Source organism: Nocardia sp. NPDC059154 (assembly GCF_042755705.1).
Lineage (GTDB): Bacteria > Actinomycetota > Actinomycetes > Mycobacteriales > Mycobacteriaceae > Nocardia.
Window position 1 is genome coordinate 41,521 of the sequence record NZ_JBHZCS010000024.1, and the last position, 41,909, is coordinate 83,429.

Genomic DNA, 41,909 nt, shown 5'->3' on the forward strand with positions numbered 1-41,909 from the left:
GTGGTGTTCTCCCCGGGGGTCTTCCCCGCCCCCCCCACCCTGGTGGCAAACCGGGACAAGTGGTAACACCCCCGGAAAACAGCGGCACCGCGTGCCGATAGACGGCGTGCGCCGCTCGCGAACCGTGACTCAGGCGGGAATGCCCATACCCGAGGCCAGCAGCGGCCACGAGTCGTGCAGGGCGGTCTCCCAGTACGGCCAGTAGTGGGTGCCCACCGGGTCGAACTGGTAGGTCGCCGGGATGTTGATCGAGTCCAGCTTGTCCTTGAGGTTGTGGGTGCAGGCGTTGACGCCGCCCTCGATGATCATGCCCAGCGCCAGGTTGATGTCACCCTGCGGGCCGGGCGCGGACTTGGTGTAGTACTCGACGTCCTTCATCAGCGGAATGCCGCTGCCGCTCGAGATGTAGAGCTGGGTGCCGCGCAGCTTCTCGGCATTGATGACCGGGTCGTTGGCGGTCCACAGCGGGCTGTTGTCGGGACCGTACATGTTCTCGGTCTTGCCGCCCGCCCAGGTCTCCACGGCGAACTTGAGGAACTGCTTGCCCATCGGGTCGGCGATCTGCGCGCACCCACTGTAGGCGGCCACCGACTTCCACAGACCCGGCTGGGCCTCGGCCAGCTGCAGCACCGAGGTGCCGGAGGTGGACAGGCCGGCCAGGGCATTGAGGCCGGTGGACCCGAGCGCGGCATCGAGCAGCGGCGGCAGTTCCTGGGTGAAGAACGTCGTCCACTTGTTGCGCCCGAGCTGCGGGTCGTCCTTGATCCAGTCGGTGTAGTAGCTGCCGCGGCCACCGATCGGCTGGATCACATTGACCTGCTTGTCGGCCAGGAAGCCGAGGGCATTGGTCTGGGCGTTCCAGCTGGCGGTGCCCAGGCCGCCGTCGAGGCCGTTGAGCATGTACAGGTTCGGCGCGGCCTGCGACTCGTCGGCCGGACGCTGCACGTCCACGGGGATGTCCTGGCCCATGGCCGCGGAGTAGACCTTCAGATGCCAGGTCCGTCCATCCTTCTGGATGGAGCTGATGGCCGAAGGCTTGTCCGGGTCGGCCGTGCCGGTGCCGGTGGCCAGGGCCACGGACAACGCGGCGGTGAGCGCGACGGCGGCGGTCCGCAGAGCGGTCCTATTACGTAGTGCAGAGAGCTTCATCGAACAGCTGATTCCAGTCCTCGGGCCACGCTCGGCCTCATCGTCGATCCGTGCCGGGGCCCCGGCCGATCCGGTTCCCCCGACACGCTATGTCTTGTGTCAAGGCAAAACTGTTACCTGACAAAACGTTTGCAGGGTAGCCCCAAATCGCCGGGTACGCCGTCGCGACAGTATTCGCCCAGCGTGCGACCATCGAGAGGTGACCGGTAAACCCGACGAGGAACAGCGTTTGCGCGATCTCGCGCGGCTGCGGCGCGTGCGGGACCGCATCGACCGCGAGTACGCGCAGCCGCTGGATGTCGAGGCCCTCGCCCGCGACGCGCACATCTCCGCCGGGCATCTGAGCCGGCAGTTCCGGGCCGCCTACGGCGAATCGGTGTACGCCTACCTGATGACGCGGCGCATCGAACGGGCCATGGCGTTGCTGCGGCGCGGGGACCTGAGCGTCACCGAGATCTGCTTCGCGGTCGGCTGCTCCTCGCTGGGCACCTTCAGCACCCGCTTCACCGAGCTGGTCGGGGTGCCGCCCAGCGTGTACAAACAGCAGATGGCCGATGCCCCCGAGGGCATGCCCTCCTGCGTCGAGAAGCAGGTGACCCGACCGATCAGGAATCGAGAAGCCCAGGCAAGCGCTCCGCAACTAGCCTGATCGCCATGGATATCACCATTTCAGCGAGCTTCCTCCCGCACAATGACGCCGATGCCGCGCTGGCCTTCTACCGCGACGCGCTCGGCTTCGAACTCCGCAAGGACGTCGGCTACAACGGGCTGCGCTGGCTCACGGTCGGCCCGGCCGATCAGCCCGGGACCTCCATCGTGCTGCACCCGCCGGCCGTGGATCCGGGCATCACCGAGGACGAGCGCAAGCTCATCGTGGAGATGATGGCCAAGGGCACCTACGGCGGCATCCTGCTGGCCTCCGCGGACGTCGACGCTGCCTTCGAGAAGCTGCAGGCCAGCGACGCGGTCGAGATCGTCCAGGAGCCGACCGATCAGCCCTACGGCGTGCGTGACTTCGCCGTGCGCGACCCCGCGGGCAATCTGGTTCGTATCCAGCAGGTTTCCTGACCGCTCTTCCGCCCCACCGGTACGCCCGCACAGATGGAGACACGCATGGCCCCGAGCAAGTCCCCGCAGCCCGCCCTGCCCGCCGCCGACGCCCACGACCTGATCCGGGTGGTCGGCGCGCGGGTGAACAACCTCAAGGACGTCTCCGTCGATCTGCCCAAGCGCCGGCTCACGGTGTTCACGGGCGTATCCGGTTCGGGCAAGAGCTCGCTGGTCTTCGACACTATCGCCGCCGAATCCCAGCGGCTGATCAACGAGACCTACAGCGCCTTCGTGCAGGGGTTCATGCCGACGCTGGCCCGTCCCGAGGTGGACGTGCTCGAGGGCCTGACCACCGCCATCAGCGTGGATCAGCAACGCATGGGCGGGGATCCGCGCTCCACCGTCGGCACCGCCACCGACGCCAATGCCGTGCTGCGCATCCTGTTCAGCCGCCTCGGGCAGCCGCATATCGGCTCGCCACAGGCCTTCTCGTTCAATGTCGCCTCCATCAGCGGTGCGGGCGCGGTGACCGTGGAGAAGGGTGGCAAGCAGGTCAAGGAGCGGCGCAGCTTCTCGGTGACCGGCGGCATGTGCCCGCGCTGTGAAGGGCGCGGCGCGGTCAACGACATCGATCTGACCCAGCTCTACGACGACAGCAAGTCGCTCAACGAAGGCCCGTTCACCATTCCCGGCTACAGCATGGACGGCTGGTACGGGCGGATCTTCATCGGCAGCGGCTACTTCGACCCGGACAAGCCGATCAAGAAGTACAACAAGCGCGAGCTCGCCGACCTGCTCTACCGGGAACCGACCAAGATCAAGGTCGAGGGCATCAACCTGACCTACGAGGGCCTGATCCCCAAGATCCGAAAGTCCATGCTGTCCAAGGACGTCGACTCGCTGCAGCCGCACGTGCGCGCGTTCGTCGAGCGTGCGGTCACCTTCCAGATCTGCCCCGACTGCGACGGCACCCGGCTCAGCGAGCCGGCCCGGTCCTCGAAGATCCGCGAGATCAGCATCGCCGACGCCTGCGCCATGCAGATCAGCGACCTGGCCGACTGGGTGCGCGAGCTGACCGAGCCGTCGGTCGCGCCGCTGCTGGAATCGCTGCAGCAGGTGCTGGACTCGTTCGTCGAGATCGGGCTGGGCTATCTGAGCCTGGACCGTGCCTCGGGCACGCTGTCGGGCGGTGAGGCGCAGCGCGTCAAGATGATTCGGCATCTGGGTTCGGCGCTCACCGATGTCACCTATGTCTTCGACGAGCCGACCGTCGGCCTGCACCCGCACGACATCCAGCAAATGAACGATCTGCTGCTGCGGTTGCGGGACAAGGGCAATACCGTGCTGGTGGTCGAGCACAAGCCCGAGACCATCACCATCGCCGACCACATCGTGGACATCGGCCCCGGCGCGGGTTCCGGCGGCGGCGAGATCTGCTTCGAGGGCACCGTCGACGGGCTGCGCAGCAGCGGCACCATCACCGGACGCCACTTCGACGACCGGGCCGCGCTCAAGGATGTGGTCCGGAAGTCCAAGGCGGCGTTGGAAATCCGCGGCGCGACGGCCAACAACCTGCAGAAGGTGGATGTCGACATCCCGCTGGGCGTGCTGGTGGTCATCACCGGTGTCGCAGGCTCGGGCAAGAGCTCGCTGGTGCACGGGTCGATTCCGGCCGGTGAGGGCGTGGTGTCCATCGACCAGGGCGCGATCAAGGGTTCACGGCGCAGCAATCCGGCCACCTACACCGGCCTGCTCGAGCCCATCCGCAAGGCGTTCGCCAAGGCCAATGGCGTGAAACCCGCGCTGTTCAGCGCGAATTCGGAGGGTGCGTGCCCGACCTGCAACGGCGCGGGCGTGATCTACACCGACCTGGCCATGATGGCCGGCGTGGCCACCGTGTGTGAGGAGTGCGAGGGCAAGCGTTTTCAGGCGGCGGTGCTCGAATACCAGCTCGGCGGGCGCGATATCAGCGAGGTGCTGGCCATGCCGATCAGCGAGGCCCTCGGGTTCTTCGCGGATGGGGAGGCGAAAATCCCTGCCGCGCACAAGATCCTGCAGCACCTCGACGATGTCGGCCTCGGTTACCTGAGCCTGGGGCAGCCGCTGACCACGCTGTCCGGCGGCGAGCGGCAGCGGCTGAAGCTGGCCACCCACATGGGGGACAAGGGCGGCGTGTACGTGCTCGACGAGCCCACCACCGGTCTGCACCTGGCCGATGTCGAGCATCTGCTCGGATTGCTGGACCGACTGGTGGATTCCGGCAAATCGGTCATCGTCATCGAGCATCACCAGGCCGTCATGGCGCACGCCGACTGGATCGTCGATCTGGGACCGGGTGCGGGTCACGACGGCGGCCGGATCGTGTTCGAGGGCACCCCCGCCGATCTGGTGGCCGCGCGCTCGACGCTGACCGGTCAGCACCTCGCCGCGTACGTGGGTGCCTGAGAACTACCCGAACCCCGCCGGGAATATCGGCGGCCGTCGGCGGTTGACTCGGCTGTCGACGAAAGGGAGCGATTGCGGTGAACGGGTTTTCGGCCGAGGGGCTGAAGAAGGTGAGCGAGGTACTCGACGGGTACGTCGAGCGGGACGAGGTGGCCGGCGTGGTGGCCGCGATCTGCCGGCACGGCGAACTGGTGCAGGTGGACACGGTGGGCTGGCGGGATCGAGCGGCCGGGCAGCCGATGCGGCGCGACACCCTCTTCCGCATCGCCTCCATGACCAAGCCGATCACCGCGGTGGCGGCGCTGACCCTGGTGGACGAGGGCCGCATCGCGCTGTCCGATCCGGTGGACGCCTGGCTGCCGGAACTGGCCGGCCGCACCGTCATGCGCGACCCGGACGGCTCGCCTGATGACGTGGTGCCCGCCGAGCGCCCGATCACGGTGGAGGATCTGCTCACCTACCGGCTGGGCCTGGGCTGGGGCCGCTCCAGCCTCGCACCGCAGTTGTTCGCGCTCACCGCCGATCCCATCGCGAGCGCCATCGGCGTCGCGAACGCCGAACGGCTGGCGCCGGACGAGTGGTTGCGCCGGGTCGGCGAGCTGCCGCTCATTGCGCAGCCCGGCACGGTGTGGCGCTATCACACCGCCTCCGACATCCTCGGCATCCTGATCAGCCGGGTGACCGGGCAGCCGCTGGAAACCGTGCTGCGCGAACGGGTCCTGACGCCGCTGGGCATGGCGGACACCGGATTCACGGTGCCCGAATCGGAGCGCGACCGCCTGAGCGTGCTGTACGGCCCCGACCGTACCGAACTCGACCGGCCCGCCACCACCGCGTGGGGCGAGGAGCCGCTGTTCCCCTCCGGCGGCGCGGGCCTGGTGTCCACCGTGGACGATTACGCGCGCTTCGCCCGTATGCTGCTCAATGGCGGTGAGCTGGACGGGGTCCGGATCCTGTCGGCGGAAGCGGTTGCCGCGCTGAGCCGGGACCACCTCACTCCCGAACAGCACTCGGCCGCCCCCTTCAATCCGCCACTGGGCCAGGCCATCTGGGCCGATCAGGGGTTCGGCTACGGCGTGAAGATGCAGACGGAACCCGGCAGCGGCATCCCGAGCGTCGGCACCCTGTCCTGGCCGGGCGGTCTGGGCACCGCCTGGTACGCCGACCCCGAAAAGGATCTGGTGACACTGCTTTTCGTGCAGTCCGCCAACATCATCATCGCCGCCGAGTGGCGCAGCCCGCTCGGCGACGACTTCCTGACCGCGGTCTACGGAGCCCTGACGGACTAGTACACCGTCCCCATCGCCGAGCGCACTTCGTCCAGGGTGCGTTCGGCGATCTCGTTGGCGCGCCGATTGCCCTCGCGCACAATGCCGCTCGCGAAATCCGGGTCGGCGGCCAGCTCCGCGCGCCGGGCCCGATGCCCTGCGAAGAAGTCGTTCACCGCGTCGGTGGCCAGCTTCTTCAGCGCCGCGCCGCCGCCGTCGCCGAGCTTGTCCGCCAGCGTCTGCTCGTCGGTGCCCAGGCACAGTGCGGCCGTGGTGAGCAGCGCCGAGACGCCGGGCCGGGCATCGGGATCGAAGGTGATGCGCCGGTCGGAATCGGTTGCGGTGCGGCGGATGAGCCCCGCGGTCTCATCCGCGGTCATGGACAGCGAGATGGCATTGCCGTAGCTCTTGGACATCTTGCGGCCGTCCAGGCCCGGGATCTCCGGGGTCGAGGTGAGCAGCGCCTGCGGTTCCGGGAACACCCGGCCGTAGCGCTCGTTGAAGCGCCGCGCGATGACCCGGGTGACCTCCAGGTGCGGCAGCTGGTCCTTGCCCACCGGCACCAGATTGCCCTTGCAGAACAGGATGTCGGCGGCCTGATGCACCGGATAGGTGAGCAGCAGCCCGCTCAGCGCCCGCTCCGAGGCGGCCAGCTCCGCCTTCACCGTCGGATTGCGGTGCAGCTCCGACTCGGTGACCAGACTCAGGAACGGCAGCATGAGCTGATTGAGGGCCGGCACCGAGGAATGGGTGAACACGGTCGCCCGGCTCATGTCGATCCCGGCGGCGGCGTAGTCCAGCACCGCGCTGTAGACGTTCTCGCGGACCTGGCCGAGGCTGTCGCGGTCGGTGATGACCTGATAGTCGGCCACGATCACCCACAGGTCCACGCCCAGTTCCTGCAACCGCACCCGCTCCCGGACGGTGCCGAAGTAGTGGCCCAGATGCAGTCTGCCCGTGGGCCGTTCACCGGTGAGGACGCGGAAGCGGCCGGGATGCGCGGCCACCTCGGCGGCCAGCTCGTCGCTGCGCTCGCGGGACGCGGCGAAGGAATCCGAAGGGGTAGTCACGTACAACTCCTGAAAGTTCATGGAGGGCTGCACGAGCTGGGTGTTCCGGTCGGGAAGCACGGGCCGCGTACAGCCCGTGGTCATGGTTCATCGGGCTGCTAGTGCAGCCGGCGCCATGCCTGCCGAGTGGGAATCACCTGTCCACCTTAACAAGCCGCGGCCGCGATCGCCGGTCAGGGGTGCGCTGACACCACCCGCGGCATGGGCGCGACCGAGCCCGGGCACGGCGCCGGGCACAGATGTCCGGCCAGCGCGGTGTGCGGACTGCGGTGGCGCAGCGACCCGGCCAGGGCGACCGCCTCCATCGCGATCACGATCAGGCCGTAGCCGTAGGTCGTGGCGGCCAGGCCGAACCGCTGCACGCACAGCCCCGCGATGACCGCGGGCACACTGAGCGACAGGTAGGAGACCACATAGATCGCGGTCACCACCTCCGCCCGGGTCTCGGCCGGTGACAGACCGGTCAGCATGCGCAGCGCACCCGAGAACGACGGCCCGAAGCCGACCCCGGCCACCACACTGGCCGCGAAGAACAGCCACACCGATTCCGTCGCCGCGCCCAGCAGCGCCAGCGAGACCCCGGACATGAGCAGGATCGGCCCGCGCAGCAGCGCCTGATCGATGGTCCAGTCGCGTGCCAGCAGTGCGGTCACCGCCGAGGTGCCCTGCAACGCGACCACCACCAGGCCACCGGCCAGCGGTGTGCCGACGTGGAAGTGCACCTTCATGAGCGCGCCGCCCAGCGCCAGATAGAGGCCGCCCAGCGCCCACGTGGCCGCGATGGACGGCACCAGGGTGAGGAAGGCCACCCGGACCTCTTGCGGCACAGACACTTTGGGCTTCAGGGACGCCAGGCCCCGCCCGTCGGGCGCGACCGTCTCCGGAATCAGCAGCACGCCGATCACGATGACGGTGAACGCCACCGCGAGCAGCCAGTACACCAGCCGGGTCGGCGCGGGCGCGTAGGCCACCAGCAGCCCGGAACTGATCGCGCCCACCGCGAGCCCGCCGCCGGCCGCCACATTCGTCATGAGCGCGCCCAGCCGCGATTCCGCGGGCTGCAGATCGATGAGTGTGGCGGTGATCGCACCGGTGGCCAGTCCGGTCGCGATGCCCTGCACGATGCGGGCGGTGAAAAGCCAAGTCACCGACTGCGCTTCGGCGAAGGCCAGCGTCCCGGCCAGCTCCACCAGCACCGCGGCGATCAGCACCGGCCGCCGCCCGATGTGGTCGGACAGCGAGCCCGCGAACAGCAGAGTCACCAGCAGCGCAATGGCATTCGCGGCATAGACACCCGTCGACACCAGCGACGAGTAGTGCCACATCTGCTGATACACCGGATACATCGGGGACGGGGCCGCCGACGCGAACAGGAGCAGCCCCAGCGCGATCGACAGCAGCCAGAATGCCGCCGAGTTCGAGATCCGGTAGCGCGCGGGGGTTTCGACGCGCACGGCGTCGTCGGGAAGGTTCTGCATCGTTCCTCGGGCGAATCGTCGTTTGAGTGCCGTTCGAGTGTGACCCATCGGGGACGGGAGTTCGACCCGTCATGCTGACCGGCCGCGCTGTCAGTCCGCTGGCACTCCGATACCAGGGCCCTGCCAGCGGATTCGGCGATGCTGGCGGTGTTCGCCTCTCCCGGAACGAAAGTCGTCGAGTCAATGAACAGCGAAGAACACCGGCGCGCGGGCCGGCGGGAATGGAGCGCGCTCGCCGTGCTCGTCCTGCCGCTGCTGCTGGTCTCCATGGACGTCTCGGTACTGTATTTCGCGGTGCCCTTCATCGTGCGCGACCTGGATCCCAGTGCCACTCAGCAGCTGTGGATCTTCGACATCTACGGCTTCGTGCTGGCCGGGCTCCTGCTCACCATGGGCGCACTCGGCGACCGCATCGGCCGGCGGCGGCTGCTGCTGATCGGCGCGGCCGGCTTCAGCGTGGCCTCTTTCGCGGCAGCCTACGCGCCGAATGCCGAGGCGCTCATCGCCGCCCGCGCCGTGCTCGGCATCGCGGGCGCCACCCTCATGCCGTCCACGCTGGCGCTGATCCGCAACATCTTCGTCCACGACGCCGACCGCACCAGGGCGATGGCGGTGTGGGCGGGTGTGATGAGCAGCGGCGTGGCCATCGGCCCGGTGCTCAGTGGCGCACTGCTGCAGTACTTCTGGTGGGGCTCGGTGTTCCTGATCAATATCCCGGCCATGGCGCTGCTGCTGGTGCTGGCCCCGGCGCTGCTGCCGGAATTCCGTGGGGCGCGGGCGGAACGGTTCGACTGGATCAGCGCGGTGCTGTCGCTGGCGGCGGTCATGCCGATCATCTACGGGCTCAAGGAATGGGCCGCCAATGGATTCACGGTGTGGCGGTTGGTGATCCTGCTGGCCGGGCTTGGGGTGGGCGCGGTGTTCGTGATCCGGCAGCGGCGGGTGCCGGACTCGGTGCTCGACGCCGCGCTGTTCACCCGGCGCACCTACACGGTGTCGGTGTCGGCGCAGCTGCTGGGCATGTTCGCCCTCGTCGGCAATGCGGTGTTCGTGACCCAGTACCTGCAGTCGGTGCTCGGCATGAGCCCGTTCGTGTCGGCGCTGTGGAGCCTGGCCCCGGCCGTGGTGGTGGGCGGCGCGGCCCCGCTGGCGGCGACGCTGGCCCCGAAGCTGGGGCCGGGCCCGGTGGTGGCGGCCGGATTCCTCATCGCCGCTTCGGGTTTCGTGGTGACGGCGCTGGTCGGGGTGCACTCGCTGGTGCTGGTGCTGCTGGCGGCCGCCCTGCTGGGCGCGGGACTGGTGGTGGTGATGACCCTGGTCACCGATCTGGCCATCGGCGCGGTGGCGCCGGAACGGGCGGGCGCGGCCGCCGCGGTGCTCGAGACCGGCGGCGAATTCGGCGGTGCGCTCGGCATCGCCGTGCTCGGCAGCATCGGTGCGGCGGTATACGGCAGTAGGGTCGATCGCGCCCTGCCCGCGGATCTGCCCCCTGCCGCCGCGCACACCATTCACGAAACCCTCGGCGGCGCAGTCGGTGTCAGTGCCGGCCTGCCCGGCGGGGACGCCGTCCTCTCGGCGGCCCGCGCCGCCTTCACCTCGGGTATGAACGCCATGGCGATCCTCGGCGCGATCGTCATGGTGGTGGCCGCCCTCGGCTGCGGGCTGCTGCTCCGCACCGACCGGCCCGCCGCCGAACCCAGCCCCGCCGACGAGGCCCTGGTCTGATCGGCCTTCAATTCGGCTGGATGCCAGGCGATTCCGGCCCCGCGCAGAGCGGGGCGGGGCTCGGTGACCTCCACCAGCAGCAGGTCCAGGCTCAGCGCAGCCACTCCCGGCCGGGACCGGCTCCAGCGCGGTCATCACCGAGGCCGGTGACCTGCCCAATGTCGAGGGCCTGGTCTACGTCGCCGCCTTCGCGCCGGATGCCGGGGAGAGCCCCGGGCAGTTGCCGCCCGCCGCGGCCGACGCCCTCGCCCCCGACGGATATCTCTGGATCACGCAGGAGAAGGTCCACGACAGCTTCTGTCATGACCTCACCGAGCCACGCCTCGCTGGCCTCGCAGCCGGTCGCCATCGCCGACCTGATCGATGCCGCGGTGACCGATCTCGGCTACCGGTAGCACGCTGCGGATTCGCGGCGCATTCTGGATTGGGGGTGCGCCGCGGAGTTCTTGACTTTCCCCTCCCGTCGCCCCAAGGTGGAAACGTTAGCAAAGCTAATTGATGGGGAGAAAACCCGACGTCCGAACGAATTCGTGGCGTCGTGATCGCCGGAGACCAGGGAGGCCATTGATGGTCGAGGACGCCGTTCGGGCGGAGCTTACCCAGCGATTCGCGGATCGGCTCGCGCATGCCGAGATCGCGAAGCGGTTCGAAGAACTGATGGCCGACGATCAGGTGCGGGCGCTGGTCCCGCTACCCGAGGTCGCGGCCGCGGCTCAGCAGTCCGGGCAGGGGCTGGCCGGTGTGGCGGCGGTGCTCTTCGGCGGATACGCCGACCGGCCCGCCATCGCCGAGCGGGCCACCGAGATCGTGGTCGGCGCCGACGGGCGGCGCACCCGGCGGCTGCTGCCCGCGTACCGCACCACGAGCTATGGCGAGCTGTGGGTGCGTTCCGGGGATATCGCGGCCGCCTGGCACGCGGACCCGCGACACCCCCTGCGTGCGGGGGACTTCCTGTGCATCCTGGGCTTCGCCAGCGGCGACTTCACCGCCGTGGAGCTGGCCGGCATCCGGCTGGGCCTGGTGAGCGTGCCGCTGCAATCGGGTTCGCCTGCCGCACAATGGCATTCGATCATCACCGAGACCGGCGCCCGGACGCTGGCGGTGAGCCTGGAGCTGCTCGCGCCCGCGCTCGACTGCGTGCTCGGCGGCACGCCGGTGGAATCGATCGTGGTCTTCGACTTCGAACCCGGCGACGACCACCACGCCGAGACCTACGCTGCCGCACAGCGCCGCATCGCGGAGTCGGGGGCCGCGATCAGCCTGGAATCGCTTGCAGCCGTGGCGGGCCGGGGCCGGGACCTGCCCGCGGTGCCGCTGCACGTGCCCGCCGACGAGGACGAGCTCGCCCTGCTCATCTACACCTCCGGCAGCACCGGGACCCCCAAGGGCGCGATCTACCCGCAGCGCCTGGCGACCGGTATGTGGTTGGGGCCCACGGTCATTCCGGCCCCGGTCATCAATTTCTGCTATATGCCCTTGAGTCACGTCGCCGGCCGGATGGTGCTGAGCGGCACCTTCGCCCGCGGCGGAACCGCGTATTTCGCGGCGGCCAGCGACATGTCGACCCTGTTCGAGGATTTCGGCCTGGCCCGCCCCACCGAGGCGTTCTTCGTCCCGCGCGTGTGCGACATGGTGTTCCAGCGCTATCAGAGCGACGTGCAGCGCCGCATCGCCGCGGGCGCGGCCCCCGCCGAGGCCGACGAGGCCGCGAAAGCCGCACTGCGGCAGGACTTCCTGGGCGGCCGCCTGCTCCGGGTCATGGTCGGCAGCGCGCCCATCTCCGCGGACATGAAGGAGTTCATGAACTCGGTGCTGGGCCAGCCGCTCGTCGACGGCTACGGCTCCACCGAGGCCGGCGGCGGCCTGCTCATGGACAATGAGATCCGCCGGCCGCCGGTCATCGACTACAAGCTGGCCGATGTGCCCGAGCTCGGCTACTTCGCCACCGACAAGCCGTACCCGCGCGGCGAGTTCCTGGTGAAGTCGACGCAGCAGATCCCGGGCTATTTCAAGCGTCCCGAGGTGACCGCCGAGATCTTCGACGAGGACGGCTACTACCGCACCGGCGATATCGTCGCCGAGGTCCGGCCCGACCACCTGGTGTACGTCGACCGCCGCAACAATGTGCTCAAGCTGTCGCAGGGCGAGTTCGTGGCCGTGGCCAAGCTGGAGGCCGTCTTCGCCACCAGCCCGCTGATCGCCCAGATCTTCGTGCACGGGTCCAGCGAGCGCTCGCACCTGCTGGCCGTCATCGTGCCCTCGGCGGCCGCCCTCGCGCTCGAACCCGCCGAGATGACCGCGGCCATCACCGAATCCATGCAGCAGATCGCCAAGGACGCCGAGCTGGAGTCCTACGAGATCCCGCGCGAGTTCCTGATCGAGACCGAGCCCTTCACCCAGGACAACGGCCTGCTGTCCGGCATCGGAAAACTGTTGCGGCCCAAGCTCAGGCAGCGCTACGGCGAGCGGCTCGAGGAGCTGTACCGTGCGCAGGCGCGGCAGCAGGAGGACGAGCTGCTCGCGCTGCGCCGCGAGGCCGCCGACCGGCCGGTGCTCGAGACGGTGTGCCGGGCCGCCCGCGCCGTCCTCGGCGGCGGCGAGCCCCAGGCGGATGCGCACTTCACCGATCTGGGCGGGGATTCGCTGTCGGCGCTGTCGTTCTCGACGCTGCTGCGCGAGATCTTCGATGTCGAGGTGCCGGTGGGCGTCATCGTCAGCCCCGCCAGCGACCTGGCCGGGCTGGCCGCCCGCATCGAGGCCGAACGGTCCGGCGCCGGCGGTCGTCCCACCGCGTCGACCGTGCACGGCGGCAGCGAGATTCGCGCCACCGACCTCACCCTCGACAAGTTCGTGGACGCGGCGACCCTGGCGGCCGCGCCCGGTCTGCCGCTCGCGCCGCAGCCGCCGCGTACGGTGCTGCTCACCGGCGCCAACGGTTACCTCGGCCGGTTCCTGTGCCTGGAATGGCTGCAGCGCCTGGACGACACCGACGGCACCCTCGTCTGCATCATTCGCGGCCGCGACGCCGAATCGGCGCGCCGGCGGCTGGACGAGGTGTTCGACAACGGCGATCCCGAGCTGTTGCGGCTCTACCGGGAGCTGGCCGGGCGTCGCCTGCGCGTGCTGGCCGGCGACATCGGCGCACCGAATCTCGGTCTGGACCAAGCGGTTTGGCAGGAGCTCGCCGAGACCGTCGACTTCATCGTGCACCCGGCCGCGCTGGTCAATCACGTGCTGCCCTACGACCAGCTGTTCGGTCCCAATGTGGTCGGCACCGCCGAGGTGATCCGCCTGGCGCTCACCGCGACCCGCAAACCGGTCACCTACCTGTCCACGGTCGGTGTCGCCGATCAGATCGACCCCGCCGTGTTCACCGAGGACGGCGACATCCGTGAGATCAGCGCCGTGCGCACGGTGGGCGACGGGTACGCCAACGGCTACGGCAACAGCAAGTGGGCCGGTGAGGTGCTGCTGCGTGAGGCACACGACCTGTGCGGGCTGCCGGTGGCGGTCTTCCGCTCCGACATGATCCTGGCGCACAGCGTGTTCGCCGGGCAGTTCAACCTGCCCGACATGTTCACCCGCCTGCTGCTCAGCGTGCTCGCCACCGGTCTGGCCCCGAAGTCGTTCTACGCCTTGGATTCCGACGGCGGGCGGCGACGGGCCCACTACGACGGCCTGCCCGCGGACTTCACCGCCGCCGCCATCACGGCTCTCGGCGCCCGCGTCACCTCCGGTTTCGAGACCTATGACGTCCTCAACCCCCACGACGACGGCATCTCCCTCGACGAATTCGTGGACTGGCTCATCGAATCCGGTCATCCCATCGACCGCATCGACTCCTACCCGGACTGGGCCGGCCGTTTCGAGACCGCCCTGCGCGCGCTGCCGGAGCAGCAGCGCACCCACTCGGTGCTGCCGCTCCTGCACGCCTACCGCCGCCCCGGCCTGCCCGTCGCGGGCGCGGCGCTCCCGGCCAAGCGCTTCCAGACGGCCGTGCAGCAGGCGAAACTCGGCCCGAACGGCGATATCCCGCACCTGACAAGGGAACTCATCGACAAGTACGTGACGGACCTGAGGCTGCGCGGTCTGCTGTAGCCCTCAGTCTTCGCCCGCCGCCGCGGGGATCTCGAGACCGTGCTGCAGCGCGGCGACGGTGCCGTCGAGGATCTCGTAGAGGCGGGCGAGGGACGGATCGGGGCTCGCCACCCAGTCGTCGAGCCCCACCCCGAACGCCGCGAAGCAGGTCGCGGCGGCGAGTTTCGCCCGCAGATCGTCCTCGGCCAGTCCGCCGCGGCGGGCGAAACTCCGGGCCAGCGCGTCCCGGCGGCCGAACGTGCCGGTGAAATTCTCCTGGCGCAGTTGCGGATTGGTGATCAGCACCAGCCGCGCCCGCCGGGCGGTGTCGGCCTGGCGGCGCCGCAGCTCGGCCTCGGCATCGTCGAGCAGGAACTCGCGCAGCGCGGCCCGCAGCGCGACGAAGACCGCCTCGGGCGGCGGGCGGCGGTCCAGGGCGGCCAGCAGGTAGGACATGACGTCCTCCTCGTGGCTGAAGACCACGGCCGCCTTGGCGGGGAAGTGGCGGTGGAAGGTGCGCCGCGAGACCTGGGCGGCGTCGGCGATCTCCTGCACGGTGGTCTGCTCGAAGCCGCGGCGCTCGAACAGCAGCAGCGCCGCGTCGATCAATTCGCGCCGCACCCTGGCCTTCTCGCGTTCCCGCAACCCGGTCGGTGCCGTCATTCCGCCCTCTCGTGTCGCCGACGTCCACCCTGGTGTCTCAAAGTGACACTTCTCAGGATAGTCTGGCCGAAGTGTCTCACTGTGACACCAAACCGAGACGATACGAGAGGACTCCTCCGATGACGCGACGCACCGTGATCACCCTGGTCTCGGCGGCCGTGCTGGCCACCGGGCCACTCGCCGCCACCGCCCAGGCCGACCCGCCTGTCCGGGCCGAGGGCACGGCCCCGGGCGCCGTCGTCGGCAATGACGCGCTGGCGCAGGACCTCTGGATCGACGGCACCGGCTCGGCCCGCAAGCTCACCTACTGGACCCGCAATTCCTCCGATCAGCCCGCGCTGTCCACCGGCGTGGTCTTCACCCCGGCGGGCACCCCGCCGCCCGGCGGCTGGCCGGTGCTGTCCTGGGAGCACGGCACCGTCGGCATCGGCGACGACTGCGCGCCCTCGGTGGCCGGTCGCTCCGACCGCGACATGGGGTTCCTCGCCACCTGGATGAAGCAGGGCTACGCCATCGTCGCCACCGATTACATCGGCCTGGGCACCCCCGGCGTGCACGCCTACCTCGACGGCCGCGCCGAGGCGCACGCCGCCATCGACATGGTGCGCGCCGCCCGCGCCGTGGACGACTCGCTGGCCCCGAAGTGGGTGGCGATCGGGCAGTCGCAGGGCGGCGGCGCCGCGGTTTTCACCGCCTCGCTCGCGACACGCTATGCGCCCGAACTGGATTACCGCGGCGCGGTGGCAACCGGCCCGGCCTCCAATATCGTCGACGCCGCGACCCTGATCGGGCCGAACACCCCGCCCATCGGGTCCCCACACATCACCGCCTACACCACCTACGTGTTCAACGGCCTGAAGGCGGCCCGCCCGGACTTCGACCTCGACAGCTACCTGACCCCGCTGGGCAAGCAGCTGGTGACCGACGCCCAGACCCTGTGCTTCGCCCCGATGGCCGAGCGCGCCACCGGTGTGTCGCTGAACCAGCTGGTGTCGCGGCCGCTGGCGGACGGCGATTTCGTGCCGACCGCACGGTCGGTCATGGATGTCCCGCTGACCGGCTACGACCGGCCGCTGTTCATCGGGCAGGGCACCAATGACACCGATGTCCCCGCACCGCTCACGGCCAAGCTGGTCGCCGACATGGCCGCAGCCGGAACGCATCCCGAGGTGCACGTCTACGCGGGGAAGGACCACAGCGGCGCCATGCTCGCCTCACTGGCCGACAGCGTGCCGTTCGTGGCGCGACTGTTCTCCTGACGCGAAAGGCCGAGTGGCACAGAGCTACTCGGCCTTGGCGTCGACCGATGGATCAGCCGATGGTGACGGTGGTGTCGATCAGACCGAAGACCTCGCCCTGCAGGCCCGACACGATGCCCATGCGCCCGAAGGGGCTGTCCGACGGGCCCATCAGTACGGTCGCGCCGAGCTCCTTGGCCTTGTCCAGCGCGGCGTCCGCGCCCGCGACCTGGAACCAGGTCAGCCAGTAGTTGGGGCCGTCGCCCGGCTGGCCGGTGCTGTCGGCCGCGCCACCCATCGGGCGGCCGTCCGCGCCGGCGAAGGTGGAGTACGGCATCTGCTCGCTGCCGATCTCGTCGAAGGACCAGCCGAAGACCTGCTTGTAGAACTCCTGCGACGGTGTGTAGGCGGAGGTGTGCAGGTCGTTCCAGCAGTACGCGCCGGGCTCGTTGAAGATCCCGGCGCCGGTGTGCGCCTTGGCTTCCCATACGCCGAACACCGCGCCCCCCGGGTCCGCGCCGACGAACATGCGCCCGACGTCCATCACGTCGAAGGGCGGCATGAACACCGCGCCGCCGGCCGCCGTGACCGCGCCCGCGACCGCATCGGCATTCTCGGCGGCGAAGTAGGTGGTCCACACCGAGGGCATGGCGGCCTCACCCATCTTGGGCCCGATGCCCGCGGCGGGCTTGCCGTTGAGCATCGCCATCAGATACCCGCCCGCCTCGGGCGGACTGTCGAGCACGTCCCAGCCGAGCAGCTGGGCGTAGAAGTCCCGCGCAGCGGCGGGATCGTCGACGGAACAGTCGACCCAACACGGAGTTCCTTGCGGCCAAACCTTGTCTGTTGTGGGCATACGGATCCTCCCGAGCATCGGTCGGTTGCGGCCTGTCGGAGGGCAGGCACATGGTCAGCTAACCATGCTTCCCGGCATTCCGGTCACGGAATACCGACTGGTCACGAACTTGTGTTGAACATTCCGGGAGCACCCGGGTATCGACCTGGCCAGTGGCAATTCCAGGTTCACGGCCGGTATGGGTAGGCGCCGCCGTCGATGACGATGCGCTGGCCGGTGAGATAGCCGGCGGCGGGGGAGACGAGGAAGGCGACGACGTCGGCGACCTCTTCGGGGCGGCAGACGTGGCCGAAGGGGGAGGTGGCGTCGAGGTCGGCGGCGTGGTGGTGGATGCCGCCGGACATGGCCGCGGTGAGGCGGTCGCCCATGTCGGAGGCGACCAGGCCGGGGGCCACGATATTGACGTGGATTCCGTTGGGGGATTCCTCTTTTGCGAGGGTATGGGCGAGGGCTTCGAGGGCGGCCTTGGCCATGTTGTAGGGGGCGCCGGCCGCGCCGAGCGCGTGGGCGGCGACGCTGCTGATCATGATGATGTCGCCGCGTTCGCAGGTGCGCATGCCGGGGAGGACGAGCTTGGTGAGGTGGTGCGGGCCGATGGCCTGAATGCGCAGCAGTCGCTCGACCTCCGCCGGATCGGTGTCGGAGACCAGGCGGCCACGGCTGGCGACGCCGCCATTGTGGACGAGGATGCTGATCGGGCCGAGTTCGCTCGTCACGCGGTCGACCATGGCGGTCACGGCCACCGGATCGTCGACCGGGGCGTGCACGGCGAGGGCGGTGGCTCCCAGGGAATGCAGTTCGGCCACAGTGTCTTTCGCCGATTGCTCATGGCGCACCCAGTTGACCGCGACCATGGCGCCGCGGGCGGCCAGCGCATGGCTGATGGCGCGCCCGATACCGCGCCCGCCGCCGGTCACGAGTGCGACGCGTCCCGCCAATTCGCCTGCTGCTGTACTCACCTGATCAACATATGACACCCGCCACGATTGCGGTCGAGAGTGTCGGCCATTACAGTCCGACCGTTGGGTACGCAGAGGTTCCTCAACCACGGGGTCGGGATGAAATTCACCAAGATCAGGGGACGAACGCTGGGCGCGTTCGCCCTGTTCGCCACCGCAGTCACCGTCGGGGTGCTGGTCCGGCCGCTGGCCACCGCCACCCCGGACGCCGGATCACTGGGCGCGGGCTGGACCGCGACCGAGGACGGGCCGGCGAAATATCCTGGCGTGCACATCGATTGGGATGTCCCGATCACCATGAGCGACGGCACCGTCCTGAAGGCCAATGTGTATCGGCCCATGGACGCCGACGGCCACATCGTCGACACCCCGCTGCCGACGGTCGTCAACCTCACCCCGTACACGAAACTCGTGTCCATGATCGCGGATTCGGCGCTGTCGATTCCCGGCCTGTCGGATGTGCTGTCGAACTTCCTGCAGGGCTTCGACCTGTCCGGCGTCGGTCTGGGCGGTCTCTCCGATCTGGTGAAGGTGGTGCCCGGCGGCGCGGCCCGCGTCTTCACCGCCGACCGGAAGCTGGTCCAGTCCGGCTACACCCAGGTCGTGGCCGACGTGCGCGGCACCGGCTTCTCCGAGGGCGTCTGGCAGGTCTTCCAGGAGCGTGAGCAGCTCGACGGCGTCGAGGTGATCAACTGGGCGGCCCAGCAGCCGTGGTCGGACGGCAAGGTCGGGATGTCGGGCATCTCGTACTCGGCGATCAACCAGGTGCAGGCCGCCGAACACCAGCCGGACGCGCTGAAGGCCATCTTCCCGGTCGAGCCCGGCAGTGACCTGGTGCGCGATGTGCTCGCCACCGGCGGCGCACTCGGATTCGGTTTCATCCCACCGTGGTTGCTGGGCGTGGACAGCCTCAAACTCCTCCCGGATCTGACCTCGATCTTCTCCGGCGCCTTCGACTGGAAGTGGCTGGCCGACCGCCTGCAGAGCCCGTTCACCTTTTTCGACTACATCATTCAGGCGCTCACGGTGCAGTCCATCCCGGAGATCCCGGACAACCTGAAGAGCATCCTGGAACCCGACAGCAGCCTGCGCACCGCCTGGCTCGGGCATCCCGACCGGGTGCGGGTGCCGACCATGGTCTACGGCGGCTGGCACGACATCTTCACCTACTCCGAACCCCGCATCTACGACGCGATTCCCTTGCCGCCCGGGCAGAAACAGCTGATCATGGGCGACACCTACCACGCCGATCCCGGCAGCGGCTTCGGCACACCCGGGGCCCCGCCGCGCCTGGACGTGCTCGAGCGCGCCTGGTTCGACAGGTGGCTCAAGGGCATCGACAACGGCATCGACGGCTACGGCCCGGTGACGCTGTTCCAGCAGGGCGGCGCTTGGACCACGACGGACCAATTCCCGCGCAGCGACGTCGATTACCGCCGCCTGTACCTGTCCGGCGCGCCCAGCGGCACCGCTCCGATGAGCGTGCACGACGGCAGCCTGGTCGCCGATCCCGCCGGGCCGGCGCGGCTCACCGTCGCGCCCGGCATCAACAGCCTGTGCTCGCGCGATTCGGCGCAGATCACCGCGGGCGTCACGGCCGTCCTCGACGCCTGCGCCAAGGACGCGCGGCCGATGGAACTCAACGGCCTCACCTTCACCAGCCAACCGGTGGCCGACGCGACCCTCGTCTCCGGGCCGGTGAACGTGCATCTCAACACGGTGCTCGACGTCACCGACGGCTACTGGACCGCGACGCTCAACGATGTCGCGCCCGACGGCAGGTCCACGGTGCTGACCTCCGGCCAGCTGACCGCGTCGCTGCGAAAGGCGGACGAGGACAAGGCGACCCGCTCGGCCAACGGCGATTACACCGACCCGTACCCGGTTCTCACCCTGGCCGATCGCGAGCCGCTCGTCCCCGGTCAGCCCACCACCGTCGATCTGGGCCTGACCGCCACCGACGCGGTCCTGCAGCCGGGCCACCGCCTGCGCATCGACGTCTTCGCGTTCAACTTCCCGCGCGGCCTGCCGCTGCGCCCGCTGTTGAACGAGAGCGAGCTGCTGCCCCAGCACATCGACCTCGACCCGAACGCGCCCAGCTGGGTGAACGTCCCTCTCGGCGGAAATATCGGCTGGTAGGGAGAAAAGAGGCCCTGTCGTCAGCGTGGACGGCAGGGCTTTCTGCTGTCCGGGCTCAGGATTCGAGCGCGCCGACCACGTCGGCCTCGGCCATGACATCGTCGAAGGTGTCGCGGGCCAGCAGGTCGGCGTAGAAACCATTGCGCTCCACCAGTTCCCGGTGCGTACCGCGTTCCACCACGCGACCCCGATCGAGCACCACGATCTGATCGGCGTCGCGGATCGTGGACAGCCGGTGCGCGATCGTGATGGTGGTGCGATTCGCGGACAGCGCGTCGATCGCCGCCTGCACCTCGCGCTCGGTCCTGGTGTCCAGCGCGCTGGTCGCCTCGTCGAGCACCATGATGGGCGGATTCCGCAGGATGGCCCGCGCCACCGCCAGCCGCTGCTTCTCCCCGCCGGAGAAGCGGTAGCCGCGCTCGCCGACCAGGGTGTCGTACCCGTCGGGCAGGCTCATGATGTGGTCGTGGATCTGCGCGGCCCGGGCCGCGGCATGCAATTCCGCTGCTGTCGCATCGGGTTTCGCGAAGCGCAGGTTGTCGGCGACCGAGGAGTGGAACAGGTAGGTCTCCTGTGACACCACGCCCACCGCCGCGGACAGGTCGGCGAAGGACAGCTCCCGCACGTCCACGCCGTCGACGGCGACCCGGCCGGACGTCACGTCGTACAGCCGCGCCACCAGATACCCGAGAGTCGTCTTCCCCGAGCCGGTTTCGCCGACGATCGCCAGACTCGACCCGGCGGGCACCTCGATATCGACGTCGCTCAGCACGTTCCGATCCGCGTCGTAGGCGAACCCGACGCGCTCGAACCGCACCGCGCCCGTCACCTGCTCCGGCAGGGGCGTGGGCTGCTCAGGCTCCTCGATGTCCGGTCGCAGATCCAGGTATTCGAAGATCCGCCCGAACAGCGCCAGCGAGCTCTGAATATCGACGCCGGTCGACAGCAGCATGACGGTCGGCCGCAGCAGGCCGCTCTGCAGCGTGGTGAACGCGACCAGCGTGCCGATCGACACCAGCGGACGCCCCTGGGCCACGGTCATGCCCGCCGCCCAGTAGATGATGACCGCCGGCATGGCCGCCATCACGATCGAGATGGTCGACTGCCGCCACCGCCCGGCCATGCTGGAGCGGATCTCCAGATCCACCAGCCCCCGCGATTCCCGGGTGAAATCCTCGACCAGCGCGAGTGAGCGACCCATGGTGCGCGACAACAGGATTCCGCTCACCGACAGCGATTCCTCCACGATCGCCGACATGCCCGCCAGCTTGCGCTGCTTCTCCGCGGTGATGCGCCGGCGCTCGGAGCCGACCCGGCGGCTGATCCACACGAACAGCGGCAGCATGACCAGCGAGACCAGCGTGAGTCGCCAGTCCAGCGCGAACATGGCGATGACCGCCGCGACGACGGAGGTGAAGTTGGAGACCAGCGAGGTGATGGTCGAGGTGACCGTGGACTGCATGCCGCCGATGTCATTGGCGATTCGCGACTGCACCTCGCCGGTGCGCGTGGTGGTGAAGAAGGACAGCGGCATGGACTGCAGCCGTGCGTAGACGGCCGACCGCAGATCGTGCATGACGTCCTGGCCGACCGCGGTCGAGATATAGGTCTGGAAGACGCCGAACACACTGTTCAGCGCGGCGACCGCGATCATGCCCACGGCAAGCAGGGTCAACAGTCCGGTGCGACCGTGCGGCAGGGCGTCGTCGATGATGCCACGCAGCAGGAACGGGGAAGCCAGACCGGCCAGCGAGGCCAAACCCACCAGGGCCGCGACCAGGGCCAAGCGCCCGCGATACGGATGAAAGAGCCGGACGATCCGGCGAAGTTCAGGTTGTGAAGCCATCAGCGCCTCCTTTCGCAGGGAGTCACGCGCTATAACTGAGTTTGGCTCATAATTGTTCCGAGGACAATGAGCTATGCTCTGGATCATGTCGAGCAGCCCAGCGGACGAGCCGCGCGCGACGGGCGAGAGGCGTGTCGTTCCCGACGATGACCTCGCCGAACTCTTCCTGCGCACCACCAAACGGCTGCGCCGCACGCAGTCGGCGCGGCTGTCCCCGCTCGGCCTCACCCCGGCCCAGGCCCGCGCGCTGCGCATCATCGGCCGCGCCGATGAGCACGGCGACGAACCGCTGCGCATGTCCGCCCTCGCAGAGCACCTCGGCATCGTGCCGCGCTCGGCCACGACCGTCGTCGACGCGCTGGTCGCCGCCGGACTGGTTGCCCGCGAACCGGATCCGGCCAACCGCCGCGCCACCCTGGTGACCCCGACCGCGGCGGGCCGCCGGGTACTGGCTCGGATGTCCGACGCTCGCCGTGACGCCGCCGAAGAGATCTTCGCCGCCCTCTCGCCCGGCCAGCGTCACACTCTGCGCGAGCTCCTCGCCACCTTGGCGGCCGACGCCTGCACACCGCCGAATGCCGCGCTGACCCCGCGAACCGGCCCGGAGTAGCAGGCCGAAGGTCCGGTCGGTCGCGCGGATGGGTGGCCGGGCTGTCGTGAGCCTCGAGTACGGTCGGGAGCGTTGTGTCGATCCGATCTTCACCTCGACCCGGTAAGGAACCGATATGCCACGTGAGCTGGCCGACCTGCCTTTCGCGCGTTTCCTGGAACCACAGGAGACGCTGCTCGATGAGGGCGCCTACGACTGTGCCCATTTCGACGGCCTCTCACTCGACGACCCGCAGCTGCGCGGCGTGACCTTCACCGAGTGCGCCATCTCGGCCACCACGGTGACCGGCGGTTTCTTCCGGTATTCGCGGTTCAACGATGTCTGGCTGGGCAGTACCCGCTGGATTCGGACCGATCTGTCCGAAACCAATTGGATGGATGCGGAATTCGTGCTCGCGGCCATGTCGGGGGTGGAGGCGTTCGGGTCGGCGCTGCGGCGGGTGAGTTTCCACAACTGCAAGTTCGATTCGGTGAATCTGCGTGGTGCGGTGCTCACCGATGTCTCGTTCGTGGATTGCGTGCTGCGGGACGTGGATATCAGCGAGGCGAAGCTGACCTCTGTGACCTTCCCCGGCTCGGAGATCTCGGGGCTGTCGCTGCGCAATGCCAAGTTGAAGAAGGTCGACCTGCGTGAGGCCCGGTCGATCGGCATCTCCAGTGGGGTCGAGTCGCTGTCGGGTGCACTGGTCACCAATACGCAGCTGCTCGAGCTGGCCCCGGTCTTCGCCCACTCCTTCGGAATCCTGGTCAAGGACCTGTAGACGAAAGCGGCCAAGGACCTCCAGTTAGTAGCGCTAGTGAACTAACTCGAGTTACGCTCCTCACATGACGGAGTGGCGGCCTACGGCGTGCATCCTGTGCGAGTGCAACTGCGGCATCCAGGTGCTGCTCGGGCCGGACGGCCGGTCCTTCGAGAAGATCCGCGGCGACAAGCTGCATCCGGCGTCGGAGGGCTACACCTGCAACAAGGCCCTGCAGCTGGACCGCTATCAGAACGGGCACACCGGCCGGCTGACCTCGCCGCTGCGGCGGCGCGCGGACGGCAGCTTCGAGGAAATCGATTGGGAGACCGCGATTTCCGAGGTGTCGGCCAAGCTGCTGGAGGTCGGGCACCACTTCGGCGGTGGGTCGATCTTCTATTACGGCGGCGGCGGGCAGGGCAATCACCTCGGCGGCGCGTACGCCCCGGCGACCATGGCCGCGTTCGGCATGAAGTACCGGTCCAGCGCGCTGGCGCAGGAGAAGACCGGTGACTTCTGGGTGGGCGCACGGATGACCGGCTACCCGATGCGCGCGGATGTCGAGCATGCCGAGGTGGCGTTCTTCATCGGCAAGAATCCGTATCAGTCGCACGGGTTTCCGCGGGCGCGCACGGTGCTGAAGGAGATCGCCAAGGATCCGGCGCGGTCGATGATCGTGCTCGACCCGGTGCGCACCGAGACCGCCGAGCTGGCGGATTTCCACCTGCAGCTGCGGCCGGGGACCGACGTGTACCTGCTGACGGCCATGGCCGCGATCCTGGTGCGCGACAACCTGATCGACGAGGAATGGCTGGCCGAGCACGCCAGCGGCCTGGACGCGGTGCTGCCGGTGCTGCGGGCTGTCCCGATCGAAAAGTACTGCGCCATCGCCGATGTCGATCTGGACCTGGTGACCGCCGCGACGCACCGGCTGGCCCGCGCGAACTCGGTCGCCGCGCTCGAGGACCTCGGCGTGCAGATGAACCGGTACTCGACGGTGGTCAGCTATGTCGAGAAGCTGGTCTGGCTGCTCACCGGCAATGTCGGAAAGCCGGGCACCCAATACGCTTTCACCGGCCTGAGCAATCTCGGCCACGACCGGGGGCATCCGGCGGGCGAGGGCCCCAAGAGCCCGGTGGCCGGCGCACAGATCGTGAGCGGTCTGGTGCCGTGCAATGTGATCAGCGAGGAGATCCTCACCGACCACCCGGCGCGTTACCGCGCCATGTTCATCGAGAGCGCGAATCCGGCGCACTCCCTGGCGGATTCGGCCCGCATGCGCGAGGCACTGGCGGCGCTGGAACTGGTGGTGGTCATCGACGTCGCCATGACCGAGACCGCGCGCCTGGCCGACTATGTGCTGCCCGCGCCCACCCAGTTCGAGAAGTACGAGGCCACGTTCTTCAACTTCGACTTCCCGCGCAATATCTTCCACCTGCGGCACCCGGTGCTGCCCGCACCGGAAGGCGTGCTGCCAGAGCCCGAGATCCACGCTCGCCTGGTCGAGGCCGCAGGTGTGGTGAGCGAGGCGGACTACGCGCCGCTGCGGGCCGCGCTCGCGCAGGGGCGGGAGGCGTTCGCCATGGCCTTCCTGGGGATCCTCGGCGATCCGGCGCGGTCGAAACTCGCTCCGGTACTGCTGTATCGGACGTTGGGGGAGACGCTGCCCGACGGTGCGGCCTCGGCGGCACTGCTGTGGGCGGCGGCGTACAACATGGTGCGCAAGTTCCCGGCCAGCGTCGAACGTGCCGGGTACGGAACGGGTCTGGAGGCGGGGGAGCGGCTGTTCGAGGCGATCCTGACGGGCAAGCACGGCATCGTGATCTCCGAGGACGATTACACGGAGACCTGGAACCGGGTGCGCGACAAGGTGATCCGGCTGGAGATTCCGGAGCTGCTGGAGGTGATCGCCACCCTGCCCGTGCCGACCGAGGACGACAGCGCGGACTGGCCGTTCATCCTCTCGGCGGGTGAGCGCCGGGCCTTCACGGCCAACACCATCTTCCGCGACCCGGCCTGGCGCAAGCGTGATGCGGCGGGCACCCTGCGCATCAGCACCGGCGATGCCGAGCGGCTCGGACTGACCGCGGGCGACCTGGTCCAGGTGACGACCCGGCGCGGCACCGCGCAGGTCCCGGTCGAGCCCACCGACCGTATGCGCCCGGGCCACCTGTCGCTGCCCAACGGTTTCGGGCTCTCGGTCGCCGCCCCGGACGGCACCTCGGTCACCACCGGCACCGCCCCGAACGAGCTGACCTCCTTCGACGACCGTGACGAATGGGTCGGCACCCCCTGGCACAAGTACGTCCCCGCCCGCCTGGATACCGTGACCGCATGAAACGAACGAGTTTCGCGAACTGGCCGTGCACCGTCGCCCGCACCGTCGACCTGCTGGGCGACTGGTGGACGCCGCTCATCCTCCGCGAAGCTTTCTACGGCGCCAAGCGTTTCGACGATTTCGAATCCACCCTCGGCCTCAGCCGCAATATCCTCACCCAGCGTTTGAACCGATTGGTGGACGCGGGACTGCTGACCAAGGTTCCGTATCAGGAGCGGCCGGTTCGCCACGAATACCGGCTGACCGATCAGGGGCGCGATTTCTTTCCCGTCATCGCGGCCATGATGGCCTGGGGGGATCGGTACCTGGCTCCGGAATCCGGGGAACCGGTGGTTCTGCATCACACGGCGTGTGACCACGACACGCACGCCGAGGTGGTGTGCTCGCACTGCCGGGAGCCGTTGCGGCACGAGGATATTTCCGCTCGGCTGGGGCCGGGGTTTCCGGCTCGGCTTCGGAATGCGGCGTTGGCGACCGGTCGTTTCGGTGTTGTCGATTGAAAAGCCTTGTATCAGAATGAAATTCGATACTAATAGGTAGTGGGGGCGCGGTAGAATTAGTGCAGGGGAATCACGGGGGAGACACTCGACAGCTGTGGCATCGCTGATGTCGATGCTGCGGTGCGGTCTCTTTCGGGTTCGCTGCTGCACGGGGATATGAATTCTCCGATGACGATGACGATGACATGGAGTTGATGCAGCGGTTGCAAGGATTCGCCCTATCGCGGGCGGTGTGGGTGGATCGCGCCCAGCAGGATTGATCCTTCGGGCACTGCTCGGGTCAATCAGAGACATCACGTTGGGAGTTGGTCGCCAGCTCCATCGTTTCCAGTTGCTCGAGGTGGGGTCCCCGGGTTGCATGACACCCGGCTGCTCGTGTGCTGTGGGTGGGGTCCGCGCTGTTGGTTTGGCGGGGGTGGAGTCTGAACCGGTTGTCGGCGCGGGTGGGGTGGGCTTTAGGCTGCAGGGACTATGGCCCTGAACGCGACTCTCTACAACGTGAATGTGCACTTGGCTGATGTGGATCGGGGGGTCTACGAGGAGTTGGAGTTGCGGGTTGCGCGGCATCCTTCCGAGACCGGTGAGTACATGTTGACTCGGATCCTGGCCTACTGCTTGGAGTATGAAGAGGGAATCGCATTCAGTGATGGTGGGGTCTCTTCCACCGATGAGCCGCCGGTCCTCATCCGCGATCTCACCGGTCGCCTCACCACCTGGATCGACGTGGGCGCTCCGGACGCCGACCGCATCCACCGCGCCAGCAAACTGGCCGACCGTGTAGCCATCTACACCCACCGGGACCCCGCAAAAGTCCTCGCCCAACTCGCCGGCAAACGCATCCACCAGGCCGACCAGATCCCCCTCTATGCCTTCGACCGATCCTTCATCGACGCCGCCACCGCCCTCCTCGACCGCCGCAACACCCTCACGCTCTCGGTCACGGACCGCCACCTCTACCTGGACCTGAACGGCACCTCCCTCTCGACCCCCATCGAAGAACACTCCCTCGCCTAACCCCTGCCGACAGGCCGAGCGACCCGAATTCCACCCCGGGTTTCATGTGACCCGAGCACGCCACCTCAGGCAAACTGGCAACCACAATGCGTCGAACCCGTCCCCGCCCAGCGATCGCAGCCCTGGCCGTCATAGCCCTGGCTGCGGCAGGCTGCGCTCAGAAGCACTCCGAGCCTCCGGTGGAACAGCCTACGTACACCGGTCCGGCCGATCAGCTCATCACCGTTACCGCCGATTCCCCCACCGCCACCACAGCCACCCTCATCGCCTGGGATCGCGATGGCACACAATGGGTTCGAGCGATCGGCCCCTTGCACGCCGACGTGGGCGCGCAAGGCGTCGGCCCCACCAGCGAATCGGCAACCCGCTCCCCGGCCGGAATCTGGACGCTGACAGAGGCTTTCGGCATCTCTGCCAACAACGGCACCAGACTCCCGTACCGCCGAGTGACACCATCGGATTGGTGGGTCTCCGACACCAAGTCGCCCTTCTACAACACCCACTACACCTGCGCTCCCGGCACCTGCCCGTTCGATGAATCCGCGGGTGAGGACCTGGGTACGGCCGGTCCCGCCTACGATCACGCCGTCGTCATCGACTACAACCGCTCCCCGGTCGTCCCCGGCGCGGGTTCGGCGTACTTCCTCCATGTCGGAGACGGCACCCCGACCGCGGGCTGCGTAGCGCTTCCAGGCGCGGATCTGGACCGCGTGATGCGCTGGCTGGACCCCGCCCAGGGCCCGGTCATCGACATAGAGGTCCGGGATCGCGCGGCGAACCCCTGAATCCCCGAAACCTCTGTGCAGGTTCTCACAATGTCGCAAATGCGACCGAAGTGGCTTTGACGTGCGCAAATGCGGAATCATGGCGGTGCCATTCGGTATTTCCCCCGCCTGACCGGTAGCAATCGGAGTGATGCGCATCAGCTATCGGCTCGCATACCTGGGATGGCCGGATGTTTCGTTCAACTAAGGTTCGGGTATTCGACCTAGTCGAACGCGATCACCGCAGCTCGGTGATTGTCCGCTGGACGTGTTCGTGGCGTCCTTCGGACGAAAGGATATGGATGATGGGCGCGAGCCTGATGATCGTGGGGGACGACTACCGGGTCCGCAGCACCCTGCGGGTGGCGATGGAAGGGGAGGGCTACGAGGTCGCCGAGGCAGGCGCGACCGAGGTGGCCCTGGAACGGCTGCGCAATCACGGCGCGCCGGATGTGATGATCGTGGACCTGCTGGTGGGCGGGATGGATGCCTTCACCTGTATTCGTGAGGTGCGGCGCGCGCACGAGGTGCCGATCATGGTGGTCAGCGCGAGCGCGGACACCCATGATGTGGTCGCGGCGCTGGAGGCGGGCGCCGATGACTTCGTGACCAAGCCGTTCGAGCTCAAGGAGATCAGCGCGCGCATGCGGGCGCTGCGGCGGCGGCCGCACCTGGGCGGGCTGCCGGAGGATCCGGCGGCCGAGCCGCCGGTGGAGATCGTCCTGGACGCCGATGATGCTGCGCCGCTGGTGCTTTCGCCCGATGGTGGCGTGGTGAGCCGAGGCGAGGAGCAGATTCCGTTGACCATCACCGAGTTTCGCCTGCTGTGTGAACTCGCGGCGAATCCCGGCCGGGTGCTCAGCCGCACCCTGCTGCTCGAACGAGCTTGGGACGAAGGCTTCTTCGGTGACGAACGGCTGGTCGACGTCCATGTCCGCCGGCTGCGCACGAAGATCGAGACGGACCCGTCGGAGCCGCGCATCGTGGTGACCGTGCGTGGCCTCGGATATCGCCTCGATATGCCGCGATAGGCGTATTCGCGGGTGTGCGAGGCCCGCGGAGTCATGGGATCGTCATGAGATCGCAATGAGTTCGCATGGAAGACCTCAAAACTTCACCGTCAGGCTGAAGTGGTCATGCAGATCCAAATCAGCAAATTTGACGCGATATCCCAGCAAACCATCCAGATCCGGGAGCCCGTGCTCGCCGACGGCGCACGAATGTGGCGCATTGCGGAGGACTCCCGGGTCCTCGACACCAACTCCAGCTATGCCTATCTGCTGTGGTGCCGCGATTTCGCGGATACCTCGATCGTCGCTGAAATAGACGGCGAGATAGCCGGATTCGTCATCGGCTACACCAGGCCCGCGTGGCCGCACATCCTGTTCGTCTGGCAGGTGGCGGTCGATCAGCCCCATCGTGGGCACGGCCTGGGCGTCGACATGCTCGACGCGCTGCTGGAAAGTGCCGCGGCGCGCGGCGTCACGCAGCTCGAGACCACCATTGCCCCCGACAATCCGGCCTCGGTCGCCATGTTCGCCTCGCTGGCCCGCCGTCGTGGCGCGGCCCTGACCCGCACCACATTGTTCACGGCGGATCAGTTTCCCGGCGGGCATCAGCCCGAGGACCTCTACCGCATCGCACCGGTCACCACTCAGGAGGAATGGCGATGACTAGCCCCGATATGACGGTTTTCGCGGATCTCGAGTCGAATGTGCGCGGCTACTGCCGTTCCTGGCCGACGGTTTTCGACACCGCGTCCGGCGCCTGGCTCCGCGACGAGTCCGGCCGGGAGTACCTGGATTTCTTCGCCGGCGCGGGCGCGCTCAACTACGGCCACAACAACCCCGTGCTGAAGCAGTCGCTGCTCGAGTACATCGCGGGCGACGGCCTCACCCACGGGCTCGACATGTCCACCGTCGCCAAGCGTGATCTGCTGCAGTCGCTGCGCGACCGGATCCTGCAGCCGCGCGGCCTGGACTACAAGGTGCAGTTCCCGGGACCCACCGGCGCGAACGCGGTGGAGGCCGCGCTCAAGCTGGCCCGCAAGGTGACCGGCCGCACCGAGATCCTCAACTTCACCAACGCTTTTCACGGTATGACGCTGGGCGCCCTCTCGGTCACCGGCAATGCCGCCAAGCGCGCGGGTGCGGGTGTGCCGCTGCAGCACGCCACCTCGATGCCCTTCGACGGGTATCTGTCCGGCGCGGACGACGATTCGTTCGAATGGATGGAGCGCGTCCTCGACGACGCCTCCTCCGGCCTGGACAGCCCGGCCGCCGTGATCGTCGAAACCGTCCAGGGCGAGGGCGGAGTCAATCTCGCGAGCGTGCAGTGGCTGCGCAAACTGGCCGGATTGTGTTCCGCCCGTGAGATTCTGCTGATCGTCGACGACGTGCAGATGGGCTGCGGCCGCACCGGACCGTTCTTCTCCTTCGAAATGGCCGGCATCACACCCGATATCGTCACGCTGTCCAAGTCGATCGGCGGCTACGGCCTGCCGATGGCGCTGGTGCTGTTCAAGCCGGAACTGGACCTGTGGAAGCCGGGCGAGCACAACGGCACCTTCCGCGGCAACAACCCGGCCTTCGTCACCGCCCGTGCGGCGCTGGAGCATTACTGGGCCGACGACGCCCTGGAGGCCGCCACGCAGGCCAAGGGTGAGCGCATCGACCGTGCCCTCACGGGCATGTCCGCGGCCTTCGACGGTGTCGGCGCGCGCGGGCGTGGTCTGGTGCACGGCCTGGTCTTCGACGACGCCTCGCAGGCGGAGAAGGTGTGTGCCGCCGCCTTCCAGCGCGGGCTGCTGGTGGAGACCTCCGGTCCCGAGGACGAGGTGGTGAAACTGCTTCCGCCGCTGACCATTACCGACTACGAGCTCGATCACGGTCTGGAGCTGCTGGCCGCCTCACTGGATGCCGTCAGCGGCGGGCGGGGGCGCTGACATGATCGTGCGCACCACCGCCGAGATCACCGGCACCGAGCGGGATGTCGCGGGCCCGGGCTGGCGCAGCAAGCGCATCGTGCTCGGCGGCGACCGGGTCGGGTTCTCGTTCCACGAGACCACCATCGACGCCGAGACCGTCCACGAATTCCATTACCAGCACCACATCGAGGCCGTCTGGCTGGTCGAGGGCGAGGGCACCCTGGTCGATCTCGACCACGGCACCACCTACGAGCTGGGCCCCGGCTCGATGTACCTGCTGAACGGCCATGAACGGCACCGCCTCTTCGCCCGCACCCGGATGCGCATGCTCTGCGTCTTCAATCCGCCGGTGACCGGGCAGGAGGTGCACGACGAGCACGGTGTGTACCCGCTCGTCGCCGTCGACTAGGAGCTTCGAATGACTGTGTCCGGCAACGGAAGAATCGACCGCTATCGAACCCGCACGGTGGTGGGCACCCCGCCGATCGAGCGTGACGACCCGACGGTGTGGGGTGAGATCGGCAGCCATGCCCTCGCCGATTTCGACGACAACGGCTACGCCGTGGTCGACAGCCTGCTCGATCCGTACGAGGTCGGTGAGGTGGCGGCCGAAATCCAGCGGCTGACCGGCGATCCCGACCTCGTGCTGGACGAGCGCGTGATCATCGAGCGCGAGTCGCACCGGGTGCGCTCCCTGTTCGAGGTGCACCGGCTCAGCGCCATGATCGCGGATCTGGTGCGCGAGTGGCGGATTGCCGGTCTGGCGCGCGAGATTCTCGGCTCCGAGGTCTATCTGCATCAGACCCGGGTGAACTACATGCCCGGGTTCACCGGCACCGGATTTTACTGGCACTCCGACTTCGAGACCTGGCACGCCGAGGACGGCATGCCGACGCCGCGGGCGGTGAGCCTGTCGATCGCGCTGTCCGACAACTACCCGTTCAACGGCAGCCTCATGGTCATGCCCGGCTCGCATCGCACCTTCGTCCCCTGTCAGGGCGAGACGCCGGCCGATCATCACCGGGTTTCCCTGCGCGGTCAGGAGATCGGCGTCCCGTCGCAGGCGGCCATCACGGATCTGGCCGGGAAGCACGGCATTACGCAGTTCACCGGGCGGGCGGGTTCGGCGTTGCTGTTCGACTCGAATCTCATGCACGGGTCGGCGGGCAATATCACGCCGTTCCCGCGCTCGAATCTGTTCCTGGTGTTCAACAGTGTCGAGAACACGCTGCTCGATCCCTATGCCGCGCCGCATCCGCGGCCGGAGTACCTCGCGAGCCGGGACTTCACGCCCCTGGTGTGATCGGGGGAGTTGTCGAGGGGTCGTCTCGTATGCCGATGTCGTTCCATGTGGGTGCGATCACATATTTGTCGGATGTGCAGTCTGAGCTGGCGATATGAGTGAGCTGATCACGGTCTATGGAACGACAATGGTTCATCGTGATTGTGGAACGTTGCATCCTACCTCTATGGTTTGACGTAGGTCGAACATCGGGCACGCGCCGGTCGACCGGCGCGTGCCCGATCGATTCGGCTGCGTCCGAGGGATTTCCGCGCTCGTCGAATCCCGTGACCACTGAGGAACCTTTGCTGCTGGACAAGATTCGCTGGACCGTAGTCGTTCCCCTGCTCGCGGTGGTGATGCTCGCCGCGGTGTGGGGCCGGGAATTGTCGCTGCTGGCCGACATCCCGGTATTCGCTCTCCTGCTGGCGGCGGTACTGGCCGCGGTGCATCACGCCGAGGTCGTCGCGCATCGCGTCGGCGAGCCGTTCGGCGCGCTGGTGCTGGCCATCGCGGTGACCGTCATCGAGGTCGGACTCATTCTGACGCTGATGGTTTCGGCCGGGGACAAGGCCGCGCCGCTGGCCCGTGACACCGTGTTCGCAGCGGTCATGATCACCTGCAATGGCATCTTCGGAATGGCGTTGCTGGTGGGGGCGTTGCGGCGGCGGGTCGCGGTCTTCAATGCGGAGGGCACGGGTGCGGCGCTGGCCACGGTCGCGACCCTGGCCACGCTGAGCCTGGTGCTGCCGACGTTCACGACCAGCGAACCCGGACCGCACTTCTCGCCCGCCCAGCTGGCCTTCGCGGCCGTCGCCTCACTGGTGCTCTACGGCTGCTTCATCGCCATGCAGACCGTGCGGCACAAAGAGGATTTCCTCCCGGTGGAGCCCGGGACCGATGACGAGGACGAGCACGCGGAGCGGCCGAGTGCGCGCCGCGCGTGGATCAGCGGCGGGCTGCTGATCGCCGCTCTGGTCGGGGTGGTCGGTCTGGCGAAGGCGGTGTCCCCGGCCATCGAATCCGGTGTCGACGCAGCGGGTCTGCCGCGTTCGGCGGTCGGCGTGGTGATCGCGATGCTGGTCCTGCTGCCCGAGGCGCTGGCCGCCGTGCGTGCCGCGCGGGGCGGGCGGGTCCAAGTCGGGCTGAACCTGGCGCTGGGCTCGGCCATGGCCAGTATCGGCCTCACGATTCCGGCCATCGCGGTCGCCTCGATCTGGCTGGACACCCCGCTGCTGCTCGGCCTGGGCGCGACCGAAATGGTGCTGCTGGCAATAACAGTGGTCGTCGGCATGCTCACCGTGGTGCCCGGCCGCGCCACCCTGCTGCAGGGCACGGTGCACCTCTCGCTCTTCGCGGCGTTCGGCTTTCTCGCGGTCGCGCCATAGGAACGCCTACTCCGCAGTCCCCTCGCCGACCTTGCGCCGGAACCGCCGGCTCCGGCGCTCCTCGTCCTTCGCCGCGTGCTCACCCTCGGGCGCCCGCTGCCGCACGGCCCGCCGCTCCCGCTCCACGGCCTCCTCCAGCAACTGCAACATGGGCACCTCGGCAAGCGCGTCCTTCGTTGCAGCATGATCGACATCGCTGCGCGTGATCAGCCCGGCCGCGATCAACCCCTCCACCGGATTCACCCCGTAGGCCCGCGCCAGCTCGATCACCGTGTCCGCCACCGGCGGATCCGACTCCTCCAAATGCCGCTTGATCCTGGGCCCATTGCTGTCCAGCTTCTCCGCAATGGCCCGGGTACTGGCCCCCCGGGTCACCGCCCGCTTCCAAGCATCGAACGCTTGCCTCATCGCATCACCCTCGGCTCGATCGGCCCGCACGCCAAACCCCGAGCCTATCGAATCCGGTCGATTACGTTCAATCACGCAACACTGGCGTTTCGCCCAGGACCGTCACCGCCGGCTGTCCGATAGTCCCGTAGGGGGAGCGGCGGGTGGCACCGTGGGGTGACGCGGGTCGGTGTTCGGGGCTTCTACGTTCGGCGGTGTGAAGACAACAATTCGCGTTGGAGCGGCGGTGGGGCTCGCAGTGGTGGTGTCGTCTGTGCTCGTCGGCTGCCGGTCGGATTCGAGCTCGGGCATCGAGTGGGCCGCGTGTCAGGGGGTGGGGGTCGATTCGCGGCAGGAGTGCGCGACGGTGTCCGTGCCGCTCGACTACGAGCATCCGGAGGGGGAGCGGGTTTCCCTTGCGGTGTCCCGGATTCGGAGTGCGCATCCGGAACATCGGCGTGGGGTGTTGCTGCTCGTGCCGGGCGGGCCGGGTGGCAGCGGTCTGAATCTGCCGTCCACCGCAGGACAGACGCTGCCGGAGTCGGTGCGGGACGAGTATGACCTGATCGGGTTCGATCCACGCGGGATCGGAGCGAGCACCGCGGCGAATTGCCATATCGCGCAGCAGGATCTGGCGCCGGAGCGGCTGCGGCCGTGGCCGGACGCGGACGGGGGGATCGCGGAGAATGTGGCGATGGAGCGGCGGGTGGCCGAGGCGTGCGTGCGGGATGGGGGTGCGCTGGTGCGGTCGATCGGGACCCGGACCGCGGCGCGGGACATCGACCGGATCCGGGAAGCGCTGGGGGAACAGCGGATCGCGGCGTGGGGAACGTCGTATGGGACGTACGTGCTGTCGGTGTACGCCACGCTGTTCGGGGAGCACACGGATCGGATCCTGCTGGACAGCAACGATGATCCGGATCCCGAGCGGGTCGAGCGGACCTGGCTGGGGAATTCCGCCGTGGGGGCGGAGGATCGGTTTCCGGACTTCGCGCGGTGGGCGGCGGCCGAGGGGAATCCGGATCGGGTGGCGGAGACGCCCGAGGCGGTGCGGGACGCGTTCCTCACGCTGGCGGCACGATTGGATCGCGCACCGTTGCCGTGGCCGGGTGCCGAGACCTCGGCATTGAGCGGCAACGGATTACGGCAGATCCTGCTCGACGGGCTGTACAAGGATCAGCGGTTTCCCTATGTCGCCCAGGTGATCAATGCCGCGCTGCGGTCGGACGCGCTGCCTGCCGCGCGGCTCTCCCCGCCGGAGCCGGCGGCCCAGGCGTCGACCGCGGTCATGGTGGCGACCCTGTGCAATGACGTGGCCTGGCCGACGTCGGCGGACGACTACGCGACCGCCGTCGCCGCGGACCGAGCCCGATACCCGCTCACCGCGGGCATGCCGCGCGGCTTCTCCCCGTGCGCCTTCTGGCCGTATCCGGTCGCGCCGCGCACGGTCGTGACCGCGTCCGGACCGTCGAATGTGCTGCTGCTGCAGAATCTCCGGGATCCGGCGACCCCGTACAGCGGCGCGTTGCACTTGCGGCAGGCGTTCGGTGACCGCGCCCGGATGGTGGCGGTCGACGGCGGCGGGCACGGCGTGTATCCCTCGCCGGTCGCCTGCGCGAACGATGCCGTCGAGCGTTTCCTGCGCGACGGCACGCGTCCGGATCAGGACCTCACCTGCCGATGAGGTCGCGTCGAATCAGCTTGCGGCAGAGACGGTTCGGTGCCCGCGACGGCCGTAGAGCTCGCGGGCGGCGGCCGGTGTGACCGTTTCGAGCCGGGCCGGGGGCTCCGCTTTCAGGTGCTGTTCGAGGATCTGCCCCGCCATCGGCGCGATGATCGGGGCGGCCATGATCAGACCCGCCTTGTCGAAGAGCGAGAACAGCCAGACCAGGACGCGCGCTGCGGGTCTCACCAGCAGGTCGACAATGCCCGGGCGGTCGAACTGGCCGAGCTTGCGCATCCACTCGGGCAGCGTCGCGATCGAGGCGAACGACAGCAGGCGTGCACCGATTGCGTACGTCCAGCCCGCGCCGTGGCGCGGCGAGGTGAACAGCAGCTGCCGCATGCCGTCCTGGGCGCGTTCCGAAGTGCACAGGCGCGCACGGACATTCGCGTAGTACTCCTGCACACCCGCGCGCGTGACCGGCACCTCCTCGGGCTTGCAGGTCTGCAGCTCGGCCGCGATCCGGCACTCCTGCCAGTAGCGGGCCTCCTCCTCGGGAGTCAGTCCGGGCCCGAACATTTCATAGGCCTTGAGTACCGAGTGCCAGCCGGTGATGTGGATCCACAACTGGGTTTCGGGGGAATTGGCGCTGTAGCGCTGCCCGCTGATCGGCTCGATGCCCGTGTTCTCGGCATGCACCGTCATCAGGTGCTCGGAGGCCTGGATGGCCGTGCGGGAATCGCCGATGGCCACGATCAGGAAGTACGCGAAGGTGGCGTCGAGGCGGTGGCGCGGCTCCGAGTAGATCTTGCCGGTGTCGGCCACGGCCGCTGTCAGGAACGGATCGAAGTGCTCGAGGGTCACCGCGCGCTGGAAGCCGATCACCGCGGTGGGTGCGGTCCACACCTTCCAGCTCGGCGAATCCGGGCCGAAGAAGCCGTAGTCATCGCGGCGGAGAGTGGTCGGATCGAAGGTCACTGGGGCTCCTCTGCAGGCTCGATCCATGGAATACAACGCCACCGTAGCAATTTTGGGCGCTGAATACAACGGGCGCGTAGCTTTAGCCCGGACAGGGGCGTGACCTCGCTATCCGGGATGACAGAATGGGCCGGTGAAGGTGGAGCGGCAGTGAGCGAACCCCGTGTGACGGCAGACCGGCCGCGGCGGCGCTATGCGCCCCGCCTGCCCCCGGACGAACGCCGGGCCCAGCTGCTCGACGCCGCCTTCGCCGTACTGGAGCAGGCCGAGCTGCACGAGCTGAGCATGGAGGCTGTCGCCGCCGAGGCCGGTGTCGGCAAGCCGGTGCTGTACACGGTCTTCAAGACCCGCGCGGAGCTGGTCGCCGCGCTGCTCGAACGCGAACGCGAGCGCGCCCTCGAACAGGTCGCCGACACCCTGCCCACCGACCTGCTCGGCGCGGACCCGGTCGTCGCCGCCTCCGCCACAGTCGAGGCGTTCGTCGATGTGGCCCTGCGCAATCCGACCCGCTGGCGACTGCTGCTCGCCGGCCCGGGCAATGCCCCCGACGAATATCGCGAGGCCATCCGCAGCTCCCGCGCCGGCATCTTCGACCGGGCCGAGGCGCTGGTCCGCATGGGTCTGATCGCCGATCCACGCTGGGCCGGAATCGATTCCGGCCTGCTCACGAATTCACTGCTGACCATTGCCGAAATGCTCGGCCGCCTGGCCGTCAGCGAACCGGACGCCTATCCCCGCGAGCGCATCGAGGGCTTCGTCCAGGCCATCGTCCACCTGCTGATCGGCACCCGCTGACAGCACCTGCCGCTGCCCATGGCGGAAGACGACGCCGGCTGCCCGTCCAGTGGGCCTAGCACCCGCACCAGGTTGGGGCCGTGCCCGAGATGGTGATGGGTGACTCGAGGGTCATGTCCTCGCGGCGGCAGATCATCCGCGGCCACCGCAGGACGCGGCCGGAATGGGCGAGGACCCGCGCCTGTCATTGATCGATCGCCGGATCGGACTGCGCTGGTCCGAGACGGGTCTCCGTCATCAGACCTCCCGTGTGTCGCCGCCGGGGAGTGACGATAGCGAAGTCCGGACCCGAACCGGCGGCGCAACATTGACGCGATCCATACGGCGACTCGCCGGTGTGCGCGTGCGGAACTCGGGCGGGCGGGCCTACTATGCCCGCATGACGGTCGGCACTGACCTGCCCAAACCCGATGCCCTCTTCGATCTCGACGTCTGGCTACATCGTTGGCCGGCCAGTGTGTACGCCACCGAATTGCATTACGGCGTACTGGTTTTCACCGGCTGCGACCAGTTCGATGAGCGTGACGTGGAGATCGCTCGGCGGACATATCCGGGGCGGCGCATCCTCATCGACGACACCGGCAAGCTCCAGGTGCATCCGGCGGGGGAGGGCCCGCCGATCTCGATCTTCGATCCCGCTCACCCGTTGCGGTCGGCGCTGTAGTCGACCGCTCCGGACAGCGTTCAGGTCGTGGCGCCGACCGGATTGCTGAGGGCTGCCACGTGGCCCTCTCATGTCCGGAACGTGACCCTTGCCACAGTCGGTACAGGCGCGTACCGTGCTGTTGGTACGCAGATGTACCAGGCTGGGAGATGGCGCATGACCACAGTGACACTGCCCGACGGACCAACCACGCCGGCCTTCGTGCAGGGCATCGAGATCCTGGCCGGGCGCACCCGGGCCTGGCGTCGCCTGCATCAGCGCTACGGATCGGCGTTCATGGTCGCGATGCCCCGCTTCGGGCCCACACTCGTGCTGTCGGAACCGGCCGAGGTCAAGGCGCTGTTCACCACGCACACCGATCTGGTGGACAACATCGACGCCAACCTCGGCCAATTCCTCGGCCCCGGTTCGCTTTTCGCGCTGCGCGGGGAGGAACACCGCAAGGAACGCAAGCTGCTCACCCCGCCGTTCCACGGGCGACGGCTGGCGGTCTACGAATCGCTCATCGAGGAGGAGGCGGTCCGCGAGATGGCCGGCTGGCCGTCGGGGCGCGAGTTCGCGACCATGGACTCGATGATGCGGATCACCCTGAACGTGATCCTGCGCGCGGTCTTCGGCGCGGAAGGCGCGGAATTCGACCAGCTGCGGGCGCTGCTCCCGAAACTGGTGCTGGTCGGGTCGGCGCTGGCGGCACTTCCGGTGCCGCGCAGGCTGTTCGGGCGCTTCGGGCCGTGGGCGCGGTTCGCCGCCTACCGCGCGCAGTACGACGAGATCGTCGGACGGCTCATCCGGCGCGCGGCCGCAGATCCGGAGCTGAGCGAGCGTGACGACGTGCTGGCCATGCTGCTGCAGGCTCGCTACGACGACGGTTCGGCCATGACGCACAGCGAGATCGCCGACGAACTGCTCACCCTGCTCACCGCCGGGCACGAGACCACCGCCACCTCGCTGGCCTGGACCGTCGAACGGCTGCGGCGGCATCCGGACATCCTGCGCCGCCTGGTCGAGGAGAACGACGCGGGCGGGTCTGTGCTGCGCGAGGCGACACTGCTGGAGACCCAGCGGGTACGGCCGGTCATCGACGCTACCGCGCGCAAGGTGCGGACCGACTCGCTGCAACTGGGCCGGTGGACGCTGGCGCGCGGGCAGCATGTGCTGGTGAGTATCCGGCTCATGCACGACAATCCGGAATTGTTCACCAACCCAAGGGATTTCGATCCCGATCGGTTCGTCGGCGCCCGGCCGGGGACCTTCAGCTGGATTCCGTTCGGCGGTGGCGCGCGCCGGTGCATCGGGGCGGCCTTCGCGACCATGGAGATGAATGTGGTGCTGCGGGTGCTGTTGCGGGACTTCACACTCGAGACCACCGACGCGCCCGATGAGCGCGCGCACTTCCGCGGGGTCGCACTGGTTCCGGCGAAGAAGGGGCGGGCCGTCGTGTATCGGCGGGCACCACGGCCGCCGGCGGTCGAAGCCGCCGAAACCAGTGTGGAGCGTGGCGCCGAGGTGACCGCATGAGCGAGCGGGTGGCCGAGGTCGGGCGGGGGATCACCCTCACCTACGAGCGGGAGGGATCGGGCGTGCCGCTGCTGCTGATCGCCGGGCTCGGGCAGCAGAAGCACGAATGGCACGACGGGCTGATCGCGCAGCTGGTGGTGCGCGGATACGACGTGGTGCGGTTCGACAATCGCGATGTGGGGACCTCCACGCACGCCGGGTTCCGGCCGCCGGGAGGGCTGGCGATGGCCCGCAAGCGCTGGGACCCACAGCAATACGATCTCGGGGACATGGCCGCCGACACCGTCGGGTTGCTCGACACCCTCGGCTGGCGGTCCGCGCACGTGGTCGGCATGTCGATGGGCGGGATGATCGCGCAGACCGTCGCGGCCCGCTATCCGGCTCGGGTGTCCTCGCTGACGTCGATCTTCTCGACCACCGGTGCGGCACGCGTGGGGCGCCCCGCGCTGTCCACCTGGGCACGCATGTTCCGCAAGCCCGCCGGGACCCGCGAGGAGCACCTGGACCGTGCGGTCGGCATGTACCGGCACATCGGCTCGGCGGGATATCCGTTCGACGAGGCCAGGATTCGCGCGACCGCGGGGACCACCTGGGACCGCGATCCGCGCCCGGCGGCGGGAGTGGGACGCCAGCTCGCCGGAATCATGAAGTCCGGCGACCGGACCGCCGAGGTGCGGACGATCACCGCGCCGACCCTCGTCCTGCACGGCGACCGCGACCGCATGGTGAACCCGACGGGCGGCAAGGTCACCGCCGCGGCGATCCGCGGCGCGCGCCTGCACACCGTCCCCGGCATGGGTCACGATCTGCCCGCCGCACTCTGGCCCACCTTCGCCGACCTCATCGACTCGCACGTCCGCACCGCCGAATCCAGGAGTTCCGATGTCCCGAACCTCTAGGCCCCTGTCCGGCCACCCGGTCATGATCACCGGCGCGGCCTCCGGAATCGGGCGGGGACTGGCCCAATTGCTGTCTCGCCGTGGGTCGCCGGTGGCCATCGCGGATATCGATGCCGAGGGTCTGAAGCAGACGGCGGCCTCCCTCAGCGGGCCGGTGCTGACCCGCGTGCTGGATGTGCGCGACGCGGCCGATCAGCTGGCCTTCGCCGACGAGGTGCGCGAGTGGCTGCCCGCGCCCCTGGCGGCGGTGTTCAACAATGCCGGGGTGGCGGTGTCCTCCTCGGTGCTCGACAGTGTGCCCGCGGACGACGAATGGTTGCGGCAGATCAACTTCGACGGGGTGGTGAACGGCACGCGGGCGTTCCTGCCGATCCTGGTCGAGCAGGGCAGCGGCGCCATCGTCAACACCTCCAGTGTGTACGGGCTGGTGGGGATGCCGTATCAGAGTGCTTACTGCGCAGCGAAATTCGCGGTGCGCGGGTTCACCGACGCACTGCGGCAGGAACTTCGGGGCACGGGCGTCTCGGCGGTGACCGTGCATCCCGGCGGCATCCGGACCAATATCGCCCGCAACGGCCGGGTGCGCAAGGATCCCGAGGGCAGGGGCCGCACCCACGAGCAGATGGCCGCCGAATTCGAGGCCATGACCATGACCACGCCGGAGCAGGCGGCCGAAATCATCTGCCGCGGAGTCGAACGCGGCAAGGCGCGCGTTCTCGTCGGGCCCGACGCCTACCTGTTCGACACGCTGGCGCGGGTGACCCCGACGCACTACTTCGACGTGCTGTCGGTCGTGATGGGCCTGGTACGCGCCCGGGCCGCGAAGGGAGCGAAGCAATGACCGAACACGTGGACGTGCTGATCGTCGGGGCCGGGCTGTCGGGCATCGGGGCGGCACATCATCTGCAGGACGCGTTCCCGGGACGCAGCTACGCCATTTTCGAGGCGCGCGAGGCCATGGGCGGGACCTGGGATCTGTTCCGGTATCCCGGGGTGCGGTCGGACTCGGATATGCACACCCTCGGGTACCGGTTCCGGCCGTGGGTGGCGGCGGAGGCCATCGCGGACGGGCCCGCCATTCTCGGCTACATTCGCCAGACGGCCGCCGACGCGGGGATCGATCGGCGAATTCGCTACGGGCACCGGGTGACCGGGGCCTCGTGGTCGTCGGAGGAGGCGCGCTGGACCGTCGGGTTCGAGCACGACGGAATGACCTCGACCATCACCTGCGACTTCCTCTACCTGTGCAGCGGCTACTACCGCTACGACGAGGGCTACACCCCCGAGTTCGCCGGCATCGGCGACTTCCGCGGGCAGATCGTGCACCCGCAGCACTGGCCCGCCGAACTCGATTACGCCGGAAAGCGTGTCGTGGTGATCGGCAGCGGGGCTACCGCGGTCACGCTGGTGCCGGCCATGGCCGACAACGCGGGGCACGTGACCATGCTGCAGCGGTCGCCGACCTACATCATGTCCGCGCC

At 68.5% G+C, this 41,909-nt stretch carries 36 protein-coding genes and 1 pseudogene; 28 read left to right on the forward strand and 9 right to left on the reverse strand.

The genetic code is table 11. The annotated features are described in order from the left end of the window. Window positions 1-129 precede the first annotated feature (129 nt). Window positions 130-1,149 (reverse strand): alpha/beta hydrolase, encoded by a 1,020-nt coding sequence (locus ACFXN1_RS21465; protein WP_379440256.1) that lies wholly within the window; start codon window positions 1,147-1,149, stop codon window positions 130-132. Between the two features lie 199 nt (window positions 1,150-1,348). On the opposite strand from ACFXN1_RS21465, the gene ACFXN1_RS21470 reads away from it, so the two are divergent. The 4 genes from ACFXN1_RS21470 to ACFXN1_RS21485 all read left to right on the forward strand — a co-directional run bounded on the left by ACFXN1_RS21470 (window position 1,349) and on the right by ACFXN1_RS21485 (window position 5,933). Next, a complete protein-coding gene (locus ACFXN1_RS21470) occupies window positions 1,349-1,798 on the forward strand; it encodes a helix-turn-helix transcriptional regulator (protein WP_357000421.1) in 450 nt (149 codons plus the stop codon). A gap of 5 nt (window positions 1,799-1,803) precedes the next feature. Then, window positions 1,804-2,217 (forward strand): VOC family protein, encoded by a 414-nt coding sequence (locus ACFXN1_RS21475; protein WP_379440254.1) that lies wholly within the window; start codon window positions 1,804-1,806, stop codon window positions 2,215-2,217. 45 nt (window positions 2,218-2,262) lie between these two features. After that, complete coding sequence (locus ACFXN1_RS21480; RefSeq protein ID WP_379440253.1) at window positions 2,263-4,644, forward strand: ATP-binding cassette domain-containing protein; 2,382 nt, start codon at window positions 2,263-2,265, stop codon at window positions 4,642-4,644. 77 nt (window positions 4,645-4,721) lie between these two features. Next, on the forward strand, window positions 4,722-5,933 hold the full coding sequence (locus tag ACFXN1_RS21485) for a serine hydrolase domain-containing protein (protein WP_379440251.1): 1,212 nt from the start codon (window positions 4,722-4,724) through the stop codon (window positions 5,931-5,933). Here the strand turns inward: ACFXN1_RS21485 and trpS are convergent. Both trpS and ACFXN1_RS21495 read right to left on the reverse strand, forming a co-directional pair. Next, window positions 5,930-7,003: a tryptophan--tRNA ligase gene (gene trpS, locus ACFXN1_RS21490; protein WP_379440249.1), complete on the reverse strand. Its 1,074-nt coding sequence runs from the start codon at window positions 7,001-7,003 to the stop codon at window positions 5,930-5,932. The genes ACFXN1_RS21485 and trpS overlap by 4 nt on opposite strands. A 152-nt stretch (window positions 7,004-7,155) precedes the next feature. After that, window positions 7,156-8,460, reverse strand: a complete 1,305-nt coding sequence (locus ACFXN1_RS21495) for an MFS transporter (RefSeq protein WP_379399212.1) — start codon at window positions 8,458-8,460, stop codon at window positions 7,156-7,158. A gap of 183 nt (window positions 8,461-8,643) precedes the next feature. Here ACFXN1_RS21495 and ACFXN1_RS21500 point away from each other — a divergent pair, with 183 nt between their 5' ends. The 3 genes and pseudogenes from ACFXN1_RS21500 (at window position 8,644) to car (ending at window position 14,283) form a co-directional block, all read left to right on the forward strand. Then, on the forward strand, window positions 8,644-10,185 hold the full coding sequence (locus ACFXN1_RS21500) for an MFS transporter (protein WP_379440248.1): 1,542 nt from the start codon (window positions 8,644-8,646) through the stop codon (window positions 10,183-10,185). Window positions 10,186-10,312: 127 nt separating this feature from the next. Next, window positions 10,313-10,501: pseudogene (locus ACFXN1_RS21505) on the forward strand (alpha/beta hydrolase); the annotation flags it as partial. 251 nt (window positions 10,502-10,752) lie between these two features. Continuing rightward, window positions 10,753-14,283 (forward strand): carboxylic acid reductase, encoded by a 3,531-nt coding sequence (gene car, locus ACFXN1_RS21510; protein ID WP_379440246.1) that lies wholly within the window; start codon window positions 10,753-10,755, stop codon window positions 14,281-14,283. 3 nt (window positions 14,284-14,286) lie between these two features. Here car and ACFXN1_RS21515 read toward each other — a convergent pair whose 3' ends face one another. Further along, window positions 14,287-14,925: a TetR family transcriptional regulator gene (locus tag ACFXN1_RS21515; RefSeq protein ID WP_379440244.1), complete on the reverse strand. Its 639-nt coding sequence runs from the start codon at window positions 14,923-14,925 to the stop codon at window positions 14,287-14,289. Between the two features lie 119 nt (window positions 14,926-15,044). Between ACFXN1_RS21515 and ACFXN1_RS21520 the strand changes: the two genes are divergently transcribed. After that, complete coding sequence (locus ACFXN1_RS21520) at window positions 15,045-16,184, forward strand: lipase family protein (RefSeq protein ID WP_379440243.1); 1,140 nt, start codon at window positions 15,045-15,047, stop codon at window positions 16,182-16,184. A 52-nt stretch (window positions 16,185-16,236) separates the two neighbouring features. Here ACFXN1_RS21520 and ACFXN1_RS21525 read toward each other — a convergent pair whose 3' ends face one another. Together ACFXN1_RS21525 and ACFXN1_RS21530 are read right to left on the reverse strand one after the other, a co-directional pair. After that, on the reverse strand, window positions 16,237-17,019 hold the full coding sequence (locus ACFXN1_RS21525) for a VOC family protein (RefSeq protein WP_379440241.1): 783 nt from the start codon (window positions 17,017-17,019) through the stop codon (window positions 16,237-16,239). Between the two features lie 167 nt (window positions 17,020-17,186). After that, window positions 17,187-17,978, reverse strand: coding sequence for an SDR family NAD(P)-dependent oxidoreductase (locus tag ACFXN1_RS21530; RefSeq protein WP_379440240.1), 792 nt, complete (start codon window positions 17,976-17,978; stop codon window positions 17,187-17,189). Window positions 17,979-18,077: 99 nt separating this feature from the next. Here ACFXN1_RS21530 and ACFXN1_RS21535 point away from each other — a divergent pair, with 99 nt between their 5' ends. Next, window positions 18,078-20,117, forward strand: a complete 2,040-nt coding sequence (locus tag ACFXN1_RS21535) for a CocE/NonD family hydrolase (protein WP_379440258.1) — start codon at window positions 18,078-18,080, stop codon at window positions 20,115-20,117. Between the two features lie 55 nt (window positions 20,118-20,172). On the opposite strand, the gene ACFXN1_RS21540 is transcribed toward ACFXN1_RS21535, so the two are convergent. Next, window positions 20,173-21,963, reverse strand: coding sequence for an ABC transporter ATP-binding protein (locus ACFXN1_RS21540; RefSeq protein WP_379440238.1), 1,791 nt, complete (start codon window positions 21,961-21,963; stop codon window positions 20,173-20,175). Window positions 21,964-22,048: 85 nt separating this feature from the next. On the opposite strand from ACFXN1_RS21540, the gene ACFXN1_RS21545 reads away from it, so the two are divergent. From ACFXN1_RS21545 to ACFXN1_RS21600, 12 genes are all read left to right on the forward strand, one after another. Continuing rightward, window positions 22,049-22,573 (forward strand): MarR family winged helix-turn-helix transcriptional regulator, encoded by a 525-nt coding sequence (locus ACFXN1_RS21545; RefSeq protein WP_379440236.1) that lies wholly within the window; start codon window positions 22,049-22,051, stop codon window positions 22,571-22,573. A 115-nt stretch (window positions 22,574-22,688) separates the two neighbouring features. Further along, the gene (locus ACFXN1_RS21550; protein WP_379389003.1) at window positions 22,689-23,333 is read left to right on the forward strand and encodes a pentapeptide repeat-containing protein; all 645 of its coding nucleotides are present in this window, start codon (window positions 22,689-22,691) and stop codon (window positions 23,331-23,333) included. 64 nt (window positions 23,334-23,397) lie between these two features. Continuing rightward, a complete protein-coding gene (locus tag ACFXN1_RS21555; RefSeq protein ID WP_379440234.1) occupies window positions 23,398-25,650 on the forward strand; it encodes a molybdopterin-dependent oxidoreductase in 2,253 nt (750 codons plus the stop codon). Then, on the forward strand, window positions 25,647-26,150 hold the full coding sequence (locus ACFXN1_RS21560; RefSeq protein ID WP_379440232.1) for a winged helix-turn-helix transcriptional regulator: 504 nt from the start codon (window positions 25,647-25,649) through the stop codon (window positions 26,148-26,150). The genes ACFXN1_RS21555 and ACFXN1_RS21560 overlap by 4 nt, the downstream gene beginning before the upstream one ends. 471 nt (window positions 26,151-26,621) lie before the next feature. Then, entirely contained in the window at window positions 26,622-27,164 is a 543-nt protein-coding gene (locus ACFXN1_RS21565; protein WP_379399200.1) for a YaeQ family protein, read from the forward strand. Window positions 27,165-27,343: 179 nt separating this feature from the next. After that, window positions 27,344-27,949, forward strand: a complete 606-nt coding sequence (locus tag ACFXN1_RS21570) for a L,D-transpeptidase (protein ID WP_379440231.1) — start codon at window positions 27,344-27,346, stop codon at window positions 27,947-27,949. Window positions 27,950-28,233: 284 nt separating this feature from the next. Further along, entirely contained in the window at window positions 28,234-28,959 is a 726-nt protein-coding gene (locus ACFXN1_RS21575) for a response regulator transcription factor (RefSeq protein WP_379440229.1), read from the forward strand. 105 nt (window positions 28,960-29,064) lie between these two features. Further along, window positions 29,065-29,601, forward strand: coding sequence for a diaminobutyrate acetyltransferase (gene ectA, locus ACFXN1_RS21580; RefSeq protein WP_379440228.1), 537 nt, complete (start codon window positions 29,065-29,067; stop codon window positions 29,599-29,601). Next, entirely contained in the window at window positions 29,598-30,872 is a 1,275-nt protein-coding gene (ectB, locus tag ACFXN1_RS21585; RefSeq protein WP_379440226.1) for a diaminobutyrate--2-oxoglutarate transaminase, read from the forward strand. Before ectA ends, ectB begins: the two co-directional genes overlap by 4 nt. A gap of 1 nt (window position 30,873) precedes the next feature. Beyond that, entirely contained in the window at window positions 30,874-31,263 is a 390-nt protein-coding gene (locus ACFXN1_RS21590; protein ID WP_379440224.1) for an ectoine synthase, read from the forward strand. A gap of 9 nt (window positions 31,264-31,272) precedes the next feature. Beyond that, the gene (gene thpD / locus ACFXN1_RS21595; protein WP_379440222.1) at window positions 31,273-32,157 is read left to right on the forward strand and encodes an ectoine hydroxylase; all 885 of its coding nucleotides are present in this window, start codon (window positions 31,273-31,275) and stop codon (window positions 32,155-32,157) included. A gap of 287 nt (window positions 32,158-32,444) precedes the next feature. Further along, the gene (locus ACFXN1_RS21600) at window positions 32,445-33,524 is read left to right on the forward strand and encodes a calcium:proton antiporter (RefSeq protein WP_379389058.1); all 1,080 of its coding nucleotides are present in this window, start codon (window positions 32,445-32,447) and stop codon (window positions 33,522-33,524) included. A gap of 6 nt (window positions 33,525-33,530) precedes the next feature. On the opposite strand, the gene ACFXN1_RS21605 is transcribed toward ACFXN1_RS21600, so the two are convergent. Then, window positions 33,531-33,932: a hypothetical protein gene (locus ACFXN1_RS21605; RefSeq protein WP_379440221.1), complete on the reverse strand. Its 402-nt coding sequence runs from the start codon at window positions 33,930-33,932 to the stop codon at window positions 33,531-33,533. A 196-nt stretch (window positions 33,933-34,128) separates the two neighbouring features. Here ACFXN1_RS21605 and ACFXN1_RS21610 point away from each other — a divergent pair, with 196 nt between their 5' ends. Further along, a complete protein-coding gene (locus tag ACFXN1_RS21610; protein WP_379440219.1) occupies window positions 34,129-35,595 on the forward strand; it encodes an alpha/beta hydrolase in 1,467 nt (488 codons plus the stop codon). Window positions 35,596-35,607: 12 nt separating this feature from the next. On the opposite strand, the gene ACFXN1_RS21615 is transcribed toward ACFXN1_RS21610, so the two are convergent. Beyond that, on the reverse strand, window positions 35,608-36,552 hold the full coding sequence (locus tag ACFXN1_RS21615) for an oxygenase MpaB family protein (RefSeq protein WP_379440217.1): 945 nt from the start codon (window positions 36,550-36,552) through the stop codon (window positions 35,608-35,610). Between the two features lie 150 nt (window positions 36,553-36,702). On the opposite strand from ACFXN1_RS21615, the gene ACFXN1_RS21620 reads away from it, so the two are divergent. The 6 genes from ACFXN1_RS21620 to ACFXN1_RS21645 form a co-directional block, all read left to right on the forward strand. Next, window positions 36,703-37,347, forward strand: coding sequence for a TetR/AcrR family transcriptional regulator (locus tag ACFXN1_RS21620; protein ID WP_379463656.1), 645 nt, complete (start codon window positions 36,703-36,705; stop codon window positions 37,345-37,347). Window positions 37,348-37,726: 379 nt separating this feature from the next. Further along, window positions 37,727-38,011, forward strand: coding sequence for a hypothetical protein (locus tag ACFXN1_RS21625; protein WP_354844716.1), 285 nt, complete (start codon window positions 37,727-37,729; stop codon window positions 38,009-38,011). 156 nt (window positions 38,012-38,167) lie between these two features. After that, window positions 38,168-39,529 carry a cytochrome P450 gene (locus ACFXN1_RS21630; protein ID WP_379440214.1) on the forward strand — a complete coding sequence of 454 codons (1,362 nt, stop codon included), beginning with the start codon at window positions 38,168-38,170 and terminating at the stop codon, window positions 39,527-39,529. Beyond that, the gene (locus tag ACFXN1_RS21635; protein ID WP_379440212.1) at window positions 39,526-40,428 is read left to right on the forward strand and encodes an alpha/beta fold hydrolase; all 903 of its coding nucleotides are present in this window, start codon (window positions 39,526-39,528) and stop codon (window positions 40,426-40,428) included. The genes ACFXN1_RS21630 and ACFXN1_RS21635 overlap by 4 nt, the downstream gene beginning before the upstream one ends. After that, a complete protein-coding gene (locus tag ACFXN1_RS21640; protein ID WP_379440211.1) occupies window positions 40,412-41,269 on the forward strand; it encodes an SDR family NAD(P)-dependent oxidoreductase in 858 nt (285 codons plus the stop codon). Before ACFXN1_RS21635 ends, ACFXN1_RS21640 begins: the two co-directional genes overlap by 17 nt. Then, window positions 41,266-41,909 (forward strand): flavin-containing monooxygenase (locus tag ACFXN1_RS21645; protein WP_379463657.1); only part of this gene is annotated, 644 nt, incomplete at its 3' end. The genes ACFXN1_RS21640 and ACFXN1_RS21645, both read left to right, overlap by 4 nt.

What these genes read in the sequence shown, in the direction of transcription:
- ACFXN1_RS21465 (WP_379440256.1), bottom strand. Translation starts at nt 1,149, where the DNA reads ATGAAGCTCTCTGCACTACGTAATAGGACCGCTCTGCGGACCGCCGCC.
- ACFXN1_RS21475 (WP_379440254.1), top strand. Translation starts at nt 1,804, where the DNA reads ATGGATATCACCATTTCAGCGAGCTTCCTCCCGCACAATGACGCCGAT.
- ACFXN1_RS21480 (WP_379440253.1), top strand. Translation starts at nt 2,263, where the DNA reads ATGGCCCCGAGCAAGTCCCCGCAGCCCGCCCTGCCCGCCGCCGACGCC.
- trpS (WP_379440249.1), bottom strand. Translation starts at nt 7,003, where the DNA reads ATGAACTTTCAGGAGTTGTACGTGACTACCCCTTCGGATTCCTTCGCC.
- ACFXN1_RS21495 (WP_379399212.1), bottom strand. Translation starts at nt 8,460, where the DNA reads ATGCAGAACCTTCCCGACGACGCCGTGCGCGTCGAAACCCCCGCGCGC.
- ACFXN1_RS21500 (WP_379440248.1), top strand. Translation starts at nt 8,644, where the DNA reads ATGAACAGCGAAGAACACCGGCGCGCGGGCCGGCGGGAATGGAGCGCG.
- car (WP_379440246.1), top strand. Translation starts at nt 10,753, where the DNA reads ATGGTCGAGGACGCCGTTCGGGCGGAGCTTACCCAGCGATTCGCGGAT.
- ACFXN1_RS21515 (WP_379440244.1), bottom strand. Translation starts at nt 14,925, where the DNA reads ATGACGGCACCGACCGGGTTGCGGGAACGCGAGAAGGCCAGGGTGCGG.
- ACFXN1_RS21520 (WP_379440243.1), top strand. Translation starts at nt 15,045, where the DNA reads ATGACGCGACGCACCGTGATCACCCTGGTCTCGGCGGCCGTGCTGGCC.
- ACFXN1_RS21525 (WP_379440241.1), bottom strand. Translation starts at nt 17,019, where the DNA reads ATGCCCACAACAGACAAGGTTTGGCCGCAAGGAACTCCGTGTTGGGTC.
- ACFXN1_RS21535 (WP_379440258.1), top strand. Translation starts at nt 18,078, where the DNA reads ATGAAATTCACCAAGATCAGGGGACGAACGCTGGGCGCGTTCGCCCTG.
- ACFXN1_RS21540 (WP_379440238.1), bottom strand. Translation starts at nt 21,963, where the DNA reads ATGGCTTCACAACCTGAACTTCGCCGGATCGTCCGGCTCTTTCATCCG.
- ACFXN1_RS21545 (WP_379440236.1), top strand. Translation starts at nt 22,049, where the DNA reads ATGTCGAGCAGCCCAGCGGACGAGCCGCGCGCGACGGGCGAGAGGCGT.
- ACFXN1_RS21550 (WP_379389003.1), top strand. Translation starts at nt 22,689, where the DNA reads ATGCCACGTGAGCTGGCCGACCTGCCTTTCGCGCGTTTCCTGGAACCA.
- ACFXN1_RS21555 (WP_379440234.1), top strand. Translation starts at nt 23,398, where the DNA reads ATGACGGAGTGGCGGCCTACGGCGTGCATCCTGTGCGAGTGCAACTGC.
- ACFXN1_RS21560 (WP_379440232.1), top strand. Translation starts at nt 25,647, where the DNA reads ATGAAACGAACGAGTTTCGCGAACTGGCCGTGCACCGTCGCCCGCACC.
- ACFXN1_RS21565 (WP_379399200.1), top strand. Translation starts at nt 26,622, where the DNA reads ATGGCCCTGAACGCGACTCTCTACAACGTGAATGTGCACTTGGCTGAT.
- ACFXN1_RS21575 (WP_379440229.1), top strand. Translation starts at nt 28,234, where the DNA reads ATGGGCGCGAGCCTGATGATCGTGGGGGACGACTACCGGGTCCGCAGC.
- ectA (WP_379440228.1), top strand. Translation starts at nt 29,065, where the DNA reads ATGCAGATCCAAATCAGCAAATTTGACGCGATATCCCAGCAAACCATC.
- ectB (WP_379440226.1), top strand. Translation starts at nt 29,598, where the DNA reads ATGACTAGCCCCGATATGACGGTTTTCGCGGATCTCGAGTCGAATGTG.
- ACFXN1_RS21590 (WP_379440224.1), top strand. Translation starts at nt 30,874, where the DNA reads ATGATCGTGCGCACCACCGCCGAGATCACCGGCACCGAGCGGGATGTC.
- thpD (WP_379440222.1), top strand. Translation starts at nt 31,273, where the DNA reads ATGACTGTGTCCGGCAACGGAAGAATCGACCGCTATCGAACCCGCACG.
- ACFXN1_RS21605 (WP_379440221.1), bottom strand. Translation starts at nt 33,932, where the DNA reads ATGAGGCAAGCGTTCGATGCTTGGAAGCGGGCGGTGACCCGGGGGGCC.
- ACFXN1_RS21625 (WP_354844716.1), top strand. Translation starts at nt 37,727, where the DNA reads ATGACGGTCGGCACTGACCTGCCCAAACCCGATGCCCTCTTCGATCTC.
- ACFXN1_RS21630 (WP_379440214.1), top strand. Translation starts at nt 38,168, where the DNA reads ATGACCACAGTGACACTGCCCGACGGACCAACCACGCCGGCCTTCGTG.
- ACFXN1_RS21635 (WP_379440212.1), top strand. Translation starts at nt 39,526, where the DNA reads ATGAGCGAGCGGGTGGCCGAGGTCGGGCGGGGGATCACCCTCACCTAC.
- ACFXN1_RS21640 (WP_379440211.1), top strand. Translation starts at nt 40,412, where the DNA reads ATGTCCCGAACCTCTAGGCCCCTGTCCGGCCACCCGGTCATGATCACC.